The sequence below is a fragment of the Achromobacter sp. genome, from assembly GCF_049647645.1.
GTDB lineage: Bacteria > Pseudomonadota > Gammaproteobacteria > Burkholderiales > Burkholderiaceae_B > Achromobacter.
On sequence record NZ_JBARYB010000297.1, the window covers coordinates 1 to 50,843 of the forward strand.

41 protein-coding genes are annotated in these 50,843 nt (G+C 65.1%); 32 read left to right on the plus strand and 9 right to left on the minus strand.

The window, feature by feature from the left end; genetic code table 11:
* Positions 1 to 267 precede the first annotated feature (267 nt).
* Positions 268 to 891, plus strand: a complete 624-nt coding sequence (locus WBB14_RS33365) for a TetR/AcrR family transcriptional regulator (protein WP_424243543.1) — start codon at positions 268 to 270, stop codon at positions 889 to 891.
* An 18-nt stretch (positions 892 to 909) separates the two neighbouring features.
* On the opposite strand, the gene WBB14_RS33370 is transcribed toward WBB14_RS33365, so the two are convergent.
* Positions 910 to 1,290, minus strand: coding sequence for a VOC family protein (locus tag WBB14_RS33370; protein ID WP_424243544.1), 381 nt, complete (start codon positions 1,288 to 1,290; stop codon positions 910 to 912).
* Positions 1,291 to 1,434: 144 nt separating this feature from the next.
* On the opposite strand from WBB14_RS33370, the gene WBB14_RS33375 reads away from it, so the two are divergent.
* The 6 genes from WBB14_RS33375 to WBB14_RS33400 all read left to right on the plus strand — a co-directional run bounded on the left by WBB14_RS33375 (position 1,435) and on the right by WBB14_RS33400 (position 11,196).
* Positions 1,435 to 3,405 carry a BCCT family transporter gene (locus tag WBB14_RS33375; RefSeq protein WP_424243545.1) on the plus strand — a complete coding sequence of 657 codons (1,971 nt, stop codon included), beginning with the start codon at positions 1,435 to 1,437 and terminating at the stop codon, positions 3,403 to 3,405.
* Positions 3,406 to 3,692: 287 nt separating this feature from the next.
* On the plus strand, positions 3,693 to 4,304 hold the full coding sequence (locus WBB14_RS33380) for a contact-dependent growth inhibition system immunity protein (protein WP_424243546.1): 612 nt from the start codon (positions 3,693 to 3,695) through the stop codon (positions 4,302 to 4,304).
* Positions 4,305 to 4,773: 469 nt separating this feature from the next.
* Positions 4,774 to 5,904, plus strand: coding sequence for an efflux RND transporter periplasmic adaptor subunit (locus WBB14_RS33385; protein ID WP_424243547.1), 1,131 nt, complete (start codon positions 4,774 to 4,776; stop codon positions 5,902 to 5,904).
* Between the two features lie 16 nt (positions 5,905 to 5,920).
* A complete protein-coding gene (locus WBB14_RS33390) occupies positions 5,921 to 9,025 on the plus strand; it encodes a MexW/MexI family multidrug efflux RND transporter permease subunit (RefSeq protein WP_424243548.1) in 3,105 nt (1,034 codons plus the stop codon).
* Positions 9,026 to 9,040: 15 nt separating this feature from the next.
* Entirely contained in the window at positions 9,041 to 10,486 is a 1,446-nt protein-coding gene (locus WBB14_RS33395; RefSeq protein ID WP_424243549.1) for an efflux transporter outer membrane subunit, read from the plus strand.
* A gap of 53 nt (positions 10,487 to 10,539) precedes the next feature.
* Entirely contained in the window at positions 10,540 to 11,196 is a 657-nt protein-coding gene (locus tag WBB14_RS33400) for a helix-turn-helix transcriptional regulator (protein ID WP_424243550.1), read from the plus strand.
* Between the two features lie 4 nt (positions 11,197 to 11,200).
* Here WBB14_RS33400 and oprZ read toward each other — a convergent pair whose 3' ends face one another.
* Genes oprZ through WBB14_RS33415 form a run of 3 tightly spaced genes read right to left on the minus strand, consistent with a single transcriptional unit; the run spans position 11,201 to position 16,941 of the window.
* Positions 11,201 to 12,583, minus strand: a complete 1,383-nt coding sequence (gene oprZ, locus WBB14_RS33405) for a multidrug efflux RND transporter outer membrane subunit OprZ (RefSeq protein WP_424243551.1) — start codon at positions 12,581 to 12,583, stop codon at positions 11,201 to 11,203.
* Positions 12,580 to 15,717 (minus strand): multidrug efflux RND transporter permease subunit, encoded by a 3,138-nt coding sequence (locus WBB14_RS33410; RefSeq protein ID WP_424243552.1) that lies wholly within the window; start codon positions 15,715 to 15,717, stop codon positions 12,580 to 12,582. The genes oprZ and WBB14_RS33410 overlap by 4 nt, the downstream gene beginning before the upstream one ends.
* A 6-nt stretch (positions 15,718 to 15,723) precedes the next feature.
* Positions 15,724 to 16,941 carry a MexX/AxyX family multidrug efflux RND transporter periplasmic adaptor subunit gene (locus WBB14_RS33415; RefSeq protein WP_424243574.1) on the minus strand — a complete coding sequence of 406 codons (1,218 nt, stop codon included), beginning with the start codon at positions 16,939 to 16,941 and terminating at the stop codon, positions 15,724 to 15,726.
* A gap of 216 nt (positions 16,942 to 17,157) precedes the next feature.
* Between WBB14_RS33415 and axyZ the strand changes: the two genes are divergently transcribed.
* The 7 genes from axyZ (at position 17,158) to WBB14_RS33450 (ending at position 25,104) form a co-directional block, all read left to right on the plus strand.
* The gene (axyZ, locus tag WBB14_RS33420) at positions 17,158 to 17,796 is read left to right on the plus strand and encodes a multidrug efflux transcriptional repressor AxyZ (protein WP_424243553.1); all 639 of its coding nucleotides are present in this window, start codon (positions 17,158 to 17,160) and stop codon (positions 17,794 to 17,796) included.
* Between the two features lie 56 nt (positions 17,797 to 17,852).
* The gene (locus WBB14_RS33425) at positions 17,853 to 18,749 is read left to right on the plus strand and encodes a LysR family transcriptional regulator (RefSeq protein WP_424243554.1); all 897 of its coding nucleotides are present in this window, start codon (positions 17,853 to 17,855) and stop codon (positions 18,747 to 18,749) included.
* A 212-nt stretch (positions 18,750 to 18,961) separates the two neighbouring features.
* Positions 18,962 to 20,464 (plus strand): ABC transporter substrate-binding protein, encoded by a 1,503-nt coding sequence (locus WBB14_RS33430; protein ID WP_207473793.1) that lies wholly within the window; start codon positions 18,962 to 18,964, stop codon positions 20,462 to 20,464.
* Positions 20,465 to 20,662: 198 nt separating this feature from the next.
* Complete coding sequence (locus WBB14_RS33435; RefSeq protein WP_424243555.1) at positions 20,663 to 22,462, plus strand: gamma-glutamyltransferase family protein; 1,800 nt, start codon at positions 20,663 to 20,665, stop codon at positions 22,460 to 22,462.
* A gap of 80 nt (positions 22,463 to 22,542) precedes the next feature.
* Positions 22,543 to 23,517 (plus strand): diacylglycerol/lipid kinase family protein, encoded by a 975-nt coding sequence (locus WBB14_RS33440; protein WP_424243556.1) that lies wholly within the window; start codon positions 22,543 to 22,545, stop codon positions 23,515 to 23,517.
* Positions 23,514 to 24,299, plus strand: a complete 786-nt coding sequence (locus tag WBB14_RS33445) for a metallophosphoesterase family protein (protein WP_424243557.1) — start codon at positions 23,514 to 23,516, stop codon at positions 24,297 to 24,299. The genes WBB14_RS33440 and WBB14_RS33445 overlap by 4 nt, the downstream gene beginning before the upstream one ends.
* Before the next feature lie 37 nt (positions 24,300 to 24,336).
* Entirely contained in the window at positions 24,337 to 25,104 is a 768-nt protein-coding gene (locus tag WBB14_RS33450) for a phosphatase PAP2 family protein (RefSeq protein ID WP_424243558.1), read from the plus strand.
* Here the strand turns inward: WBB14_RS33450 and WBB14_RS33455 are convergent.
* From WBB14_RS33455 to WBB14_RS33465, 3 genes are read right to left on the minus strand one after another with little or no spacing between them, the layout of a single operon-like run.
* Positions 25,075 to 25,512, minus strand: coding sequence for an NAD(P)-binding domain-containing protein (locus tag WBB14_RS33455; RefSeq protein WP_424243559.1), 438 nt, complete (start codon positions 25,510 to 25,512; stop codon positions 25,075 to 25,077). The two genes, WBB14_RS33450 and WBB14_RS33455, sit on opposite strands and share 30 nt — an antisense overlap.
* Complete coding sequence (locus WBB14_RS33460; protein WP_424243560.1) at positions 25,509 to 25,952, minus strand: PaaI family thioesterase; 444 nt, start codon at positions 25,950 to 25,952, stop codon at positions 25,509 to 25,511. The genes WBB14_RS33455 and WBB14_RS33460 overlap by 4 nt, the downstream gene beginning before the upstream one ends.
* A complete protein-coding gene (locus WBB14_RS33465; protein WP_424243561.1) occupies positions 25,949 to 26,563 on the minus strand; it encodes a TetR/AcrR family transcriptional regulator in 615 nt (204 codons plus the stop codon). Before WBB14_RS33465 ends, WBB14_RS33460 begins: the two co-directional genes overlap by 4 nt.
* Positions 26,564 to 27,041: 478 nt before the next feature.
* Between WBB14_RS33465 and WBB14_RS33470 the strand changes: the two genes are divergently transcribed.
* The 17 genes from WBB14_RS33470 to WBB14_RS33550 all read left to right on the plus strand — a co-directional run bounded on the left by WBB14_RS33470 (position 27,042) and on the right by WBB14_RS33550 (position 46,094).
* Positions 27,042 to 28,163 (plus strand): porin, encoded by a 1,122-nt coding sequence (locus WBB14_RS33470; RefSeq protein ID WP_424243562.1) that lies wholly within the window; start codon positions 27,042 to 27,044, stop codon positions 28,161 to 28,163.
* 291 nt (positions 28,164 to 28,454) lie between these two features.
* On the plus strand, positions 28,455 to 28,814 hold the full coding sequence (locus WBB14_RS33475) for an NADH-quinone oxidoreductase subunit A (RefSeq protein ID WP_006217959.1): 360 nt from the start codon (positions 28,455 to 28,457) through the stop codon (positions 28,812 to 28,814).
* Positions 28,815 to 28,853: 39 nt separating this feature from the next.
* Positions 28,854 to 29,330: a NuoB/complex I 20 kDa subunit family protein gene (locus WBB14_RS33480; RefSeq protein WP_006217960.1), complete on the plus strand. Its 477-nt coding sequence runs from the start codon at positions 28,854 to 28,856 to the stop codon at positions 29,328 to 29,330.
* Positions 29,331 to 29,405: 75 nt separating this feature from the next.
* On the plus strand, positions 29,406 to 30,032 hold the full coding sequence (locus WBB14_RS33485) for an NADH-quinone oxidoreductase subunit C (protein ID WP_424243563.1): 627 nt from the start codon (positions 29,406 to 29,408) through the stop codon (positions 30,030 to 30,032).
* A gap of 3 nt (positions 30,033 to 30,035) precedes the next feature.
* Complete coding sequence (locus WBB14_RS33490) at positions 30,036 to 31,292, plus strand: NADH-quinone oxidoreductase subunit D (protein WP_424243564.1); 1,257 nt, start codon at positions 30,036 to 30,038, stop codon at positions 31,290 to 31,292.
* Between the two features lie 47 nt (positions 31,293 to 31,339).
* Positions 31,340 to 31,834: an NADH-quinone oxidoreductase subunit NuoE gene (nuoE, locus tag WBB14_RS33495; RefSeq protein WP_013392145.1), complete on the plus strand. Its 495-nt coding sequence runs from the start codon at positions 31,340 to 31,342 to the stop codon at positions 31,832 to 31,834.
* Positions 31,831 to 33,198: an NADH-quinone oxidoreductase subunit NuoF gene (nuoF, locus tag WBB14_RS33500; protein ID WP_088138982.1), complete on the plus strand. Its 1,368-nt coding sequence runs from the start codon at positions 31,831 to 31,833 to the stop codon at positions 33,196 to 33,198. The genes nuoE and nuoF overlap by 4 nt, the downstream gene beginning before the upstream one ends.
* A gap of 15 nt (positions 33,199 to 33,213) precedes the next feature.
* The gene (nuoG, locus tag WBB14_RS33505) at positions 33,214 to 35,541 is read left to right on the plus strand and encodes an NADH-quinone oxidoreductase subunit NuoG (RefSeq protein ID WP_424243565.1); all 2,328 of its coding nucleotides are present in this window, start codon (positions 33,214 to 33,216) and stop codon (positions 35,539 to 35,541) included.
* Positions 35,541 to 36,614, plus strand: a complete 1,074-nt coding sequence (gene nuoH / locus WBB14_RS33510) for an NADH-quinone oxidoreductase subunit NuoH (protein ID WP_424243566.1) — start codon at positions 35,541 to 35,543, stop codon at positions 36,612 to 36,614. The genes nuoG and nuoH overlap by 1 nt, the downstream gene beginning before the upstream one ends.
* A gap of 21 nt (positions 36,615 to 36,635) precedes the next feature.
* Positions 36,636 to 37,124, plus strand: a complete 489-nt coding sequence (gene nuoI, locus WBB14_RS33515) for an NADH-quinone oxidoreductase subunit NuoI (protein ID WP_008161196.1) — start codon at positions 36,636 to 36,638, stop codon at positions 37,122 to 37,124.
* A 17-nt stretch (positions 37,125 to 37,141) separates the two neighbouring features.
* A complete protein-coding gene (locus WBB14_RS33520) occupies positions 37,142 to 37,792 on the plus strand; it encodes an NADH-quinone oxidoreductase subunit J (protein ID WP_424243567.1) in 651 nt (216 codons plus the stop codon).
* On the plus strand, positions 37,789 to 38,097 hold the full coding sequence (nuoK, locus tag WBB14_RS33525; protein WP_006217969.1) for an NADH-quinone oxidoreductase subunit NuoK: 309 nt from the start codon (positions 37,789 to 37,791) through the stop codon (positions 38,095 to 38,097). The genes WBB14_RS33520 and nuoK overlap by 4 nt, the downstream gene beginning before the upstream one ends.
* Positions 38,098 to 38,115: 18 nt before the next feature.
* A complete protein-coding gene (gene nuoL, locus WBB14_RS33530) occupies positions 38,116 to 40,149 on the plus strand; it encodes an NADH-quinone oxidoreductase subunit L (RefSeq protein ID WP_424243568.1) in 2,034 nt (677 codons plus the stop codon).
* Complete coding sequence (locus WBB14_RS33535) at positions 40,146 to 41,648, plus strand: NADH-quinone oxidoreductase subunit M (protein ID WP_175207969.1); 1,503 nt, start codon at positions 40,146 to 40,148, stop codon at positions 41,646 to 41,648. Before nuoL ends, WBB14_RS33535 begins: the two co-directional genes overlap by 4 nt.
* A 9-nt stretch (positions 41,649 to 41,657) precedes the next feature.
* The gene (gene nuoN, locus WBB14_RS33540; protein ID WP_424243569.1) at positions 41,658 to 43,142 is read left to right on the plus strand and encodes an NADH-quinone oxidoreductase subunit NuoN; all 1,485 of its coding nucleotides are present in this window, start codon (positions 41,658 to 41,660) and stop codon (positions 43,140 to 43,142) included.
* A gap of 15 nt (positions 43,143 to 43,157) precedes the next feature.
* The gene (locus tag WBB14_RS33545; RefSeq protein WP_054450498.1) at positions 43,158 to 43,487 is read left to right on the plus strand and encodes a DUF2818 family protein; all 330 of its coding nucleotides are present in this window, start codon (positions 43,158 to 43,160) and stop codon (positions 43,485 to 43,487) included.
* Positions 43,488 to 43,817: 330 nt separating this feature from the next.
* The gene (locus WBB14_RS33550; protein WP_424243570.1) at positions 43,818 to 46,094 is read left to right on the plus strand and encodes a TonB-dependent receptor; all 2,277 of its coding nucleotides are present in this window, start codon (positions 43,818 to 43,820) and stop codon (positions 46,092 to 46,094) included.
* Positions 46,095 to 46,178: 84 nt separating this feature from the next.
* On the opposite strand, the gene serB is transcribed toward WBB14_RS33550, so the two are convergent.
* Together serB and mfd are read right to left on the minus strand one after the other, a co-directional pair.
* On the minus strand, positions 46,179 to 47,036 hold the full coding sequence (gene serB / locus WBB14_RS33555; RefSeq protein WP_424243571.1) for a phosphoserine phosphatase SerB: 858 nt from the start codon (positions 47,034 to 47,036) through the stop codon (positions 46,179 to 46,181).
* A gap of 22 nt (positions 47,037 to 47,058) precedes the next feature.
* Positions 47,059 to 50,541: a transcription-repair coupling factor gene (gene mfd, locus WBB14_RS33560; RefSeq protein WP_424243572.1), complete on the minus strand. Its 3,483-nt coding sequence runs from the start codon at positions 50,539 to 50,541 to the stop codon at positions 47,059 to 47,061.
* A gap of 29 nt (positions 50,542 to 50,570) precedes the next feature.
* Here mfd and WBB14_RS33565 point away from each other — a divergent pair.
* A partial coding sequence (locus WBB14_RS33565) for a 2-C-methyl-D-erythritol 4-phosphate cytidylyltransferase (protein WP_424243573.1) occupies positions 50,571 to 50,843 on the plus strand: 273 nt, incomplete at its 3' end.

Consider the following 50,843-nt stretch of genomic DNA (forward strand, 5'->3'; position numbering starts at 1 on the left):
GCGAGCAGCAAGCCGATGGCCACGGCGGCCGGCAGCGACAGCAGGCGCGGCAAGCGGCGGGAGCGGGAGGGAGGCGACGCCGCATCGGCGGCAAGGTTGCAAGCGGCAGGGCGCGCGCAAGGGCCAGGGCAATTCACGTAACACCTCGCGGCGCTGAAAGTGGCGGAAACAGGCCGGATCCGGCCCGATATGGGCTGGATTCTAATACAGGTATGAATTCAGATTCAAGATTGAATCTGAAATGCCGGCCAGTGCTAAACTCGCGCCATGTCAAAAGTCCGCCTTACGCGAGAGCAAAGCCGTGATCAGACGCGTCAGCGTCTGCTCGATGCCGCGCAATCGATCTTTGTAGCGAAAGGGTTTGTGGCAACCAGCGTGGAGGACATCGCCGAGCAGGCGGGCTACACGCGCGGAGCCTTCTATTCCAACTTCAGCAGCAAGTCCGAACTGTTCCTGCAACTGCTCAGACGCGACCACGAAAGCGTGATGAACGACATGCGCGCCATCTTCGAGGAAGGCGCGTCGCGCCCGCAGATGGAAGCGCGCGTGCTCCAGCACTATTCCACGCACTTCCATCAGAACGACTGTTTTCTGCTGTGGATGGAAGGCAAGCTGCAAGCGGTCCGCGATCCCGATTTCCGTGTGGGCTTCCTGGCGTGCATGCGGGAATTGCGCGCCGCCGTGACGGACTACGTGCAGCAGTTTTCGGCCCGGGTCGGCACACCGTTGCGCATGCCGGCGGAACAGATGGCGCTGGGCTTGCTGGCCTTGTCGGACGGCATGCAGTTCAGCTATGCCTTCGATCCGCAGGCCGTTACGGCGGAAATGACCGAGGCCGTGCTGGCTGGTTTCTTCCGCGGCGTGGTCTTTGGCGAACCGAAGCCCGAATAACTCTCTCCGCGCCTGGCTTCAGGCCAGCAGTTCCGAGATCTCGATGAGGTTCAAGTCCGGGTCGCGCAAGTAGACCGAGCGGATCTTGCCGGTGGCGCCAGTGCGCGGCACCGGCCCTTCAATGATCCGGGCGCCTTCGCGGTTCAGCTGGGTGATCACCTCCTCCAGCGGGCGGTCGGCGATGAAGCACAGGTCCAGCGCGCCCGGCACGGGCAGGTGGGCCTTGGGTTCGAACTCGCGGCCGCGCACGTGCAGATTGATCTTCTGGTTGCCGAAGCGCAGCGCCTGGCGGCCTTCGCCAAAGGTCTCCAGGCGCATGCCCAGGATCCGGGTGTAGAAGTCCACCGTGGCGTCGGGGTCGGTGCAGGTCAGGACCAGATGGTCCAGGTGATCGATCATGGGATATCTCTCCTGAGGCCGGCCCGGCTTGAGGTTTCAGATTGTCAGACGGCCTGTGGCCGTGATAGTAATACTTGCGGCGTGCGGCCAGACTGAGGGGACCGCCGCCGGAGTTTCCAACCCTTGGGCGACAGGAGAGGCAGCATGACTTCAGAAACCCGACCATCCACCATCAATCGCCCAGTGTTTTTCCCAGCGGCCGTGTTCACGCTCCTGCTGGTCGGATTCGCGATCCTGGCGCCCAAGGCGGCGCAAAGCCTGTTCGAATCCGTGCAGCGCTGGATATTGGGCAACGTCAGCTGGTTCTACATCCTGGTCGTCGCCATCATCCTGATCGCGGTAGTGTTCCTGGCGGTCAGCCGTTACGGCGACATCAAGCTGGGGCCAGACCACAGCGAGCCCGACTATCGCAATTTCACCTGGTTTGCGATGCTGTTCTCCGCCGGCATGGGCATCGGCCTGATGTTCTTCGGCGTGGCCGAACCCGTGATGCACTTCATCTCCCCGCCGGTGGGCGAAGGAGGCACCGCCGTCGCGGCGCGCGAAGCCATGAAGATCACCTTCTTCCACTGGGGCCTGCATGCCTGGGCCATCTACGCCGTGGTGGCGCTGATCCTGGCGTTCTTCAGCTACCGGCACGGGCTGCCGTTGACCTTGCGTTCAGCGTTGTATCCGCTGATCGGCAACCGGATCCACGGGCCCATCGGGCACGCCGTCGACATCTTCGCCATCATCGGCACGGTGCTGGGCGTGGCGACCTCGCTGGGCCTGGGCGTGGCGCAGATCAACAGTGGCCTGAATCACCTGTTCGGCATTCCGGTGGGCGTGACCACGCAGATCATCCTGATCGTCATCACCTGCGGCCTGGCGACCCTGTCGGTGGCCAGCGGCCTGGACAAGGGCATCCGCATCCTGTCCGAGACCAACCTGGTGCTGGCGGCGGTGCTGCTGCTGTTCGTGCTGGTGGTCGGCCCCACGGTGTTCCTGTTCCAGACCTTTGTGCAGAACACCGGCGCTTACCTTTCGGACATCGTCAATAAAACCTTCAATCTCTACGCCTACGAACCCACGGATTGGATCGGCGGCTGGACGCTGTTCTATTGGGGGTGGTGGATCGCCTGGTCGCCCTTCGTCGGCCTGTTCATTGCGCGCATCTCGCGCGGCCGCACCATCCGCGAATTCGTCACCGGCGTGCTGCTGGTGCCGGCCGGCTTCACGCTGTTCTGGATGACGGTGTTCGGCGATACCGCCATCCACATGATCCTGGTCGACAAGGTGCGGGGCCTGGCGGAAGTGGTGCAGGCCGATTCTTCCCTGGCGCTGTTCGCCTTTCTAGAGCAATTGCCCTGGAGCGGGGTGCTGTCCATCATCGCGATCGCCATGGTGGCCGTGTTCTTCGTCACTTCGGCCGACTCGGGCGCGCTGGTGGTGGACTTGCTGGCGTCCGGCGGTTCGGACCGCACGCCTGTGTGGCAACGCATCTTCTGGTCGCTGCTGATGGGCGCGGTGGCGATCGCGCTGCTGCTGGCGGACGGGTTGACCGCCTTGCAGACCGCCACCATCGCCAGCGCCTTGCCTTTCTCCGTCATTCTGCTGCTGTCCTTGTGGGGTCTGTTCAAGGCGCTGAAGCTGGACGCGACCAAGCGCGGCATCCGCTACCAGTCGCTGACGCTGTCGCGCCCCGCGCGCGGCGGACAGTCGTGGGAACGGCGTCTGCGCAACATGGTCATGATGCCGCGCCGCGCGCATGTGCAGCGCTTCATTGGCGACGTGGTGCGGCCCGCGCTGGAGGACGTGGCGGACGAGCTGCGCAAGCAGGGCTATGAAGTGGCAGTGCGCGAACACGGCGACGACGGCGGCGCGATCATGGAAGTCTCGCACGGCGAGCACCTGGACTTTTCCTACGCCGTGCTGCCGGAGGCTTTCGTGCGTCCCAGCCTGACGCCGGAAGAGGCCGCCGACGAGGAGGAGCGTAAGTACTTCCGCGCCGAAGTGCATCTGCGCGAAGGCGGACAGGACTACGACATCATGGGCTGGAGCCGCGACGCGGTCATCGGCGACATCCTGGACCAGTACGAGCGCCACCGCCACTACCTGCATATGGTGCGGACCTAGCCGCGCCGCACGTTGCGAAACCGCCCTGCCTGAACTGTCCCCTTCCCCGGGGGCGGTCAGCAAAAAAACTCGAAGGTTGGATCTACATCGAACTTTCGGGGGCAGTTCAAAAAACTGGTGTGACCAAGTTCGGGTGCGTGGCTTTGGGCGGTCATGGCGTAGATGCCGCGTCAACAGGTCTGCAAGAGGTCTGGTCCGGGCAACAGATTCGGTCTTTGACGGAGAGGGGGCTTACGGAGCTCGCTACTAGGCTCGGTGCGTGACCTGAATCGGGCAAGGCGCTGGGAATGTCGGTCGAGCTTGCTGTACCGATTGGATTTGCTGGCGCGATCAAGGCTGTGCGGGCATCAAGTGTGATTGCGGGGAGGATATCTCTCTCTAGACACGAAGCCAGCGTTCTTGGAGGTATCGGGGGACATACCATCGGGAAGCATGTCGGGAAAACAAAAGGATTCCTTGATGCGAGACTGCGAACTCAGCCTCGTCTGCTCGCCGCTTCAACATTTTATTCAATTCAAGATGCAGAGCGCGCGATAAATGGCCTGATGCGCAATAGGGCAGCAGATATACGCCTTTGGGCGGTATCAGCTCCTGCCAATGATGTGTTGCGTCTTAGCGCTTCAATCTCGGATGACGTGGGAGTGGTCTTGGTTCGTGGAGCAACCGAAGTTGCTCAGGGAAGAAAATTGACTATTGCATTGAAGAATGAATCTTTTAACGGTATGCCCTATTACCTTCTGATAGCGTTCCTTGGACCATTGGAAAACCGTCGAGAACCTTATCCTGAACTCGAGCAGTTTATTGGTGCCTATTTCAACGAGGACTTTGAGATTTTTGGCGACACGATTGAGGAAATTGCTCTCTGTTATAAGCGTGTCGTGGGCGAGACGCGGATTTAGCGAGCCTGCTCCGAAATGGACAGGTTTATAGCCGACTATGGCCCTGAGGCCGAGGCAGCCTTCGCACAGGAATGGGGATCATTTGATCCTGCCCTCTGGGGCCATACGGTCGCATCGTTCTTTGAAGAGTTGAAGCAGATTCTCAAGAGCTAGACCAGTCCCCTTGCTTGCGCTAGCCTCGCGAATTGGTCACACGAAAGCCCCGATACGGATACTCCGGTCGGGGCTTTTGCATTGTGGTTATAGAAGACGGCGACAACGGGAGAATCGAGAGTTCCCCGGTTGACAGCCGAAACACGGAGTGACCCGTGGTCGGATTGCTTGCCGGCGGTTTCTTATGCCCACACGCTTCGCAGGGGCTTGCACGCCATAGTCCGTCGCTATGCCGGCGATTGGATTAGCCCTTTTGACGAAATGCCCGATATCGTGGATTATCCAAGAACATTCTTTGATAAATAGCGAGTCGATCATGAAGGCGAATTCAGGAGCGTGGGCCGCGGGCGCCGTGGCGTTGGCGGTGGCGCTGGCGGGCGGCGGGCTGTACTGGAAGTATGGCGGCGCCCAGCAGAAGGGCGGCTGGGCCATGGCCCCGGCCAAGGTGGCGGTGGCCACCGCCCGGCAGGCGGATTTCCCCGTGACCCTGAGCGGCATCGGTTCGCTGGAGGCGGCGCGCCAGGTGCAGGTGGCGGCTGAAGTGGACGGCCGGGTCGATCGGATCCTGTTCACCTCAGGCGCGCAGGTCCAGGCCGGCCAGTTGCTGGTGCAGTTGAACGATGCCCCCGAGCAGGGCGAGCTGGCCAGGCTGCAGGCCCAGGCGCGCAATGCGCGCGCCTTGCTGGAGCGCACCCGCCGCCTGCTGCCGCAGCAGGCCGCCACGCGTGAACAGCTGGATCAGGCACAGGCCGATTACGACCAGGCCGCGGCCGACATCAAGCGGGTGCAGGCGTTGATCGAGCAAAAGCGCGTCAAGGCGCCGTTTGACGGCGTGCTGGGCGTGCGCCGGGTGAACCTGGGGCAGTTCGCCCGCGCTGGCGATGCGCTGGTGTCGCTGACAGATGGTTCCGCCATGTACGCCAACATTACCCTGCCCGAGCAGGCCATGGGCGCGCTGCGAGCGGGCCAGCCGGTGGCGGTAACGGTGGATGCCCATGCCGGGCGCGTCTTCGAAGGCAAGATCACCACCGTGGAGCCGCAGGTCGACGCGGGTTCGCGCACCGTGCGGGTGCAGGCGAGCCTGCCCAACGCCGACGGCGCCCTGGCGGCCGGCATGTACGCCCAGGGCCAGATCGGCCTGCCCGCGCGTCCGGGCGTGATCACCGTGCCGGAAACCGCGGTCAGCTACAGCGCCTACGGCGATTCGGTCTACGTGGTGACGCCGCCCAAGGCGGGCGAGCAAGCCGGCACGACGGTGCGGCAGGCCTATGTGAAGACGGCGGAGCGCGTGCGCGGCCGCGTCGTCGTGACCGAAGGACTGCAGGCAGGCGATCAGATCGTCACCTCCGGCCAGCTGCGTCTGCATAACGGCGCCGCGGTCGAGGTCGGCGCCGAGGACACCGTGGCGCTGGACGCCACGCAGCAGACCCTGGCGCAAGCCCGGTGATGGCGGGGAGAAAACCATGAAATTCACCGATCTCTTCGTACGCAGGCCGGTGCTGGCCCTGGTGGTCAGCACGCTGATCCTGCTGCTGGGCATCAAGGCCCTGAGCGGCCTGCCGGTGCGCCAGTATCCGCTGACCGAAAGCACCACCATCACCATCACCACCCAGTATCCGGGCGCTTCGCCTGATCTGATGCAGGGTTTCGTCACCCAGCCCATCGCGCAGTCGGTGGCCACGGTGGAAGGCATCGACTACCTGTCGTCCTCGTCCACTCAGGGCCGCAGTGTGATCACGGTGCGGATGAAGCTGAACGCCGATTCCAACAAGGCCATGACCGAGGTGATGGCCAAGGTCAACGAGGTCAAGTACCGCTTGCCGCAGGACGTCTACGACCCGGTGCTGGTCAAGTCCGCCGGCGAGGCGACCGCCGTGGCCTATGTGGGCTTCTCCAGCAGCACCTTGTCGCTGGCCGCCCTGACCGACTATCTGTCGCGCGTGGTGCAGCCGCAGCTGTCGTCCATCGACGGCGTGGCCAGCGTGGAACTCTACGGCGGGCAGAAGCTGGCCATGCGGGTGTGGCTGGATCCGAACCGGATGGCCGCGCGCGGCATTTCCGCGGGCGAGCTGGCAGATGCCTTGCGCGACAACAACGTGCAGGCCGCGCCGGGACAGGCCAAGGGCCTGTACGTGGTGTCCAACATCCAGGTCAACACGGATCTGGTCAATGTGGCGGAATTCCGCGACATGGTGGTCAAGCGCGAAGGCGACGCGATCGTGCGCCTGGGCGACGTGGCCACGGTGGAACTGGGCGCCGCGTCCACCGATTCCAGCGGCTTGATGGATGGCGAGCCGGCCGTGTATTTCGGGCTGAACGCCACGCCTGTGGGTAATCCGCTGGTGATCGTGAAGCGTCTGAACGAGCTGCTGCCCAACATCAAGCAGAACCTGCCGCCGGGCACCAGCGTGCAGGTGCCGTTCGAACTGGCCCGCTTCATCAGCGCGTCCATCGACGGCGTGGTGCATACGTTGATCGAGGCCGTCGCCATCGTGGTGGTGGTGATCTTCCTGTGCCTGGGCTCCCTGCGCGCCGTGCTGATCCCGGTGCTGACCATCCCCCTGTCCATGTTGGGCGGCGCGGCCATCATGGCGCTGTTCGGCTTCAGCGTGAACCTGCTGACCTTGCTGGCCATGGTGCTGGCCATCGGCCTGGTGGTGGACGATGCCATCGTCGTTGTGGAAAACGTGCATCGTCACATCGAAGAGGGCAAGTCGCCGGTGCGCGCCGCCCTCATCGGGGCGCGCGAAGTGGCGGGGCCGGTGATCGCAATGACCATCACGTTGGCGGCCGTCTACGCGCCCATCGGCCTGATGGGCGGACTTACCGGCTCGCTCTTCAAGGAATTCGCCTTCACCCTGGCGGGCTCCGTGGTGGTATCGGGCGTCATCGCGTTGACCTTGTCGCCGGTGATGAGCTCGTTCCTGCTGAACAGCCGCGTCTCCGAAGGCTGGATGGCGCGCCGCGCCGAGCATTTCTTTGAAGGCCTGGGGAACGCCTATGGCCGCGTGCTCGATGTATCGCTGCACCATCGCTGGGTGACCGGTTTGATCGCCGTGGCGGTGCTGGCCAGCCTGCCGTTCCTGTACAACGCCGCGCAAAGCGAGCTGGCGCCGGTGGAGGATCAGTCCACGGTGCTGACTGCGATCAAGTCGCCGCAACATGCCAACATCGACTATGTGGAGAAGTTCGGCCGCAAGTGGGACGACGTGATGAAGACCCTGCCCGAACAGCAGGGGCGCTGGCTGATCAACGGATCCGATGGCGTGTCCAACAGCATAGGCGGCGTGGACTTCGTGTCCTGGGAAAAGCGTCACCGCTCGGCCGACCAGATCCAGGCCGACATGCAGGCCAAGGTGAATCAGGTCGAGGGCAGCAATATCTTCGCCTTCCAGCTGCCGTCCCTGCCCGGATCCACCGGCGGGCTGCCGGTGCAGATGGTCATCATGAGCGCCTCTGACTACCCGGTGGTCTACGAGGCCATGGAAGGCCTGAAGAAGGCGGCACGGGAAAGCGGGCTGTTCATGGTGGTCGACAGCGACCTGGACTACAACAACCCGGTGGTGCAGCTGAAGGTGGACCGGGCCAAGGCCAACAGCCTGGGCGTCACCATGAAGGCCATCGGTGACACGCTGGCCGTGCTGGTGGGCGAGAACTACGTGAACCGCTTCGGCATGGACGGCCGTTCCTACGACGTGATTCCGCAGAGCCTGCGCGAACAGCGTATCTCGCCGGAGTCATTGGCGCGCTACTACGTCAAGAGCGCCAGCGGCGCGCAGGTGCCGTTGGCCAACCTCGTGACCGTGTCGATGGGCGTGGAACCCAACAAGCTGACCCAGTTCAACCAGCTCAACGCGGCCACCTTCCAGGCCATACCGATGCCGGGCGTCACCATGGGCGACGCGGTGCAGTTCCTGACCCAGCAGGCTCAGTTCCTGCCCGCCGGCTTCAGCTATGACTGGCAGTCGGATGCGCGCCAGTACAGCCAGGAAGGTTCGGCGCTGATGATCACCTTCATCTTTGCCATCATCGTGATCTACCTGGTGCTGGCGGCGCAATACGAGAGCCTGCGCGATCCCTTCATCATCCTGGTGAGCGTGCCCATGTCGATCTGCGGCGCGCTGATACCGCTGGCGCTGGGCATGGCTACGGTCAACATCTACACCCAGATCGGGCTGGTGACGCTGATCGGCCTGATCAGCAAGCACGGCATCCTGATGGTGGAGTTCGCCAACGAAATGCAGCTCAGCCACGGGCTGGACCGGCGCGCCGCCATGGAGCAGGCCGCCCGCATCCGGCTGCGCCCCATCCTGATGACGACCGCCGCCATGGTCATGGGCCTGATCCCGCTGCTATTCGCCAGCGGCGCGGGCGCGCACAGCCGCTACAGCCTGGGCCTGGTCATCGTGGTGGGCCTGCTGGTGGGCACGCTGTTCACGCTGTTTGTGCTGCCCACCGTCTACACCGTGCTCGCCCGCGACCACCGCGCGGCGCACGATACGCCGCGCGCCCGGGAACTGGTGCTGGCCCAGGCCGAGGACGCCGCAGTGCCGGGCGCTTCCGCCTAGCCGAAGGAACCGATCATGAACAATCCACAACTTTCCATACGCTTGCGCCGGGGCGCGGCCGTGCTGCTGGCCGTGCTGGCCACCGCCGGCTGCGCCGTCGGACCCGACTACCAGAAACCCCAGGCCGCGCCGGTGGCGCTGGCCAGCCCCGAGCAGGCCCTGTTCTCCACCGACCAGTTGCAGCGCGACTGGTGGAAGCAATTGCAGGATCCCCAGCTGGACCGGCTGATCGACCTGGCGTTGTCCCGCAACCTGGACATCCGCATCGCGCAGTCGCGCCTGGCCGAATCGCGTGCGGTGCTGGACGAGAAGGAACTGGACCAGCTGCCGGCGGTCACGCTGGGCGGCGGCTATGAACGCAGCCTGTCGCAGGCCAATGCCGGCGCTACCGGCCAGCGCAACTTGGCGCAGAGCTACCGGGCGGGCTTCGACGCCACCTGGGAGCTGGACCTGTTCGGTCGGTTGCGCCGCGCGGCCGAGGGCGCCGCCGCGCGCAGCGAGGCACAGGCCGCGGACCTGGCCCAGACCCGCATCGTGGTGGCGGCGGAAGTGGCGCGCAACTACTTCGAGCTGCGCGGCGCCGAACAGCGTCTGGCCGTGGCGCGCGCCAACCTGGAGAGCCAGCGCGACAGCCTACGCGTGATCCAGGCCATGGTGTCGGCCGGCCGCGGCGACGAGGGCGACCTGGCCAGCGCGCGCGCCGAACTGGAGACCGTGCAGGCCAGCGTGCCGGTGCAGATCGCGACGAGGCGGCTGGCGCAGTACCGGATCGCGGTGCTGGCGGGCCTGCGCCCGGTGGAGCTGGGCGAACTGGATGCTGGCAAGGCGTTGGCCCCCCTCGATACCCGCCTGCCTATCGGCGACGTGAGCGCCTTGCTGTCGCGCCGTCCCGACGTGCTGGCGGCGGAACGCGGCATGGCCGCCGCCAACGCCGACGTGGGCGTGGCGACCGCGGAACTGTATCCGCGCATCGATCTGGGCGGATTCCTGGGTTTCGTCGCTTTGCGCGGCGCGGATTTCGGCTCATCGGCCAGCCGCGCTTTCAGCGTCGCGGCCAATGCCAACTGGCCTGCCTTCCACCTGCCCACGGCGCTGGCGCGCAAGCGCGGCGCGGTGGCGCGCGCGGACGGCGCGGTCGCGGGCTATGAGCTGACCGTGCTGCGGGCGGTGGAGGAACTGGAATCGGCGCTGACGGAATACGGCCAGACGCAGCAGCGCCTGGGCAGCCTGGCGCAGGCGGCCGCGCACAGCGGCAGGGCGGCGGAACTGGCGCAGCTGCGTTACCGCGAAGGCAGCGCCCCGTATTTGACGGTGCTGGATGCCCAGCGTACGCTTTTGCGCGCCCAGGACGCCGTGGCCGTGGCCGAAACCGAGTCCTATACCCGGCTGATCGCGCTGTACAAGGCGCTGGGAGGCGGATGGGAAGCCCCGCCCATGGAGCAGCAGGCCGCTTCCGGCTGACCGGCAGGCGCGGTTCGTGGCACCATAGGCATACATCCGGAGAATCCACATCCATGTCTGATAGTCCGTCCCACCCCGTCGCCTGGGAGCATCAGCCCGCGGATCGCGTGCTCATGACCTTGAAGACGCGCGGCCCGCAGTCCGTCGCCGTCATCGCCAAGGCTATGGACGTGACCGCCGAGGCCGTGCGCCAGCAGATGACCCGCTTGCATGCGGAAGGACTGGTGGATTCCGAAAGCCAAAGCGCGGGCCGGGGCCGGCCCACGCAGATCTGGTTCCTGACCGATGCCGGGCACGGGCGTTTCCCGGATACGCACGCCGAAATGACGGTGCAGATGCTGGGCGCCGTGCGCCAGGTGTTCGGCGAAGAGGGCATCGAAAAGCTGATCCAGGCGCGCGAAGTCGCCATGCTCAACGGTTATCGACAGGCCATGCAGGGCGCTCGCAGCCTGAAGGAACGGCTGGAGCGGCTGGTGGAAGTCCGCTCCGCCGAAGGCTACATGGCCGAGTTGCGCAAGGACGGCGCGGACTACCTCTTCATCGAGAACCATTGCCCGATCTGTTCCGCGGCCAAAGCCTGTATGGGCTTTTGCCGCAGCGAGCTGGAACTCTTCCACAAGGTGCTGGGAGAAGAGGTCCAGGTGCGGCGCGAAGAACACATCCTCACGGGGGCGCGCCGCTGCGCCTACCGCATCGACAAGGCCGGCTGACCGGTCAGGAACCGGGCTGCTCCCAGCCCCCCAGCGCCTTGTACAGCTCCACCGCGTTGACCAGCCGGCGCTGTTGCAGGCGGATGAATTCCTGCTCGGATTCGAACAGGCTGCGCTGCGCTTCCAGCATCTCCAGGTAGCTGGCCACGCCGCGCTCGTAGCGTCTTTCAGTCAGGCGCTGGCGGTCGCGGTCGGCGTCGCGCACCTTGCGCTGGGCGTCGATCTGGGCGCGCAGCGCGTCGCGTGCCGACAGCGCGTCGGCCACCTCACGGAAGGCCTGCTGGATGCTGCCCTCGTATTGGGCCACCGCGATGTCCTTGCGGGCCTCTGCCAGTGACAGGTTGGCGCTGTTGCGCCCCGCATTGAAGATGGGCAGCGTCAGCTTGGGCGCGAAGGTCCAGGCGCCCGTGCCGGAACTGAACAGATCCGAAAAGCTGCCGGCCGTGGTGCCGATGTCGGTGGTCAGCTGTACCGACGGGAAGAACGCCGCGCGCGCCGCACCGATGTCGGCATTGGCAGCCCGCAGCGTGTCCTCGGCCTGTCGCAGGTCCGGACGCCGCGTCAGCAGGCTCGAGGGCAGGCCTGCGGCTAGCGGCGTCAGGCTCTGGCTTTCCAGCGTGACGGCATCGGTGTTGGGCGGCAGCGAAAAGTCGCCCGCGAGCAAGCCCAGCGTATGCACGGACTGGCGGTATTCCCGGCTCAGTTCGGCTAGCGTGGCGCGCGAGGATTCCACCAGCATCTGCGCCGTGCGCAGCCCCACCGCCGTTTCCAGCCCCGCGTCGTAGCGGCGCTGGGTGAGCTTGAGCGAGGCCTCGCGCAGCGCCAGCGTGCTCTCGGTCAGGCGTAGCTGCTCTGCCAGCGAGCGCTGGTTGAAGTAGGCCGTGGCCGTCTCCGATACCAGCGACAGCGTGGCGGCGCGGTGCGCTTCCTCGCTGGCCAGATAGCGCGACAGCGCGGCGTCGCTCAGGCTTTTCACGCGGCCGAAGAAATCCAGCTCGAAGGCGGAGATGCCGACGGCCGCGCGGTAGCGGTCCGCCACCGGCATGCGCGGTTGGCCGGGCTCGGTGGCGCGTCCGCGGCTGAACTCGCCCGTGCCGTCGATGGACGGCAGGCGGTCGGCCTGCTGCACGCCGTACAGCGCGCGGGCTTCCTGGATGCGCAGCGCCGCCACCCGCAGGTTGCGGTTGTTCTCGAGCGCGGCGGCGATCCAGGCCTGCAGCGCCGGGTCGTAGAAGTAATCGCGCCAATCCTGCGGCATGGCGGCTTGTCCGTCCGTAGCTGGCGTGTCGTAGGCGCCCGGCACGGGTGCGGCCGGGCGTTCATAGGTAGGGGCCAGCGAGCAGCCGGCCAAAGCCAGCGCAAGCAGGGTCATGGCCATAGCCTTCATGGCGAGGTCTCCAGCGTTTCGCGGCCTTCCGGACGCGAGGGGCGCACGCGCATGCCCAGCGCGCGGCCCACGATAAGAAAGAAGAGCGGCACCAGGAAGATGGCCAGCACCGTCGCGGTGATGATGCCGCCCAGCACGCCCGTGCCGATCGCGGCCTGCGCGCCCGAGGCCGCGCCGGTGGCCAGCGCCAGGGGCAGCACCCCCACGCCGAAGGCCAGCGAGGTCATCACGATGGGCCGCAACCGCAGCCTGGCGGCCTCGAGCGTGGCGGACACGATGCCCTGGCCGTCGCGCACCAGGTCCTTGGCTACCTCCACGATCAGGATCGCGTTCTTGGCCGATAGTCCGATGGTGGCGATGAGGCCGACCTTGAAGTAGATATCGTTGGGCATGCCGCGCAGCGTCACGCCCAGCACTGCGCCGATCACGCCCAGCGGCACCACCAGGATCACCGCCAGCGGGATGGACCAGCTTTCGTACAGCGCGGCCAGCGCCAGGAACACGACCAGCACCGACAGCGCGAACAATACCGGCGCCTGGTTGCCGGACAGCCGTTCCTCATAGGACTGTCCCGACCAGTCGAAGCCGATGCCGCGCGGAAGCTCGGCCGCCAGCGTCTCCATGACGCGCATGGCTTCGCCGCTGCTGTGCCCGGGCGCCGCCGCGCCGTTGATGGTGAACGAGGGGAAGCCGTTGTAGCGGTTGAGCTGCGGCGGTCCCATCGACCATGTCAGCGTGGTGAAGGCCGACAACGGCACCATCTGGCCCTGCAGGTTGCGCACGTGCAGGCGCGACACGTCCTCCATATTGACGCGGCTCTTGCCGTCGGCCTGCACGGTCACGCGCCGCACCTGGCCATTGAGCATGAAGTCGCCGATGTAGTCCGATCCGTACATTACCGCCAGCGCGGTGTTGATCTCATCCAACGGCACGCCCATGGCCTGGGCCTTGTCGCGGTCGACGCGCAGCTCCAGCTGCGGCGCCTCTTCCTGGCCCGCGAAGACCACTTCCGCAAGCGCGGGGTGGCTCGATGCCGCGGCCAGCAGCTGCTGGCGCGCCTGGGCCAGGGCCTCGTAGCCCAGGCCGCCGCGGTCCTGCAGGCGGAAGTCGAAGCCCGAAGTGGACCCCAGGTCCGGCAGCGGCGGGGAATTCAGCGCGTGCACCATGACGTTCTTGCGGTCGGCGAAGGCGGCATTGATGCGCTCCACCACGGCATTCACGTGCAGGTCGGTGGCGCCGCGCTGCTTCCAGTCCTTCAGCGTGACGAAGAACATGGCCGAGTTCGGCCCGCTGCCGTAGTTGCTGAAGCCATTGACCGAATACACGTATTCGACGGGTTCGTGCTCCAGCATGTAGCGCTCGACGTCCTTTACCATGGCCATGGTCTCGGCCTGCGGCGAGCCTTGGGGCAGGATGACCATGGCCATGAAGCTGCCCTGGTCTTCGTCCGGCAGGAAAGAAGAGGGCAGCCGCGCGAACAGCAGCGCCACCGCGGCGATCACTGCCAGATAGGCCAGGCCGAAGCGCACGGGGCGGGCCAGCACGCCCGAGACGCGCGTCGTGTAGCGCGCGGTCAGGCGGGTGAAGGCGCGGTTGAACCAGCCGAAGAAGCCGCGCTTCTCGTGGTGGCCCGCGGCGATGGGCTTGAGCATGCTGGCGCACAGCGCGGGCGTCAACGACAGCGCCAGGAAGGCGGAGAAGGCGATCGAAACGGCCAGCGTCACGGCGAACTGGCGGTAGATGTTGCCCACCGCGCCGTCGAAGAACGCCATGGGGATGAACACCGATACCAGCACCACCGTGATGCCGACGATGGCGCCGCTGATCTGGCCCATGGCCTTCACCGTGGCCTCGCGCGGCGGCAGGCCTTCCTCGGCCATGATGCGCTCGACGTTTTCCACCACCACGATGGCGTCGTCCACCAGGATGCCGATGGCCAGCACCATGCCGAACATCGTCAGCACGTTGATGGAATAGCCCAGCCCCAGCATCACGCCCAGCGTGCCCAGCAGCGCCACCGGCACCACCAGCGTCGGAATCAGCGTGGCGCGGAAGTTCTGCATGAACAGGTACATGACGCAGAACACCAGGGCCACGGCTTCCAGCAGGGTCATCAGGACCTTCTTGATCGAGATTTCCACGAAGGTGGAGGTCTCGTACGGAATGTCCCAGGTCACGCCTGGCGGGAAATACTGGGCCAGCTCCTGCATGGTCGCGCGGATGCGCTTGGTGGTGTCCACCGCGTTCGAGCCCGGCGCCAGCTTGATGCCCAGGCCCGTGCCGGTCATGCCGTTCACGCGCGACAGGTACATGTAGTCGGTGCCGCCCAGCTCGACCCGGGCCACATCCTTCAGGCGCAGGGTGGCGCCGTCCGGCTGCGCGCGCAGCGGAATGTTGCCGAACTGCTCGGGCGTGTGCAGGGATTCGCCGGCGACGATGCTGGCGTTCAGCGGGGCGTCCTTGGGCACGGCCTGGTTGCCCAGTTCGCCGATGGTGACCCGCGCGTTATGGCTGCGCAGGGCCGAGACGATGTCGCCCGGGGTCAGGGACATGGCCGTCAGCTTGGCCGGATCCGGCCAGATGCGCATGGCGGCCTCGGCGCCGAAGGATTGCACCTTGCCCACGCCTTCCACGCGGCGCAACGCCTGCAGCACATTGGAGGCGGCCAGCTCGCCCAGCTGCATGTCGTCCAGGCCGCCGTCCGACTTCAGCGATACCACCAGCTGGATGTTGTCGGCCGCCTTTTCCACGCGCACGCCGTCGCGGCGCACCGATTCCGGCAGGCGCGGCTCGACCGCCTTCAGGCGGTTCTGCACTTCCACGGCCGCCAGGTCGGGATTGGTGCCTTGCTTGAAGGTCAGGTTGATGCTGGCCCAGCCGGTCGAGTCGCTGCTGGACGAGGTGTACATCAGCCCGGGGGCGCCGTTCATCTCGCGTTCGATGATGGCGGTGACGGCCTCTTCGACCACCTTGGCCGAGGCGCCGGGATAGCTGGCGCCGACGTTGACCACCGGCGGAGCGATGTCGGGATACTGCGCCACCGGCAGCGCGCGGATCGACAGTATGCCGACCAGCACGATCAGCAGCGAGATCACCCACGCGAAGACGGGGCGATCGATAAAAAAACGCGCCATTGCGGTTTATCCTTTTTGGCCCGCAGCGGGCGTCCTTGCCTGGACGCCCGCTTCCGGGTTGCCGGCGGCCGGGGCCTCTGCGCCAGGCGCGGCCCGCTCCACCGGTTTGATTTTCTGGCCCGCCGCCAATTGGGCGGCGTTCTCGACGACGATGCGCTCGCCGCCTGCAAGTCCCTGCGTGACGATCCAGTTGGGGCCTTGCATCCGCTGCGCGGTGACGGCGATCTTCTTCAGCTCTCCGTCCGGGCCGGCGGCCAGCACGTGCGCCCCCTCGGCGTTGCGCAGCAGGGCGTTGCGCGGCACCAGGTAGGTGTCGCGGTTGATCGCCTGCTCCAGCTGCACGCGCACATACATGCCCGGCAGCAGGTCGCGGCCTGGGTTCTCGAACAGCGCCCGCATGGTGACGTTGTCCGTGCCCGGATCCACCGCCAGGTCGGCGAACGACAGCGTGCCGCTGCGTCCATACTCGGAACCATCGGGCAGCAGCAGCCGCACCCGCACCTGATCCGGCGTTACGCCTTCCAGGGCCCCGGCGCGGATCTGTTTCTGCAGCTGCATCACCTCGGCGGCGGGTTGCGCGAAGTTCACGTAGATGGGATCGATCTGTTGCACCACCGTCAACGGCGTGGCCTGGCCTTCGCCCACCAGCGCGCCCTCGGTCACCAGGGCGCGCCGCGCCCGGCCATCGATGGGCGAGGTCACGCGCGCGTAATCCAGCTTCAGCTTGGCGCTTTGCAGGTTGGCGCGGGCCAGGGCGACTTCGGCCCGGGCCTGGCGTTCCTGCGCCACGCTTTCGGCGTGGTCGCGTTCGCTGATGGCGCGGTCCGAGACCAGGTCGGCGTAGCGGCGCAGCTTGTCGGCGGCGGCCGACAGGTTGGCCTGCGCGCGCGCCAGGTTCGCGGCTTCGGAATCGTAGGCGGCCTGCAAGGGAGCCGGATCGATTTGGAACAGCGCGGCGCCGCGCGCCACGTCCTGGCCTTCCTCGTACAGGCGCGCGGTGACGATGCCTGCCACGCGCGCGCGCACCTCGGCCTCGCGGTAGGGCTCCAGCCGGCCCGGCAATTCAGTGGCGACGCTGGTGGACGTGGCCGCCGCGACGATCACGCCGACTTCGGCGGGAGCCTTGTCGGCTTGATGGGCTTCCGGTTTCGAGCAACCAGTAATAAGAATTAGTACGGAAAAAAGGGCGGACGTGCGTAGAGAGACTCTTTGCTTCATTTTTATAGTGTCTGATGAGCCCGTGTGGGGCTGAGGTGGGGAAAGGCGCCGACTTTCCCGCATGGGGAAGCGAGTCTATCATTTAATCCGTCACGCTTGATTAATTATTTTGTTCGGAAGTATGCTCCCGGCTTCACACATATTCACAGTGTGGAAAGGGCGGCTTTCCGGCAAGGGAGCCGCCGTTTTTTTGACGCCGGTTTTTTAGAAGGAGGTCCCCGCATGGCCCGCAAGACGAAAGAAGAGTCCCAACGCACCCGCGACCGCATCCTGGATGCCGCGGAGCACGTGTTCCTGTCCAAAGGGGTGGCTGCCACCACCATGAGCGACATTGCCGACTACGCGGGCGTGTCCCGGGGCGCCGTCTACGGCCACTACAAGAACAAGATCGACGTTTGCATCGCCATGTGCGACCGCGCGCTGGGCGAGGCTGCGCAGCTGACCCAAGTGTCGGCCGAGGGCGACGCGCTGGAATCGCTCTACTCGTCCATGCGGCAGTACATCCAGATCTACGCGCAGGAAGGCTCGGTGCAGCGCGTGCTGGAGATCCTGTACCTGAAATGCGAACGCAGCGACGAGAACGCGCCCCTGCTGCGCCGCCGCGACCTGTGGGAGCGCCACGCGCTGCGCACCTCGGAGAAGTTGCTGCGCGCCGCGGTCAAGCGCGAAGACCTGCCGCGCGCGCTGGACGTGCGCCTGTCCAACCTCTATCTGCACGCCTTGGTCGACGGGGTGTTTGACAGCATCTGCTGGTCCGATCGTCTCAAGGGCGATATCTGGCCGCGCGTCGAGCGCATGCTCCGCGCCGCCATCGATACCCTCCGGTTTTCCGCGCACTTGCTGATACCGAAAGCCGCCTGAATCCGCGGAGACCGTATGCCGGGCGCCCTTCAGCCGGGCGCCCCTACAATCCCGGCATGACCCTCAAGCAACTCGAAGCCTTTTACTGGGCCGCCACCTGCGCAAGTTTCGCCGTGGCGGCCGAGCGCCTGCACCTGTCGGTGTCGTCGCTGTCCAAGCGCATCACCGAGCTCGAGGAAGGCCTGGGCCTATCCCTTTTCGACCGCAGCGGCCACAAGGCAGCGCTGACCGACGCCGGCCAGCGCCTGCTGCCGCAGGCGCGCGACCTGCTGGCCTCGGCCGAACAGATCCGGGCGTCGCTGGCGCAAAGCGCTGGGCTCAGCGGCCGCTGCCGCTTCGGCGTGGGCGAACTGACCGCGCTGACCTGGCTGCCGCGGCTGATCCGGGGCGTGCGCGCCGCCTATCCGGACCTGGTGCTGGAGCCCTATGTGGACATCGGCCAGGTGCTGGAGCAGCGCGTGGCCGACGGCGAGCTGGACTTCGCCGTGATCGCCGGCCGTTCTTCCCGGCCCAATATCGCTTCCGCCTCCATAGGCCAGGCCGACTTCTCCTGGGTCGCCGCGCCCGCTGTGCTGGATGGCGCCACGCGCATGACCCCCGCGCTGCTGGAACGCCTGCCGCTGGTCACGCTGCCGGCGGGGGCCGGCACCACGCGCATCATCGATGACTGGCTGGCGGGTCGCGAGGCAGCAGGCGAACGCCTCTGCTGCAACAACTGGGGGGCGGTGGTCGGCCTGCTCATAGAAGGCACGGGCGTCGGCCTGTTGCCCAGCCATTGGGCTGGCGCGCTGCAGGCCGAGGGCAGCCTGCGCGTGCTGGAAGGGGATCCGCCCCTGGCGGCCTTGCCCTACGCGTTCCAGCATCGCCGCGACGACGCCCGGCCGCTGGTCGCCAAGCTGCGCGCCGAGGTCCAGGCCGCCGTGGACTTCGCGGCGCCTTGCCGCATTCCCTGAAGCTGCGTCCGCAAGGCGGCCGCCTGGCAGGCATTTAGGCTTACGACAGCCGCCGCTCTATACAATCGCCGCGCGCCTGGCGCAGAATCCAACAAGAACGTGCGCAGCGGGGGATGGACCCGGCGATGCAGCACGGCTCGGGTCTGTTCCCTCATGCCAGGCGGCGCGTCCGCGCGGGGAACCAGGCCGACCTGAACCGACGGAGATCTTTCATGCGTAAACTTTGCCTCGCCATGGCCATGGCGGGAATGCTGGCCAGCGGATTGGCGCAAGCTCAATCCACCCTGCGTATCGGCCTGCAGGACGACCCCGATGTGCTGGACCCGGTGCGCGCGCGCACCTTCGTGGGCCGCATCGTCTTCGCTTCCCTGTGCGACAAGCTGGTCGAGATCACCCCGGACCTGAAGATCGTGCCGCAGCTGGCGCAATCCTGGACCATCAGTCCGGACCACAAGGTGCTGACCTTCAAGCTGCGCACGGATGCCGTGTTCCATGACGGCACGCCGGTGGACGCCGCTGCCGTCAAGGCCAACCTGGACCGCGCCCGCACCTTGCCCGACAGCAACCGCAAGAGCGAACTGGCCACGGTCGCCAGCGTCGAGGCGCCCGATGCCAGCACCGTGGTGCTGAACCTGTCCGAACCCGACGCCTCGCTGCTGTCGCAGTTGTCGGACCGCGCCGGCATGATGATGTCGCCCGCCAGCTTCGACAAGGATCCCGGCGGCAAGCCGGTGTGCTCGGGCCCCTACCAGTTCAAGGAGCGCGTGCAGAACGACCGCATCGTGCTTGAGAAATTTCCCAAATACTGGGATGCGGCCAACTATCACTTCGACCGCCTGGTCTACACCCCGATTCCCGACAACACCGTGCGCCTGAACAACCTGCGCGCGGGCGACCTGGACATCATCGAGCGCGTCGCGCCCAGCGATGCCAAGGCCGTGAAGGACGACAAGAACCTGACCCTGGCGCCGGTCACCGGCCTGGGCTTCCAGGCCATTTCGGTGAACCTGGCCAATGGCGCGCGCGCCAACAACCCCCTGGCCAAGGACAAGCGCGTGCGCCAGGCGCTGGACCTCGCGATCGACCGCGACGTACTCAACCAGGTGATCGGCGAGGGCATGTTCCAGCCCGCCTATCAGCCGTTCCCGCCGGCCAGCTTCGCCTACAACACCGCCTTCGAGCACAAGGGCCGCGATCCCAAGAAGGCGCAGGCCCTGCTGAAGGAAGCCGGCTTTGACCGCGTCAAGTTCGAGATCACCTTCGGCAACAACACCACCATGCAGCAGGTGTTCGAGCTGGTGCAGGCCATGGGCGCCGAAGCGGGCTTCGACATCACCCTGCGTCCGGTGGAGTTCGCGTCCCTGCAATCGTCGCTTGCGCGCGGCGACTTCGAAGTGGGGCAGAGCGGCTGGTCTGGCCGCGTCGATCCCAGCGGCAACATCCATCAATACCTGAGCTGCAAGGGCAACCTCAACGACGGCAAGTTCTGCGATGCCGGCGTCGACAAGCTGCTCAACGACGCCCGCGCCGAGTCCGACAACGCCAAGCGCCGCGCCATGTATGACCAGGTGCTGGCGACCATGCAGGACCAGCGTCCCATCGTCTACCTGTTCTACCTGCCGTGGACCTTTGGCGTGCAGAAGAAGTTGGAAGGCTTTGTACCGTACCCGGATGGCTTGATTCGCCTGAAGGGTGTCACTGTCGCTAAAAAGTAGGCTCCCCCTACCCGCTGGCGCGGGCTCCAGGGAGCGGCGCAGGCGGACCGGCGGAGCCGGATCCGCGGCGCCCCTGATGTATTGCGCCCGTAGGTCTTTCTGGCGTGCTTGGCTTTTTCGTCGCCTGGTATTCGCTGTATTGGAAGTGTCTGCGTCTCAGCGGCTTAATGCCTGACCGCAGCCCTCATAGGAACCATCATGTTTACCACTCGCCCGGAAATCCTCGGCACCTTCGGGGTCGTGACCTCCACCCATTGGCTGGCCAGCGCGGCTGGCATGTCGCTGCTGGAGCGCGGCGGCAACGCCTTCGATGCCTGCGTCGCCTCGGCCTTCGTGCTGCAGGTGGTTGAACCCCATCTGGTCGGCCCTGCTGGCGAAGTGCCCGCCGTGTTCTACTCCGCGCGCACCGGCCGCGTCGAGGTGCTGTGCGGCCAGGGCACCACGCCCGCGGCCGCCACGCTCGAACGCTACCGCGCCGAGGGCCTCAAGCTCATCCCTGGCAACGGCCTGCTGGCTACCGTCATCCCGGGCGCCTTCGACGCCTGGATGCTGCTGCTGCGCGACCACGGCAGCATGCGCGTGCGCGACGTGCTGGAGCATGCCATCTATTACGCGGAGCACGGCCACGCGCTGATGCCGCGCATCTCCAACACCATCGCCGGCCTCAAGGACTTCTTCCAGACTCATTGGCCGACCACCGCCCAGGTCTACGTGCCGGGCGGCAAGGTGCCCGAGGCCCGCAAGCTGTTCCGCAATCCGGCGCTGGCCCGCACCTGGACCCGCGTGCTGCAGCAGGCCGAAAGCGCCGGCGCCGACCGCGAGCGCCAGATCGAGGCGGCGCGCGACGCCTTCTACCGCGGCTTCGTGGCCGAGGAGATCGACAAGTTCGCGCGCAACACCGACGTCATGGACGAGAGCGGTTCCACCCACCGGGGCGTCATCACCGCCGACGACCTGGCGGGCTGGTCGGCCAGCTATGACAAGCCAGTCACCTACGACTACCACGGCTACACCGTGGCCAAGGCCGGTTCCTGGAGCCAGGGTCCCGTCTTCCTGCAGACCCTTGCCCTGCTCAAGGACATGGACCTGGCCGGCGTGAGCCCGACCAGCGCCGAATTCGTGCACCGCGTGACCGAGGCCATGAAGCTGGCCTTCGCCGACCGCGAGGCCTATTACGGCGATCCGGCTTTCGTCGACGTGCCGCTGGATCACCTGCTGTCCGACGCCTACAACGCCGAACGCCGCGCGCTGATCGGCGAGTCGGCCTCGCAGGATCTGCTGCCCGGCCAGGTGCCTGGCTTCGAGGCGCAGGTGAAGCGCGTCATGGACACGCTGGAGCGTTTGTCCAAGGTCTCCGCGCCCGGCAGCGCCACCAATGAACCCACGCTGGCCGACATGCGCGCTTCCGCCAAGCGCGGCGATACCACCCACGTGGACGTCATTGACCGCTGGGGCAACATGATCTCGGCCACGCCTTCGGGCGGATGGTTCCAGTCCTCGCCGGTGATTCCGGAGCTGGGCTTCGGCCTGAACACGCGCGCGCAGATGTTCTGGCTGGAAGAAGGACTGCCCGGCACGCTGGCGCCCGGCAAGCGTCCCCGCACCACGCTGACGCCCTCGCTGGCGCTGCGCGATGGCAAGCCCTACCTGGCGTTCGGCACGCCGGGCGGCGACCAGCAGGAGCAATGGCAATTGCTGTTCTTCCTGCGCCACGTGCATCACGGCCTGAACCTGCAGGAAGCGATCGACCTGCCCATGTCCCACACCATGCACTTCCCCACGTCCTTCTATCCACGGGACCGCAAGCCGGGGCATCTGGCGGTGGAGGCGAGCTTCGGGGCCGAGGTCATCGCAGCGCTGCGCCAGCGCGGGCACCAGATCGAGGAAGTGCCCGAATGGTCGGTGGGCCGGTTGACCGCGGCGTCGCGCGATGCCGACGGCCTGCTGCACGCGGCGGCCACGCCGCGTCTGATGCAGGCCTACGCCATCGGCCGTTGAACGGCAGCGGCGGGCGCGCCTGGCGCCGCCCGCCGCAAGCCTTGTTGCGGCGTTTTGCCGGCATGGGGTATGTTTGTCGCATGACGCCTCCCCAGCAGAACCCGGCAACCGCTGCCCATTCCCTGACGGGACAAGAACCCCTTTTCATCGTCCTCAACACCGGATCGGGACGCGGCGACGCGCAGATCCTGCAGGACACGATCCGCCGCATACTCGACGAGGCCGGGCGCCGCTACGAACTGATGCCGGTGCAGGATCCATCGCGCCTGACCGATACGGCCGAGGCCGCGGTCAAGCGCGCACAAGAGCAGCAGGGCGTGGTCATCGCGGCGGGCGGCGACGGCACGCTCAACGCGGTCGCTGGCGTCGTGCTCGGCAAAGGGGTGCCGTTCGGCATCCTGCCCCAGGGCACGTTCAACTACTTTGGGCGCAGCTACGGCATTTCGCAAGAGACGGAGGTGGCATTGCGCGGCTTCCTGCAAGGCCAGCCCAGGCCGGTGCAGGTCGGCATGCTCAACGGCCGGTTGTTCCTGGTCAACGCCAGCCTGGGCCTGTATCCGCAACTGCTCGAAGATCGCGAAGCCTATAAGCAGAAGTACGGTCGCAGCCGCTGGGTGGCGTTGTGGTCGGGCCTGGTCACGCTGCTGCGCGCGCCGCGTCAGCTGAGCCTGCTGCTGGATCACGGCGGGCAAGCCCGCAATCTGCGCTCGCCTACCTTGGTGGTGGGCAACAACAAGCTTCAACTTGAGCACATCGGCATCGAGTCCGCGGAACTGGGCCAGAACCGGTTGATCGCCATGGCGGCGCGGCCCGTCGGCACCCTGGCGCTTTATGGCCTGCTGCTGCGCGGCCTGTTCAGCCGGCTGGGCGAAGCCGAGCATGTGGTCAGCTTCGCCTTCGACCGCCTGACCGTGGCCGTTCGCGGACGCCGGCGCGTCAAGGTGGCGATGGACGGCGAAATCTCCTGGATGGACACGCCGCTGGAATTCAAAGTGGCCAACGAACGGCTGTCGCTGGTGGTGCCGGCGGACTCGCAATACCTGGACCGTTCATGACCCGTATCCTGCATTTTTCCGATACCCACTTCGGCACGGAACGCAAACCCGTGGTCGAGGCCGCGCTGGACCTGGCTTGCACCCTCGCGCCCGACCTGGTGGTGCTCAGCGGCGACATTACGCAACGCGCGCGGCGCGGTCAGTTCGCCGCTGCCCGTAAATTCATCGAGCGCCTGTCGCTGCCGGTGCTGACCGTGCCGGGCAATCACGACATTCCGCTGTTCAACGTGTTCGCGCGCGCGCTGAATCCATACGGCAACTACAAGCGGGCCTTGGGTCCGGTGCTGGAACCCGTGTTCGAAAACGCCGGCCTGCTTGCCATCGGCGTCAACACGACGCGCCCGCGCCGGCGCAAGGACGGCGAGATCTCCGGCGGGCAGATCGCCCGGGTCGCCGAGCGGCTGCGCCAGGCCAAGCCGGGGCAGCTGCGCATCGTGGTTGCCCACCACCCCGTGCGCGCCAAGGTGGAGTCGGACCTCTCCAATCTCTTGATCGGGCGCGAGCGTGCGCTTGAGGCCTGGGCGCAGGCGGGCGTCGACCTGGTCCTGGGCGGGCATATCCACCTGCCTTATGTGCTGCCCCTGAATCCCGCAGCTTCTTCCGGCGGCTGGGTCGTGCAGGCCGGAACCACCTGCTCGCGCCGGGTCCGCGGCAACGTGCCCAACTCGGTCAATGTCATTACCAGCGAAGGGCAGGGCGCTTGCCAGATCGAGCGTTGGGATTACGCCGCCGGGGCGCATGCGTTTGCACCGGTAGACAAGACCCTGGTCGCGTTGTATTGAAAGGGGGCGGGAATTTCATCGTGACGGGCGCTTATTCATGACGGATGCGTATGCGGCTTGGGCCGCGGCCCATGCCTTGCAGCTATTCATCGCGCTGCCATTGCTGGCCGGGGGGGCGGCGCTCCTGCTTGCGCGCTGCGGCCTGAGCCTGCCCCGCCGCAGCCGCGCCGCCTTCTTCATGGCCGGCACTTGCGCCGCGCTTGCACTCTTCCTGGTCCTGGCGTTCGCGATAGAAAGCGAGGGGGCGGTGGTGGCCTTCGACCGCGCCCTGGCCGGTTCCCTGAGCATGTCCATGTCGACGCCGCTGCTATGGCTGCTGTCCTGGTTCACCTATCTGGGCGACCGGAAATTCCTGACCGGAATCAGCGTACTGATGACGCTGTTCCTGCTGTGGCGGGGGGATTGGCGCCTGGCGCTGGTCTGCGCCGTCGCCACCGGCGTGGGCGGCGCGCTCAACTGGCTGCTCAAGCATGCTTTCCAACGGGTGCGGCCGGAGCACGATCATGGCTACGCCAGCGTAGCCGGGTGGAGCTTTCCCAGCGGCCATTCCTCGGCTGCGATGGCGGTCTACGGCATGGCCTGCTATCTATTGTGGCGTCTGGCGCCGCCTGCCTGGCGCCTGCCCAGTATCGCGCTGCTGGCGGCGCTGATCATGGCGATCGGACTCAGCCGCATCCTGCTGCAGGTCCATTTCGCCAGCGACGTGCTGGCGGGCTTCGCGGTCAGCCTGGCCTGGCTGGCGCTGTGCGTGGCGGTGGCGCAGCGCCTGCGGCAGTCATGCGCCAGGGGCCAGGGCGTTCAGTAGGCGTGCCTCCGAGCCAGGGGCGTCCGCAGCCGCGTGCAGGGGCGCGCAGGTGTAGCGGCCGCCGGCGGCGACGATGGCCTGGTCCAGGCTGCGCGCTCGTTCGGCGCAAGGCGGCTCCAGGTCCACGATCAGCTTGCCCGCTACCGGCGCCGTCACGTTGCCGTCGCTGAAGCGCTCCAGCGTGCGGTCGATCTCGCGCTCGCGCGGCAGGGCCAGCACGATGGTGTCTGACTCCTCCAGGGCTTCGCGGGCCGACGTCGCCAGCGTGGCGCTGCCGCGGAAGTCCTCGCAACGCCCGGGTTCGATGTCGTAGAGGGTCAGCGCGATGTCCGGCTCCGCCGCCAGGAGGCGCTGCGCGGCCAGCGTGCCGGTCTTGCCCATGCCGACGATGCTGACGCGCATGCTCATGGCTTGGGCACGGACCACGTGCTCACGATATGGGCGAGGGGCTCGTCCGAGCCTTCGCCGGTCAGGATGACTTCGCCGGCCGACAGCCGGCCGACTTTCAGCAGCCGGGCGTCGGCATAGATGGCGCCCGCGGGACTCTTGCGCAGGAAATTGATCGTCAGGCTGGCTGTCACCGCGTGCGCCTGGCCGGTGGCGCCGACCACCGCGGCGTACATGGTCAGGTCGGCCAGGCCCATCAGCATCGGGCCGGCGACGATGCCGCCCAGGCGCTGGTGGGCGTCGCGCGCGGGCAGCACGGCGCGCGCCGTGCCGCGGCCGATGCGCAGCACGTCTATGCCTAGCAGCAGGGAAAAGGGGTGCTGGTCGGCCAGCAGGATGTGGAAATCGGCCAGGCTGATCAGCGGGGCGTCGGCCGGGGCGTCCAGGTCGGTTGCGGTCATCGTTGCTCCAGGGCGAGGCAGTAGTTGTCCAGCAGCGCTTGCGCGTTCTGGCCCAGGGATTTCAGGCGGCGGGTGTGTAGCAGCAGCAGCAGCCCCATCAGATAGGTGAAGAGATTCATCTGCTCGACCGCGACTACCGCGGCCTCCCAGGATTTGGTCCGGGCCAGCGCCACGCCCAGCAGGTCTATGCTCTGGCGCAGGCGAGCGTTGAGCCGCTCGTCCATTTCCCGGCCCAGTCCGCGGGGGGCGAGCCCCTGGAATAGGTACATGCCCAGGGAAAAATCGGTCCGCCGTTCGGCGTAGTACCCGAAGAACGCGTGGATTGCAGTACGGGCCGCAGTCGGGCCGGGGGCGGAGGTGGCCGCTTCGGCCAGGTGCGCGTACAGGCGCTCCAGCGATTCCTCCAGCAGCGCGCCATAAATGGTTTCCTTGCCGGCGAACCAGGGGTAGATGGCACCGGTGGTGCAGCCGGCCTCCTTGGCGATCGCGCGGATCGTGGTCTTTTCCAGGCCATCGCGCTCGAACACACGCTGTGCGGCGTCCAGAACCAGCTGGCGGCGCAGCGCATTCAGCCGTTCGGAACGGTCGGCGCGGGAGGTAGGCATAGGCATATGGTTCGGCGCAGCAATCGACGATTCGATGATATCGACGATTTTTAAAAATAACAACGTTATTGATAGTGGACGGATGGGGATTGCTGCTGCACGGATACCGATGGCGAAAGGGGGCTCCGGGCGACAGACCCAAGGCCGGCGCCTGCTTCAAGCGGCGCCGGAAATGGACCTGTATTTGGCGGCGGAGATGGTATCCAGTGCGTCCCAATAATTAGGGGCAGGGCTGAAAGTCGCATGAATAGGCGCTCGCCTCTGAGATAAAGGGTAAACCCTTATCGATTGGGCCGAGCATTGCCGGGATGTTGCAATATCCCAACAAGGCTGTCGTAAACCTGCACTTTTCTGGCGTCGACCATAGCCAGCCCCCCTGATTTTTGATGCAATAGCGTCAACTTCCCTTCGCGGAGTTAGGGGGGCGGCAGGCTGGTTTGCTGGATTGCTGCTCTTGTCACTCAAATCAACGGAGATTTCTTAAATGAAAAAGACTCTGCTCGCTGCCGCCCTGCTCGCCGGTTTTGCCGGTGTCGCCCAGGCAGAAACGTCTGTCACCCTGTACGGTATCATCGACACGGGTATCGGCTACAACAAGATCAGCGGTGGTCCCGATGCCGTCAACGGCAGCCGTTTCGGCATGATCAACGGCGTCCAGAACGGTTCGCGCTGGGGTCTGCGTGGTTCGGAAGACCTGGGTGACGGCCTGCGCGCTGTTTTCCAGCTGGAATCGGGCTTTGATTCGGGTAACGGCAAGTCGGCTCAAAACGGCCGCCTGTTCGGTCGTCAAGCCACCATCGGTCTGGCCAGCGACAGCTGGGGTCAACTGGACTTCGGTCGCCAAACCAACATCGCGTCGAAGTACTTCGGCTCGATCGACCCGTTCGGCGCTGGCTTCGGTCAGGCCAACATCGGTGCCGCCTTCAGCGCTGCCAACACGCAACGCTACGACAACATGGTCATGTATCAGACCCCGTCGTTCAGCGGCTTCCAGTTCGGCTTGGGCTACTCGTTCAATGCTGACGACCAGAACACTGCCCAAACCGGCTTCCGCACCGCCGACAACACCCGCGCGATCACGACCGGTCTGCGTTACGTGAACGGCCCGCTGAACATCGCCTTCTCGTACGACCAGCTGAACGCTTCGAACAAGCTGTCGACCACCCAGACCGACGCCACCCCGCGTATGTACGCCCTGGGCGGTTCGTACGACTTTGAAGTTGTGAAGCTGGCTCTGGCCTACGCTCGCACGACCGACGGCTGGTTCGCTGGCCAAGGCGTGAACTCCAACGTCGGCAACATCGGCTTCAACAGCAACATCTTTGCTGACGGCTTCAAGGCCAACTCGTACATGGTCGGCCTGTCCGCCCCGATCGGCGGCGCAAGCAAGCTGTTCGGTTCGTGGCAAATGGTTGACCCCAGCAACGGTCGCCTGAGCGGTGTTGATAGCGCCGACCAGACGATGCAAATCTTCTCGCTGGGCTACACCTACGACCTGTCCAAGCGCACCAACCTGTACGCTTACGGTTCGTACGCCAAGAACTACGCCTTCGTGGAAGACATCAAGTCGACCGCCGTCGGCGTCGGCATCCGTCACCGCTTCTAATCCAAAGCAGGACGCAAGTCCTGCCTGGATTTAAAGTGCGCGAACGGGCTTCGGCCCGTTCGTATGAAACCACCCTCAAGGGTGGTTTTTTTTTGCCTTTGGAGTCTGTGTTTTGCGCCTTTCAGGTGCTTGCTTGTGGGTTGATGTATGCTTGCGCACCGGTGCTGAAAGCAGCCATTGTTCCATTTGAGGAATGCTGTCTTTCACCTGCTGTTCGAGCTACAGAGTTCAGCCAGAAGTAACCGCGCGAATGCTACAATCCTAAGGTTTGCGCATTTGACGGACGCCTGAATGAACCTGCAACAGTATTTTCCCGTCCTGCTGTTTATCGTAGTGGCCACCCTTATCGGGTTCGCGCTTCTAACGGCCGGCTCCCTCCTTGGTCCGCGGCGTCCCTACGCCGAGAAGCTCTCGCCGTACGAATGCGGTTTCGAGGCCTTCGAAGACGCCCGCATGAAGTTTGACGTGCGCTACTACCTCGTGGCGATCCTGTTCATTCTTTTCGACTTGGAAATCGCGTTTCTGTTCCCGTGGGCCATTGCTCAGGGCACGGTCGGCCTGGTCGGTTTCTGGACGGTCATGGTATTCCTGGCCGTGCTGACGGTCGGCTTCATCTACGAATGGAAAAAGGGCGCGCTGGACTGGGAATAACCCGCCGGGTTTTTCCACAGCACGCTATCAGAGACGAATATGGCTATAGACGGCATTCTCAAGCAAGGGTTCATCACAACCAGCGCGGACAAGTTCCTTAATTGGGCGAAGACCGGCTCCATGTGGCCCATGACCTTCGGTCTGGCCTGTTGCGCGGTTGAGATGATGCACGCGGGCGCGGCCCGCTACGACCTGGACCAATTCGGCATCATCTTCCGGCCCAGCCCGCGCCAGTCCGATCTGATGATCGTGGCCGGCACGCTGTGCAACAAGATGGCGCCGGCGCTGCGCAAGGTCTATGACCAGATGCCCGAGCCGCGTTGGGTGGTTTCCATGGGCTCCTGTGCCAACGGCGGCGGTTACTACCACTACTCGTATTCGGTGGTCCGTGGCTGCGATCGCATCGTACCGGTAGACGTCTACGTGCCGGGCTGCCCGCCCACGGCCGAGGCGCTGGTCTACGGCTTGCTGCAAATGCAGAACAAGATCCGCCTGACCAACACGATTGCGCGCTGAGCTTCGCCGCGCCAGGCAGCAGCCCCTGCAGCCGGCCCCGCGAAACCAGCGTATCGGTTCACCTAAGCGTACAAGATGATGACCAGGCTCGAAACCCTGAAAAACAATTTGCAGACCACCCTAGGCGCGGATATCGCGCTGACCGAGGCGTTGGGCGAGCTCACGCTCGAAGTGCCCGCGCAGCAGTGGTTCTCCGTCTGCAACAAGCTGCGGACCGAAGCCGGTCTGCGCTTTGAAACCTGTATCGACCTTTGCGGCGTCGATTACCTGACCTGGGGCAATGGCACGCGCCAGATGCCCGAGGAAACGGCCGCCAAGATCCACCGCGCGCGCTTCGCCGTGGTGGTGCACCTGGTCTCGATCGAGCACAACTGGCGCCTGCGCGTGCGCACCTGGGCCGAGGACGACGAGTTCCCGATCGTCGCGTCGCTGATGGAATGCTGGCCGACCGTGGGCTGGTTCGAGCGCGAAGCCTTCGACCTCTATGGCATCGTCTTCGAAGGCCATCCGGACCTGCGCCGCATCCTCACTGATTACGGCTTCATCGGCCATCCCTTCCGCAAGGACTTTCCGCTGTCCGGTACCGTCGAAATGCGCTACGACCCGGAACAACGGCGTGTCATTTACCAGCCGGTCACGATCGATCCGCGCGAAATCACGCCGCGCGTGGTCCGCGAAGACTCCTACGGCTTGGGGCGTTAAATCATGGCAGAAATCAAGAACTACACGCTCAACTTCGGCCCCCAGCACCCGGCCGCGCACGGCGTGCTGCGCCTGGTGCTCGAGCTCGACGGCGAAGTGATCCAACGCGCCGATCCGCACATCGGCCTGCTGCACCGCGCCACCGAAAAGCTGGCCGAGCACAAGACCTACATCCAGGCGCTGCCCTACATGGACCGCCTGGACTACGTGTCCATGATGTGCAACGAGCACGCCTACGTCATGGCCATCGAAAAGCTGCTGGGCGTGGAAGCCCCGTTGCGTGCGCAGTACATCCGCGTGATGTTCGACGAGATCACCCGTCTGCTGAACCACCTGATGTCGCTGGGCTCGCACGCGCTGGACGTGGGCGCCATGGCGGTGTTCCTGTACGCCTTCCGTGAACGCGAAGACCTGATGGACTGCTACGAAGCGGTTTCCGGCGCGCGCATGCACGCGGCCTACTACCGTCCGGGCGGCGTCTACCGCGACCTGCCGGACTCGATGCCGCAATACGGCGACACCAGCAAGTACCGCGGCGACAAGGAAATGCGCGTCATGAACGATGCGCGTTCGGGCTCGCTGCTGGATTTCATCGAAGACTTCACCAACCGCTTCCCGGGTTGCGTCGACGAGTACGAAACGCTCCTGACCGACAACCGCATCTGGAAGCAGCGCCTGGTGGGCATCGGCGTGGTCGACCCTGAACGCGCCAAGGCGCTGGGCTTCACTGGCCCGATGCTGCGCGGTTCGGGCGTGGCCTGGGACCTGCGCAAGATGCAGCCCTACGAAGTCTACGACCTGGTCGATTTCGACATCCCCGTCGGTGTCAACGGCGACTGCTATGACCGCTATCTGGTCCGTATCGCCGAAATGCGTGAAAGCAACCGCATCATCCGCCAGTGCGTGGAGTGGCTGCGCAACAACCCGGGCCCGGTCATGATCGAGAACCACAAGATCGCCCCGCCCAAGCGCACCGCCATGAAGACCAACATGGAAGAGCTGATCCATCACTTCAAGCTCTTCACTGAAGGTTTCCACGTGCCCCCCGGTGAAGCGTACGCCTCGGTGGAGCATCCCAAGGGCGAATTCGGCATCTACGCGGTGTCGGATGGCGCCAACAAGCCTTACCGCCTGAAGATTCGGGCCCCCGGCTTCGTCCACCTGCAAGCGCTGGATGAAATGTCGCGCGGTCACATGATCGCCGACGCCGTCACCATCATTGGCACGCAGGACATCGTTTTCGGCGAAATCGATCGCTGATCCGCCCAGACAGTCACGAGCACGCCCGCATAACCCGGATTCAAACTATGCTGCTTTCCGAACAGGCCTACCAGAAAATCGACCGAGAACTCGCGAAGTTCCCGGCCGACCAGCGGCAGTCCGCCATCATGGCCTCGCTTGCCATCGCGCAAGAAGAGAAGGGCTGGTTGGCTACCGAAATCATTGAAGATGTGGCCAACTACATTGGCGTTCCGCCCATCGCGGTCCAGGAAGTCGCCACCTTCTACAACATGTTCGACGTCAAGCCCGTCGGCAAGAACAAGATCGCCGTCTGCACCAACCTGCCCTGTGCCTTGCGCGACGGCGAACGTGCCGGCGACTACCTCAAGCGCAAACTGGGCGTCGACTATCGCGGCACCACTCCCGATGGCCAGTTCACCCTGGTGGAAGGCGAGTGCATGGGCGCCTGCGGCGACTCGCCCGTGCTGATCGTGAACAACAAGCATATGTGCGTGCGCATGACCGAAGAGAAGCTGGACGCGCTGGTCGCGGCCCTCAAGGTGCAAGGAGAGTCGGCATGAACGCGCCCGACCTGTACAAACAGTTCGCGCAGGGGCTGGACCCCAATCCGCTGAACGACGTTTCCAATTCGATGTGCCTGCACGGCCGGCACATCCAGCCGCAGATCATGGCGGACGTCGACGGCGCCAACTGGCGCCTGGCCGACTACGTCAAGCGCGGCGGCTACGAAGCCCTGAAGAAGATCCTGACCACCGGCATGAAGCCGGAAGACGTGATCGCCGAAGTGAAGGCCTCCGGCCTGCGTGGCCGTGGCGGCGCGGGTTTCCCGACCGGCCTGAAGTGGAGCTTCATGCCGCGTGCCTTCCCGGGCCAGAAGTACCTGGTCTGCAACTCCGACGAAGGCGAGCCCGGCACGTTCAAGGACCGCGACATCCTGCGCTTCAATCCGCACATCGTGATTGAAGGTATGGCGATCGCGGCCTACGCCATGGGCATCAGCGTCGGCTACAACTATATCCACGGCGAAATCTTCGAAGTCTACGAGCGCTTCGAGGAAGCGCTGGAAGAGGCGCGCGCCGCCGGTTTCCTGGGCGACAAGATCCTCGGTTCGGACTACAGCTTCCAGCTGCACGCGTTCCACGGCTATGGCGCCTACATCTGTGGCGAGGAAACCGCGCTGCTCGAGTCGCTGGAAGGCAAGAAGGGCCAGCCGCGCTTCAAGCCGCCGTTCCCCGCCAGCTTCGGCCTGTACGGCAAGCCCACCACCATCAACAACACCGAAACGTTCGCGGCGGTGCCCTGGATCATCCGCAACAGCGGCCAGGCCTACCTCGAAGTCGGCAAGCCGAACAACGGCGGCACCAAGCTGTTCTCGATCACCGGCGACGTCGAGCGTCCCGGCAACTACGAGATCCCGCTGGGCACCCCGTTCTCGACTCTGCTGGAACTGGCGGGCGGCATGCGCGGCGGCAAGAAGCTGAAGGCCGTGATCCCCGGCGGATCGAGCGCCCCGGTGCTGCCGGCCGACATCATCATGGAATGCACGATGGACTATGACTCCATCGCCAAGGCCGGCTCGATGCTGGGCTCGGGCGCCGTGATCGTCATGGACGAAACCCGCTGCATGGTGAAGTCGCTGTTGCGCCTGTCGTACTTCTATTTCGAGGAAAGCTGCGGCCAGTGCACGCCGTGCCGCGAAGGCACCGGCTGGCTCTACCGCATGGTGCATCGCATCGAAAACGGTCACGGCCGTCCGGAGGATCTGGACTTGCTGGACAACGTGGCGGGCAACATCATGGGTCGCACCATCTGCGCCCTGGGTGACGCCGCCGCCATGCCCGTCCGTGGCTTTCTCAAGCATTTTCGCGACGAATTCGCGCACCACATCGAGCATAAGTCTTGTGTGGTCCCGCAATATCTGTAGGTCTCAGGAACAGCAATGGTTGAACTAACCGTCGACGGCAACAAGGTCGAAGTGCCCGAAGGCAGCATGGTCATGCATGCCGCCCAGAAAGTCGGGCTTTACGTGCCGCATTTCTGCTACCACAAGAAACTGTCCATCGCGGCCAACTGCCGCATGTGCCTGGTTGAAGTGGAAAAGGCGCCCAAGGCGCTGCCCGCCTGCGCCACGCCCGTGACCAACGGCATGGTCGTCCACACCTGCTCCGAGAAGGCTCGCGCCGCTCAGAAGTCGGTGATGGAATTCTTGCTCATCAATCACCCGCTCGACTGCCCGATCTGCGATCAGGGCGGCGAATGCCAGCTGCAGGACCTGGCCGTGGGCTACGGCGGTTCTTCCTCGCGTTACCAGGAAGAAAAGCGCGTGGTCTTCCACAAGGACCTGGGCCCGCTGGTTTCCGCCGAGGAAATGAGCCGCTGCATCCACTGCACCCGCTGCGTGCGCTTCGGCCAGGAAATCGCCGGCGTCATGGAACTAGGCATGCTGGGCCGTGGCGAGCACTCCGAGATCACGACCTTCGTCGGCCGTTCGATCGAGTCCGAACTGTCGGGCAACATGATCGACATCTGTCCGGTGGGCGCGCTGACCTCCAAGCCCTTCCGCTACAGCGCGCGCACCTGGGAACTGGCTCGCCGCCGTTCGGTCAGCCCGCACGACAGCCTGGGCGCCAACCTGGTGGTCCAGGTCAAGGGCGACCGCGTCATGCGCGTGGTTCCCTTCGAAGACGAAGCCGTCAACGAATGCTGGATCAGCGACCGTGACCGCTTTTCGTACGAAGGCTTGAACAGCGAAGACCGCCTGTCGGCCCCGATGATCAAGGGCACCGACGGCAAGTGGCAGGAAGCTTCCTGGAGCGACGCGCTTGCCGCCGTGGCCCAGGGTCTGTCCCGCGTGCGCGACAGCTTCGGCGCTGGCCAGATCGGCGCCCTGGCGTCCGAATACGCCACCACCGAGGAATACGCGCTGCTGGGCCGCCTGGTCCGCTCGCTGGGTTCCGAGAACATCGACTTCCGCCTGCGCCAGACCGATCCGGCCTTTGACGCCGCCCTGACGGGTGCGCCGTGGCTGGGCATGCCGATCGCCGAGCTCGACAACCTCGACCGCGTCCTGGTGGTGGGTTCGTTCCTGCGCAAGGATCATCCGCTGATGGCGCAACGCCTGCGCCAGGCCGCCAAGCGCGGCACCCAGATCCTGATGGTCGACAGCGCCGCCGACGATCCCCTGATGCCCATCGCCGCCCGCATCACCGTGGCGCCGTCCGAGCTGGCGCGCGCGCTGGCCGAAGTGGCCGTCGCGCTGGCCCAGGCCAAGGAACAGGCCGTGCCGGCCGAATTCGCCTCGGTCGTCCCGGGCGAAAATGCCAAGCTCATCGCCGCCAGCCTGGCTTCCGGCGCCAATACTGCCGTGCTGATGGGCAACCTGGCCGTGGCCAGCGCCCAAGCCTCGACGCTGGCCGCCAACGGTCGCGCCGTGGCGGAACTGGCCGGCGGCAAGTTCGGCTTCCTGACCTCTGGCGGCAACACCGTCGGCGGTTATTTGGCAGGCGCCACGCCGGGCAAGGGCGGCAAGAACGCCGCCGCCATGCTGGCTGAGCCGCTGAAGGCCTACGTGGTCCTGCACGCCGAGCCGCTGCTGGATGCCGACAACGGCCAACAAGCCATCGCCGCGCTGCGCGGCGCGCAGTTCGCGGTGGCCCTGACGCCTTACCGCTCGGCCGCGGCCGAGTGGGCCGACGTCATGCTGCCGGTCTCGCCGTTCACCGAAACCTCGGGAACCTACGTCAACGCGCAAGGCCTGGCCCAGAGCTTCAAGGGCACGGTCACGCCGTTCGGCCAGACCCGTCCGGGCTGGAAGGTCCTGCGCGTGCTGGGCAACGTCCTGCATCTGGCCGGCTTCGACGACGAGACCTCCGAGTCCGTGCGCGACGCCGCGCTGGCTGGCGGCATCGAAGGCCGCCTGTCCAACGAGATCAAGGCCCCGCTGGGCCTGGGCCAGGCCGCCACCGGCCTGGAGCGCGTCGCCGACGTGCCGATCTACCGCACCGACGCCATGGTCCGCCGTTCGGAGCCGCTGCAAGCGGCCCCGGCCTCGAAGAAACCGGCTGCCGCCATGAACGGCCGCACGCTCACCAGCCTGGGCCTGACGGCTGGCGTCAAGGTGCGCGTATCGAGCGGGCAGGGCGCCATCGAACTCGAAACCGTGCAGGATGATGCCGTGGCCGACCGTGCCGTGCGCATCTCCGCAGCCTTTGAAAACACCGCAGCCCTGGGTGGCGCATTCGGTCAAATCAGCGTGGAGCGTGCCTGATGGAATGGCTTAATGTTCTTGAGAGCCAGGGTACGGCACTGCTGGGCCCGACGGTCTGGTTGGTCCTCTGGACCCTCATCAAGATTGTGGTCATCGCCGTGCCCATCATTTTGTGCGTGGCTTACCTGACCTACTGGGAACGCAAGATGATCGGCGCCATGCACGTCCGCATGGGTCCGAACCGCGTTGGCTTCAAGGGGCTGCTGCAGCCCTTCGCTGACGTGTTCAAGCTGCTGACCAAGGAAGTGGTGGTTCCGTCGCAGGCCAACAAGGTGCTGTTCATCGTGGCCCCCGTGGTCACGCTGATGCCCGCCCTGGCCGCCTGGGCGGTGGTGCCGTTCGGCCCCGACGTGGTCCTGGCCAACGTCAATGCCGGCCTGCTGTACATCATGGCCATCACGTCCATCGGCGTGTACGGCGTGATCGTGGCGGGTTGGGCGTCCAACTCCAAGTACGCCTTCCTGGGCGCGCTGCGTGCTTCCGCGCAGATGCTGTCTTACGAACTGGCCATCGGCTTCGTGCTGGTGACGGTGCTGCTGGTGTCGGGCAGCCTGAACATGTCCGAGATCGTGCATGTGCAGAACCGCGGCTGGTTTGCCGACAAGGGCCTGACGTTCATGTCGTGGAACTGGTTGCCGCTGTTGCCGCTGTTCGTCATCTACGTGATCTCGGCCGTGGCCGAAACCAACCGCCACCCGTTCGACGTGGTCGAAGGCGAATCGGAAATCGTGGCCGGCCACATGGTCGAATACTCGGGCATGGCGTTCGCGCTGTTCTTCCTGGGCGAATACGCCAACATGATCCTGCTGTCCTGCATGGCCTCGATCATGTTCCTGGGCGGCTGGGCTTCGCCGATCGACATCGCGCCGCTGACCTGGATTCCGGGTTGGCTCTGGCTGGGTCTCAAGACGTTTTTCGTGGTCTCGTTGTTCGTGTGGTTCCGCGCGTCTTTCCCGCGTTACCGCTATGACCAGATCATGCGTTTGGGTTGGAAAATCTTCATCCCGCTGACCGGCGTTTGGCTGGTCGTGGTGGCGATCTGGATGCAGACGCCCTGGAACATTTGGCGCTAAGCCGCCAGGCAGAGGCAGGATATGGAAGCGATCAAAGATTTCTTCGGCAGCCTGATGCTGACCGAATTGCTCAAGGGCATGCGCCTGACGGGCAAGTATTTCTTCAAGCGCAAGGTCACCTTGCGCTACCCCCAGGAAAAGACGCCTGCGTCGCCGCGTTTCCGCGGCCTGCACGCGCTGCGCCGCTACCCCAACGGGGAAGAGCGCTGCATCGCGTGCAAGCTGTGCGAAGCCGTGTGCCCCGCGCTGGCGATCACGATCGAGTCGGACCAGCGTGATGACGGCACTCGCCGCACCACGCGCTACGACATCGACCTGACCAAGTGCATTTTCTGCGGCTTCTGTGAGGAAAGCTGCCCCGTGGACTCCATCGTGGAAACGCATATCCACGAATACCACGGCGAAAAGCGCGGCGACCTGTATTTCACCAAAGACATGCTGCTCGCCGTGGGCGACCGCTATGAAGCCGACATCGCCCGCCGCCGGGCCGAAGACGCTCCCTATCGTTGAAGCCCAGGACCTGATCCATGACTTTTACTACTGTCCTGTTCTACATACTGGCCGCCGTGCTGGTGATCGCGGCGTTCCGCGTGATCACCGCGCGCAGCCCGGTCACCGCCGTCCTGCACCTGATCCTGGCGTTCTCCAACGCGGCCATGCTCTGGATGCTGCTGGGCGCCGAGTTCCTCGCGCTGCTGCTGGTGCTGGTGTACGTGGGCGCCGTGATGGTGCTCTTCCTCTTCGTCGTGATGATGCTGGACATCCGCATGGATACCCTGCGCCAAGGCATGAAGACGTATCTGCCGCTGGGCCTGATCATCGGCCTGGTGATGGTGCTGGAAATGGCCTTCGTGCTGGGTTCGACCTGGTACGGCGCGGGTCCGCAAGCCCCGGTCGCTGGCGACTACAACAATGCCCGCGCGCTGGGTGAAGCGATGTACACGCAGTACGTCTACGCCGTTGAAGTGGGCGCCGCGCTGCTGCTGGTCGGCATGGTCGCCGCCATCGCGCTGACCCTGCGCCGCCGCCGCGACGTCAAGTACAACGATCCGGTGGCCGCCGTCCGCGTGCGTGCGAAGGACCGTTTCCGTCTGGTGAGCATGCCCGCCCAGAGCGAGCGCGCCCAGGCGCACAACGGCACCCCGACCGCCGCCGCGCCCCAAGGAGAACAAAAATGACGCTGACGCTGGCCCACTATCTGATCCTCGGGGCGATCCTGTTCGCCATCGGGATCTTTGGCATCTTCCTGAACCGCCGCAACCTGATCATTCTCCTGATGTCCATCGAGCTGGTGCTCCTGGCCGTCAACATGAACTTCGTGGCGTTCTCCAGCTGGTTCGGCGACACCGCCGGCCAGGTGTTCGTGTTCTTCATCCTGACCGTGGCCGCTGCTGAAGCGGCGATCGGCCTGGCCATCCTGGTGCTGCTGTTCCGCAACCTGAACACGATCAACGTTGACGAACTCGATCGCCTGAAGGGCTGAACGGGGTATTGGAAGAAAATGTCTAGCTCACCCAATCTCTACTTGCTCATCGCGCTGGCTCCGCTGGCCGGAGCAATTCTCGCGGGCCTCTTCGGCACCGGGTTCCTGGGCCGTCCCATCGGCCGCCGCGCTTCGCACATGATCACCATCCTGGGCGTGCTCATCTCCACCATCGGTTCGGTGGTGGTGCTGAACGACGTGCTCAACGGCCTGCGCTTCGACGGCGCGGTCTACACCTGGAGCCTGATCGGCCAGACCAAGCTGGAAATCGGCTTCCTGATCGATCCGCTGTCGGCCATGATGATGGTCGTGGTGACCTCGGTGTCGCTGATGGTGCACATCTACACCATCGGCTACATGGCTGATGATCCCGGCTACCAGCGCTTCTTCTCCTACATCTCGCTGTTCACGTTCTCCATGCTGATGCTGGTGATGTCGAACAACATGGTGCAGCTGTTCTTCGGCTGGGAAGCGGTGGGCCTGGTGTCGTACCTGCTGATCGGCTTCTGGTACACCCGCCCCACGGCGATCTTCGCCAACATGAAGGCGTTCCTGATCAACCGCGTCGGCGACTTCGGCTTCGTGCTGGGCATCGGCCTGCTGTTCGCTTACGCCGGCACCATGCACTACGGCGAAGTCTTCGCCCAGGCCGACAAGCTGGCCACCCTGACGCTGCCCGGTTCCGACTGGATGCTGCTGACGGTCGCCTGCATTTGCCTGTTCATCGGCGCCATGGGCAAATCGGCTCAGGTTCCGCTGCACGCCTGGCTGCCCGACTCGATGGAAGGCCCGACCCCGATCTCCGCGCTGATCCACGCCGCCACCATGGTGACGGCCGGCATCTTCATGGTCGCCCGTTTTTCGCCGCTGTTCGAACTGTCCGACGTGGCGCTGTCCTTCATCATCGTGATCGGCGCCATCGGCGCGCTGTTCCTGGGCATCCTGGGCATCATCCAGAACGACATCAAGCGCGTGGTCGCGTACTCCACGCTGTCGCAGCTGGGCTACATGACGGTCGCGCTCGGCGCCTCGGCCTACTCGGTCGCGATCTTCCACCTGATGACGCACGCGTTCTTCAAGGCGCTGCTGTTCCTGGGCGCGGGTTCCGTCATTATCGGCATGCACCATGACCAGGACATCCGCAACATGGGCGGCCTGCGCAAGTACATGCCCATCACCTGGATCACCTTCCTGCTGGGCACGCTGGCCCTGGTCGGCACGCCGTTCTTCTCGGGCTTCTACTCGAAGGAACACATCATCGAGGCCGCTGGCGCCGCGAACGTCTGGGGCGCGAACTTCGCCTACTACTCGACGCTGATCGGCGTGTTCGTGACCTCGCTGTACTCGTTCCGCGTGTACTTCCTGGTCTTCCACGGCAAGGAACGCTTCGACACCTCCGGTCATGGCCACGGTCATGATGATCACCACGCGGCCGACGTCGACCACGAGCCGGATGGCCACGGCCATCATGGCACGCCGCACGAGTCGCCCTGGGTGGTCACGCTGCCGCTGGTGCTGCTGGCGATTCCGTCGGTCATCATCGGCGCCCTGGTGGTCGATCCGATGCTGTTCGGCAAGTTCTTCGACGGCGTCATCAAGGTCTTGCCGCAGCATCCCGCGATGCACGAGCTGCACGAGGAATGGCACGGCTGGGTGGCCTTCGGTCTGCACGCCTTCCAGACGGTTCCGTTCTGGCTGGTCGTGGCGGGCGCCGTCACTGCCTGGTACTGCTACCTGATCAATCCCAAGGTTCCGGCCAAGATCAAGTCCAGCCTGTCCGGCGTCAACAAGGTGCTTGAGAACAAGTACTACGTGGATTGGGTCAACGAGCAGATCATCGCGCGCGGCCTGCGCTGCCTGGGCCGCGGCCTGTGGCAGACCGGTGACCGCGGCATCATCGACGGCCTGCTGATCAACGGCAGCGCCCGTGTGGTGGGCTGGGTGGCAGCGGTTAGCCGTCACCTGCAGTCCGGCTTCATCTATCACTACGCGTTCGCGATGATCATCGGCATCATGGCGCTGGTGACTTTCTTTGTGCTGATTCCCCAATGATGGCAAGCGAGATGGCATCCAACACTTTCCCCTGGCTCACGCTTGCGATCTTTGTCCCGATCGTATTCGGCCTGCTGGTGCTGGCGGTGGGCCGTGACGACCGTCCCGGCCTGACGCGCGGCCTGTCGCTCGTCGGCGCAATCGCCGGTTTCCTCGTCACGATCCCGCTCTACACCGGTTTCGACTCCACCACGGCCAAGATGCAGTTCGTGGAGAAGACCTCCTGGATCGAGGCCTTCAACGTCAACTACCATCTGGGCATCGACGGCATCTCGATGTGGTTCGTACTGCTGACGGCCTTCATCACCATCATCGTGGTGCTGGCCGGCTGGGAAGTCATCACCAGCCGCGTCGCCCAGTACATGGCCGCCTTCCTGATCCTGTCGGGTCTGATGGTGGGCGTGTTCTGCGCGCTGGACGGCATGCTGTTCTACGTGTTCTTCGAAGCCACGCTGATCCCGATGTACATCATCATCGGCGTCTGGGGCGGCCCGAACCGCGTTTATGCTGCGTTCAAATTCTTCCTGTACACGTTGATGGGCTCGCTGCTGACGCTGGTCGCCTTCGTGTACCTGTGGAACGCTTCGGGCGGCTCGTTCGACATCCTGACCTGGCAGCAGACCAAGCTGGGCTACACCCCGCAGATCCTGATCTTCGTGGCCTTGCTGGCGGCCTTCGCCGTCAAGGTACCGATGTGGCCGGTGCACACGTGGTTGCCCGACGCCCACGTTGAAGCGCCCACGGGCGGCTCCATCGTGCTGGCCGCGATCATGCTGAAGCTGGGCGCCTACGGCTTCCTGCGCTTCTCGCTGCCGATCGCTCCTGACGCCTCGCACAGCCTGGCGGGCATGATGATCACGCTGTCGCTGATCGCCGTGATCTACATCGGCCTGGTCGCGATCGTCCAGGACGACATGAAGAAGCTGGTGGCCTATTCGTCGGTTGCCCACATGGGCTTCGTGACGCTGGGCTTCTTCATCTTCAACACGGCCGGCGTCGAAGGCGCCATCGTGCAGATGATTTCGCACGGCTTCGTGTCGGGCGCCATGTTCATGTGTATTGGCGTGCTCTATGACCGCATGCATTCGCGCCGCATCGCCGATTACGGCGGCGTGGTCAACGTCATGCCGCGTTTCGCGACCTTCTTCATCCTGTTCTCGATGGCCAACAGCGGCCTGCCGGCCACCAGCGGTTTCGTCGGCGAGTTCATGGTGATCATGGGCGCGGTCGAGCACAACTTCTGGATCGGCTTGCTGGCGGCTACCGCCCTGATCCTGGGCGCTTCGTATTCGCTGTGGATGGTCAAGCGCGTGGTCCTGGGCGACGTCGCCAATGACCACGTGCGCGAACTGACCGATATCAACCGCCGCGAATTCGTGATTCTTGGCGTGATGGCGATCGCCGTGCTGTACATGGGGATCTATCCCAAGCCCTTTACCGACGTGATGCACGTTTCGGTGGAGGCCCTGCTGCAACACGTTGCCGTCTCGAAACTGTAAGACAAGACAATGATGCAATCCCAAATCGATTTCGCCCTGGCGACACCGGAAATCCTCCTGCTGGTTTTCGGCCTGGCTATCCTGCTCGTCGACGCGGTCAGCAATCACCCCGAGCGCAAGCCGACGTTTCTGCTGACCATGCTTGCCTTGGGCGTGCTGACCGTCGTGTCGGCCTTGCAATGGAAGAACGGCGTCGTTGGTTCGACCTTCAATGGCCTGTACGTCACCGACGAACTGTCGCATCTGCTCAAGATCGCGTCCTACATCGCCGTGGCCGCGACCCTGGTCTATGGCCGCGTCTACGCGCAACTGCGCGACATGATGCGCGGCGGTGAGCTGTACGTCCTGACCTTGTTCGCCCTGCTGGGCCAGATGGTCATGATCTCCTCCGGGAACCTGATCTCCATCTACCTGGGCCTGGAGCTGATGTCGCTGGCGCTGTATGCGCTGATCGCGCTGCGCCGCGACGACGTCGTCGCCACGGAAGCCGCCATGAAGTACTTCGTGCTGGGCGCGCTGGCTTCGGGCTTCCTGCTGTACGGCATGTCCATGATCTACGGCGCCACGGGCCACCTGGATCTGGCCGAAGTGTCCAAGGTCATCGCGGCGGGCAAGGCCGAGAAGCTGGCCCTGGTGTTCGGCATCGTGTTCCTGGTGTCGGGCCTGGCGTTCAAGCTTGGCGCCGTGCCGTTCCACATGTGGGTGCCCGACGTCTACCAGGGTTCGCCCACTGCCGTGACGCTGATCCTGGGCGCTGCGCCCAAGCTGGCTGCCTTCGCCATCACGCTGCGCCTGTTGGTCGATGGCCTGCACGGCCTGGCCGCCGATTGGCAGCCGATGCTGATGATCCTGGCAGTGCTGTCGCTGGCTATCGGTAACCTGACCGCCATCGCGCAGACCAACTTCAAGCGCATGCTGGCCTACTCGACCATTTCGCACATGGGCTTCGTGCTGCTGGGCCTGATGTCGGGTTCGGTCGCGGGCAAGCCGGAACTGTCGTCGGCCGCCTACGGCGCTTCGCTGTTCTACATGCTGACCTACGTGCTGACCACGCTGGCGAGCTTCGGCATCGTCCTGCTGCTGTCGCGCCAAGGTTTCGAGTGCGAGCACATCGACGACCTGAAGGGTCTGAACCGCCGCAGCCCGTGGCATGCCGCGATCGTGCTGCTGCTGATGTTCTCGCTGGCCGGCATTCCGCCGCTGGTGGGCTTCTACGCCAAGCTGGCCGTGCTGCAGGCGCTGATCAGCGCGGGCCACGTGACCCTGGCCGTGATCGCGGTGATGTTCTCGCTGATCGGCGCGTTCTACTACCTGCGCGTGGTCAAGGTCGTGTACTTCGACGAACCGGCCGCCGATGCCGCCCCGATGGTCGCCACCTGCGGCCAGCGCGGCGTGCTGTCGGTCAACGGCGCGCTGATTCTGATCCTGGGCATCTTGCCCGGCGGCTTGATGGCCCTGTGCGTGCAGGCCATCCGCAGCTCGCTCAGCCTGTAAGCGGAAAACGGGGCCATGAACCAGACTCTGGCGGTATGGCTGCTGATCGCGCTGGCCCTGGTTAGCGCGAATCTCCCGTTCCTGACGGAGCGGGTCTTCGCCGTCATGCCTTGGAAGCAGGGTGGGGTGGCGGCGGTCAAGCCGTTCTGGATGCGCCTGATCGAAGTGCTGGTGTTCTACGCGATCGTCGGCGCATTGGGTTTCGCCTTCGAATCCACGCTGGGTAACCGCTTCTCCCAGACCTGGGAGTTCTACGCGATTACCCTGAGCTTGTACCTGGTGCTGGCCTATCCGGGGTTCGTGTATCGATATCTGTTCAAGCGCCATCCCCGGCTGCGCACCTGAAGGCCGCCTGATTCATTCCAAAAAACGCCCTATGGGGCGTTTTTTTTTGGATATAGGGGAATGTCCTAGCCCATGCCGCCCAGCTCCTCTGACGGTCTCCCTGTCATCGCCAGTGGCATTCCCAGGCTTAGAGGTACCGCTTGCGGTAGGCGAGGATGAAGTCCGTCGCGCCGTTGAGTTGCAAGTTCAAACCTAGCTGTATTTAGTGTTGTTTTTTTTCATTTCATGTGAGTGAAAAGTCATTTTTCAGGTTCCATTCAGCGCCCGAGTTCACAATCGCAACCGGTAGAAAAACAAGAATCGTTGCTATTTACATTCGGAGAAGCTGGTTTGAAGCCCCAAGATACGTATTCGCTGAATACGCTCACGACCTCCCTGGCCGCCGCCATCGCGGCACCCGCGCTGTTCATCAGCCCTTACGCCGCCGCCCAATCCGCCGATTCCGGCGTGACGCAACTTGCGCCGGTGCGCGTGGAGGGTGAGGGGTCGTCGTACCAGACCTCCACGGCGCAGTCGCCCAAGTTCACGGCGCCTTTGCTGGACACCCCGCGCACTGTTCAGGTCGTGCCCAAGCAGGTGATCCAGGATCAGGCTGCATCCACGCTGCAGGATGTCCTGCGCAATTCCCCCGGCATCACGTTTGGGGCGGGCGAGGGCGGCCGCCCGGGCGGCGACCTGCCGATCATTCGCGGCCAGAATTCGGCCGGCAGCATTTTCCTGGACGGCATCCGAGATTCCAGCACACAGGTGCGCGATACCTTCAACCTGGAACAGGTCGAAGTCATCAAGGGTCCGGACTCGGTCTATTCGGGCCGCGGCGGCGCGGGTGGCAGCATCAACATGGTCAGCAAGACGCCCAAGGCCACCGACTTCACCGAAGCCACGGCGCAGATCGGCACGGACAGCAACTACCGCGCGACGATCGACAGCAACTGGCGCCTGGCCGACAAGGCCGCGTTCCGCCTGAACGTCATGGGCAACAAGGGCGACGCGCCCGGCCGCGACGACGCGGTGGACTTCGAGCGCTGGGGCGTGGCGCCCTCGCTGACGCTGGGCGTGGGCACGCCGACGCGCATCACGTTGAGCTACTACCACTACCAAGACGACAGCATGCCGGATTACTCCATTCCGTATGACCCGAAGACGGGCCAGCCGGTGACGGAGACCATGGGCGTGAGCCGCAAGAGCTTCTACGGGCTGAAGGGCCGCGATTTCATGAAGACGCGCGATGACGTGGCAACCGTGGATTTCCAGCACGACTTTTCGGACAAGTTGCAGCTGCGTAACGTGACCCGCTACGGCCGCGGCACGACTGACTTCGCTGCCACGAACCCTGACGACAGCAAGGGCAACATCCCGAATGGCCTGGTGTATCGCGCGCTCAAGTCGGGCTACTACGTCACCAAGAGCTTCGCCAACCAGACCAATCTGACTGGCGAATTCGATACCGGCAGCCTGAAGCACTCGTTCGACCTCGGTTTCGAGTACAGCAACATCAAGCAGGACAAGGACAGCTACACGGAGTCGGGCGTTCCCGCCGGGACGAATGGCTGCGTGACCGGCACGGCGAACGGCAAGAATACCTACGCCAACCCGGCGCTCTGCGCCTCGTTGTGGGATCCGGATCCGGGTACCTACTACCCCGGCCATCTGCAGCGTAACAACAATCCGGCGCGCTACAACACGGATACGGTCGCGCTCTACGGCTTCGACACGATCAAGTTCAACGAGCAATGGCAAGCCAGCCTGGGCCTGCGCTGGGATAACTACCGGACCAGCGGCAGCAACATCGCCAAGGGCCGCAACGATCCGGCCAGCACTCCGGCGTTCTACAGCACCAGCCGCGAAGACAACCTCTTCAACTACCAGATTGGCGTGGCGTACAAGCCAGCGCCCAACGGCACCATCTACGCCACCTACGGCACCTCGTCCACGCCGTCCGCCATCGCGGCTAGCGCGATCAGCGACGCGGCGACGGTCACGAGCCAGTCGCTCGAGCCGGAAAAGAGCCGCACGGTGGAACTGGGCACGAAGTGGCAGGTGTTCGATGACCGCCTGACGCTGTCGGCGGCGGCGTTCCAGGACATCCGCAAGAACACCAGCGTCGCAGTTTCGGCCACCGAAACCGCGCAGGTCGGCGAAGCCAAGGTGCGTGGCATCGAACTGGGCTTCTCGGGCAGCATCACGCCCAAGTGGAACGTGTTCGGCGGCTACACCTTCATGAACAGCGAGATGACCAAGGGCGCGTTCAACAGCGGAGCCGTGGGCCAGGACCTGCCCAATACTCCGCGCAATGCCTTCAGCCTGTGGACCACCTACAAGGTGCTGCCCAAGCTGACGGTGGGCGGCGGCGCGTACTACGTGGACAAGGTGTACGGCAATTCGGATTCGACCAAGAACGCCGACGGCACGCCCAAGGCGCGCTGGGTGCCTTCCTACTGGCGCTTCGACGCCATGGCGGCGTACGAATTCAACGATCACATGTCGGCGCAGTTGAACGTGCTGAACATTTTCGACGAAACGTACTACACCAAGGCCTATGCGGCGCACTATGCGGCGTTGGGTACTGGCCGGGCTGCACTGCTCTCGCTGCGCGTGCGGTACTGATCAGTCGCAGCAATGAAAAAAGCCACCGTGAGGTGGCTTTTTTTTCATTCCCGGACGCTGGCGCTAGCGTCCAATGTGGCGAGATCAGCTCTCGAACCAGTTCAACACCCCATCCAGCCCCGACACGTTGAGCGCGTAGCGCGTCTGCTGACGCACCAGCGGCTTGGCGTGGTAGGCGACCGGGAAGCCGGCGATGCCCAGCATCTTCAGGTCGTTGGCGCCGTCGCCCATGGCGATGATCTGTTCCTGGGAAGCGCCGTGCTGGCGCGCGAATTCGCGCAGATGGGCTTCCTTGGCAGCGGCGTCCAGGATGTCCCCCAACACCTTGCCGGTCAGCACGCCGTTGGCGATTTCCAGGGTGTTGGCGTGCGCGCTGTCCAGGTTCAGCCGCTGGCGCAGGCGCTCCGTGAAGAAGGTGAAGCCGCCGGAGACCAGCAGGACCTTGATGCCGGCGGCTTGGGCCGTGGTGATCAGGCGTTCGGCGCCGGGATTCAGGCGCAGCTTGTCCTCATAGACCTGTTCCAGCGCGTCGGCAGGCACACCTTCGAGCAGGGCGACCCGACGGCGCAGGCTTTCGGAGAAGTCCTTGATCTCGCCGCGCATGGCGGCCTCGGTGATTTCGGAGACCTTGTCCTTCAGGCCCGCCACGCCGGCGATCTCATCGATGCACTCGATGTTGATCAGCGTGGAATCCATGTCCATCGCCAGCACCTTGCACGTCGACAGCTTCAGGCCCGCAGGCAGGAAAGCGCTGTCGACGCCGTGGCGCTCGGCCCAGCCCACCACTTCGGCGCGGGTGGCATCGTCGTGCTGCACGTCGAGCAGGCGGGCGGCGGTGGCGCTGATGCGCGCCACGCCCTGTGCCTGGGCCAGGGCCGCCAGCTGTTCCGCGTGTTCCACGGTGAGGCCGGGAGATTGGACGACAAGGTGATGGGTAGTCATAAAAATCAGTGTGGTTTGACGGTTACTTCAGGGCGCGCAGCACGGCGCGGACGGCGTCGGCGCGGGCCGGGATCTGCGCAGCCTTGATCTCAACCCGCAATTTATCCTGTCCAGCCAGTTTGATGTGGCGCTGGCGCTGCACCAGTTCGATGATCTTGGCCGGATCGACCGAGGTCTTGGGGCCGAATTGCAGCAGCGCCTGGGTTTCGCTGGCATCGATCTTGACGATGCCCAGGGGCTGCGCGGCCAGGCGCAGGCGATGCGTGGCCAGCAAGGTCTGCGCGGCTTCGGGCAGCTTGCCGAAGCGGTCGATCAGTTCTTCCTGGATGTGGATCAGGTCGTCTTCGTCCGCGGCGTGCGCCAGGCGCTTGTAGATGCCCAGGCGGGCGTGGACGTCGGCGCAATAGTCGGACGGCAGCAGCGCCGGAGCATGCAGGTTGACTTCGCAAGCCAGGTTGAAGGGGGCATCCAGGTCGGGCTCTTCGCCGGCGCGCAGCGCGCGGACCGCTTCGTTGAGCATCTCGTTGTACATCGAGAAGCCCACTTCCTGGATGTTGCCCGACTGCGAATCGCCCAGCACCTCGCCCGTGCCGCGGATTTCCAGGTCGTGCATGGCCAGGTAGAAACCGGAGCCCAGCTCTTCCATGGCCTGGATGGCTTCCAGGCGCTTTTTGGCGTTGTTGGTGATGGCGTCTTCGCCCGGCGTCAACAGGTAGGCATAGGCCTGGTGGTGGGACCGGCCGACGCGGCCGCGCAACTGGTGCAGCTGGGCCAGCCCGAAGCGGTCCGCCCGGTGGATCACGATGGTGTTGGCGCTGGGCACGTCGATGCCGGTTTCGATGATGGTGGTGCACAGCAGCACGTTGTAGCGCTGCTGGTAGAAGCCCTTCATCACCTGCTCCAGCTCGCGCTCGGGCATCTGGCCGTGGGCCACGGCGATGCGGGCCTCGGGCACCAGCTCTTCCAGGCGGGCGCGGCGGTTGTGGATGGTCTCGACTTCGTTGTGCAGGAAGTAGCACTGGCCGCCGCGCTTGAGCTCGCGCAAAAGCGCTTCGCGCAGGGTGCTGCCGTCCTCGCGCCGCACGAAGGTCTTGATGGCCAGGCGCTTCTGCGGTGCGGTGGCGATGACGGAGAAGTCGCGTATGCCCTCCAGCGACATGCCCAGCGTGCGCGGAATGGGCGTGGCGGTCAGCGTCAGCACGTCGACCTCGGCGCGCAGCGCCTTCAGCGCTTCCTTCTGGCGCACGCCGAAGCGGTGTTCCTCGTCGATGATGACCAGGCCCAGGCGCTTGAATTTCACGTCCTTGGACAGGATCTTGTGGGTGCCGATGACGATGTCCACGCGGCCGTCGTTGATGCCTTCGACGGCGGCGGACACTTCCTTGGCCGAGCGGAAGCGGGACAGCTCCACCACCTTCACGGGCCAGTCGGCGAAGCGGTCGGAGAAGGTCTGGGCGTGCTGCTCGGCCAGCAGCGTGGTGGGGCAGAGCAGGGCGACCTGCTTGCCGTTGGCCACGGCCAGGAAGGCGGCGCGCAGGGCGACTTCGGTCTTGCCGAAACCCACGTCGCCGCAGACCAGGCGGTCCATGGGGCGGCCGGAAGTCATGTCGGCGATGACGGCCTCGATGGCGGCGGCCTGGTCGACCGTTTCTTCAAAGCCAAAGCCTTCGGCGAAGGCCTGGTAGTCGTTGAGCGGCAGGTTGAAGGCATAGCCCTCGCGCGCGGCGCGCTGGGCGTACAGGGCCAGTAGTTCGGCGGCGGTGTCGCGGACCTGGCGCGCGGCCTTGCGGCGCGCCTTGTCCCATTGGCCGGAGCCCAGCTGGTGCAGGGGCGCGGCCTCGGGATCGGCGCCGCTGTAGCGGGCGATCACGTGCAACTGCGACACCGGCACGTACAGGGTGCTGCCGTTGGCGTATTCGAGATGGAGGAATTCCATCCCGCCTTCGCCCATGTCCATGTTGACCAGGCCGTGGTAGCGGCCAATGCCGTGCTGCGCGTGCACGACCGGGTCGCCGGCGCGCAGCTCGGACAGGTCGCGCACCATGGCTTCGACGTTGCTGGCGCGCTCCTGGTCGCGCTTGCCGCGGCGGCCGGTGGTGGCCAGGCCCGGGTACAGGTCGTTTTCGGTGAGGAAGGCCAGATTGGCCTGGGGCAGCCCGAAGCCGGTGGAGAGCGGCGCCGCGACGATGCCGAAATGGGCGTCCGACGCCAGGAAGGCTTCGATGGTGTCGGGTTGCGCGTCCGGGGTGACGCCGAACTCGTTCAGCATCTGCACCAGGGTCTCGCGCCGGCCGGCGGAGTCGGCGCACAGCAGCACGCGCGTCTGGCCGCCCTGCACCAGCGCGCGCAGCTTGGCGATGGGATCCTCGGAGCGCCGCGCCACGCTTACATCGGGAGCCGCGCGGAAGTCGGGATGGGGCTGGCCGGCAGTGAGCGACAGCCGGCGGAATTCCTTCAGCCTGGAATAGAGGGCCTCGTTGTCCAGGAACAGCTCGGACGGCGGCAGCACCGGCCGTTCGCGGTCGCTCTTGAGGAAGCCGTAGCGGCTGGACGTGTCCTGGTTGAAGCGCTGGATGGCGTCGTCGATGTCGCCCACGGTGACGGTGACCGTGCCTTCCGTCAGGTAGTCGAACAGGGTTGCCGTTTCTTCGAAGAAAAGCGGCAGGTAGTACTCGACGCCTGCGAACGGAATGCCGTTGCCGATGTCCTTGTAGGGCAGCGCGCGCGAGGGGTCGCCCTCGAAGACTTCACGGAAGCGCGCCCGGAAGCGGTTGCGCGCGTCCTCGTCCATCGGGAATTCGCGGCCGGGCAGGAGCTGCACTTCGCGCACCGGATACAGGCTGCGCTGCGTGTCCACATCGAAGCTGCGGATGGTTTCGATTTCGTCGTCGAACAGGTCCAGGCGGTAGGGTACCACCGAACCCATGGGGAACAGGTCGATCAGGCCGCCGCGCAGGCAGAACTCGCCCGGCGCGGTCACCTGGGTTACGTGGTTGTAGTTGGCCAGCGTCAGTTGGGCGCGCAGGGCGGCTTCGTTGAGCTTGTCCTTCTGCTTGAAGGAAAAGGTGTATGCCGCCAGGAAGGCGGGCGGCGCCAGCCGGTACAGCGCGGTCGTGACTGGCACCGTCAGCACGTCCACCGACTTCGTCATCAGCGAATGTAGCGTGTGCAGGCGTTCCGAGATCAGGTCCTGGTGCGGCGAGAAGGCGTCGTAGGGCAGCGTTTCCCAGTCGGGCAGCTGGCGCACGCGCAGGTCCGGGGCGAACAGCTGGATTTCCTCGGCCAGGCGCTGGGCCTCGACGGGCTCGGCCGTCAGGATGACCAGCGGCGCCGACGCTTGCCGCGCCAGGTCCGCCAGCAGCCAGGCGTCGCCGGAACCCGGCGGACGCGGCTGGGCATAGCGCGAGCCGGCTTTCAGCGCGGACAGGGTGGGGGCCGTCGCGGGGACGGGAGGCGCGGCTGGGGTGGAGGTAGAGGGGGCGGGCATCAGGCTGGAAGCAGGCATCAAGCGGAAGATTATAAAATCACCGCACCATGTCTGCCTCTCTCATTGCAATCGTGCCCGCTGCGGGCGTAGGGGCCCGCGCCAGCCGGCCCGGGCATGAAACCGTGCCCAAGCAATATCGTCCGCTGGCTGGACAGCCCATGCTGCGCCACGCGGTTCGCGCGCTGCTGGCCGACGAACGCATATCGCAGGTGCGCGTGGCCGTGACGCCCGGCGACGGCTGGGTGGACGCGGCCCTGGCCGGTCTGCCGCGCACCGTGTGGCGCGCCTGCGGCGGCGCGACGCGTGCCGACACCGTGGCC

Excerpts from the sequence above, each read along its gene's own strand:
- WBB14_RS33375 (WP_424243545.1), top strand. The coding sequence starts at position 1,435 with ATGACTTCAGAAACCCGACCATCCACCATCAATCGCCCAGTGTTTTTC.
- nuoL (WP_424243568.1), top strand. The coding sequence starts at position 38,116 with ATGTCTAGCTCACCCAATCTCTACTTGCTCATCGCGCTGGCTCCGCTG.
- WBB14_RS33425 (WP_424243554.1), top strand. The coding sequence starts at position 17,853 with ATGACCCTCAAGCAACTCGAAGCCTTTTACTGGGCCGCCACCTGCGCA.
- WBB14_RS33370 (WP_424243544.1), bottom strand. The coding sequence starts at position 1,290 with ATGATCGATCACCTGGACCATCTGGTCCTGACCTGCACCGACCCCGAC.
- WBB14_RS33460 (WP_424243560.1), bottom strand. The coding sequence starts at position 25,952 with ATGACCGCAACCGACCTGGACGCCCCGGCCGACGCCCCGCTGATCAGC.
- nuoF (WP_088138982.1), top strand. The coding sequence starts at position 31,831 with ATGAACGCGCCCGACCTGTACAAACAGTTCGCGCAGGGGCTGGACCCC.
- WBB14_RS33440 (WP_424243556.1), top strand. The coding sequence starts at position 22,543 with ATGACGCCTCCCCAGCAGAACCCGGCAACCGCTGCCCATTCCCTGACG.
- oprZ (WP_424243551.1), bottom strand. The coding sequence starts at position 12,583 with ATGAAGGCTATGGCCATGACCCTGCTTGCGCTGGCTTTGGCCGGCTGC.
- WBB14_RS33450 (WP_424243558.1), top strand. The coding sequence starts at position 24,337 with ATGACGGATGCGTATGCGGCTTGGGCCGCGGCCCATGCCTTGCAGCTA.
- WBB14_RS33365 (WP_424243543.1), top strand. The coding sequence starts at position 268 with ATGTCAAAAGTCCGCCTTACGCGAGAGCAAAGCCGTGATCAGACGCGT.
- mfd (WP_424243572.1), bottom strand. The coding sequence starts at position 50,541 with ATGCCTGCTTCCAGCCTGATGCCCGCCCCCTCTACCTCCACCCCAGCC.
- WBB14_RS33400 (WP_424243550.1), top strand. The coding sequence starts at position 10,540 with ATGTCTGATAGTCCGTCCCACCCCGTCGCCTGGGAGCATCAGCCCGCG.
- WBB14_RS33430 (WP_207473793.1), top strand. The coding sequence starts at position 18,962 with ATGCGTAAACTTTGCCTCGCCATGGCCATGGCGGGAATGCTGGCCAGC.
- WBB14_RS33380 (WP_424243546.1), top strand. The coding sequence starts at position 3,693 with ATGTCGGTCGAGCTTGCTGTACCGATTGGATTTGCTGGCGCGATCAAG.
- WBB14_RS33520 (WP_424243567.1), top strand. The coding sequence starts at position 37,142 with ATGACTTTTACTACTGTCCTGTTCTACATACTGGCCGCCGTGCTGGTG.
- WBB14_RS33465 (WP_424243561.1), bottom strand. The coding sequence starts at position 26,563 with ATGCCTATGCCTACCTCCCGCGCCGACCGTTCCGAACGGCTGAATGCG.
- WBB14_RS33445 (WP_424243557.1), top strand. The coding sequence starts at position 23,514 with ATGACCCGTATCCTGCATTTTTCCGATACCCACTTCGGCACGGAACGC.
- axyZ (WP_424243553.1), top strand. The coding sequence starts at position 17,158 with ATGGCCCGCAAGACGAAAGAAGAGTCCCAACGCACCCGCGACCGCATC.
- nuoE (WP_013392145.1), top strand. The coding sequence starts at position 31,340 with ATGCTGCTTTCCGAACAGGCCTACCAGAAAATCGACCGAGAACTCGCG.
- WBB14_RS33485 (WP_424243563.1), top strand. The coding sequence starts at position 29,406 with ATGATGACCAGGCTCGAAACCCTGAAAAACAATTTGCAGACCACCCTA.
- WBB14_RS33435 (WP_424243555.1), top strand. The coding sequence starts at position 20,663 with ATGTTTACCACTCGCCCGGAAATCCTCGGCACCTTCGGGGTCGTGACC.
- WBB14_RS33490 (WP_424243564.1), top strand. The coding sequence starts at position 30,036 with ATGGCAGAAATCAAGAACTACACGCTCAACTTCGGCCCCCAGCACCCG.
- WBB14_RS33480 (WP_006217960.1), top strand. The coding sequence starts at position 28,854 with ATGGCTATAGACGGCATTCTCAAGCAAGGGTTCATCACAACCAGCGCG.
- nuoG (WP_424243565.1), top strand. The coding sequence starts at position 33,214 with ATGGTTGAACTAACCGTCGACGGCAACAAGGTCGAAGTGCCCGAAGGC.
- nuoI (WP_008161196.1), top strand. The coding sequence starts at position 36,636 with ATGGAAGCGATCAAAGATTTCTTCGGCAGCCTGATGCTGACCGAATTG.
- nuoK (WP_006217969.1), top strand. The coding sequence starts at position 37,789 with ATGACGCTGACGCTGGCCCACTATCTGATCCTCGGGGCGATCCTGTTC.
- WBB14_RS33395 (WP_424243549.1), top strand. The coding sequence starts at position 9,041 with ATGAACAATCCACAACTTTCCATACGCTTGCGCCGGGGCGCGGCCGTG.
- WBB14_RS33545 (WP_054450498.1), top strand. The coding sequence starts at position 43,158 with ATGAACCAGACTCTGGCGGTATGGCTGCTGATCGCGCTGGCCCTGGTT.
- WBB14_RS33475 (WP_006217959.1), top strand. The coding sequence starts at position 28,455 with ATGAACCTGCAACAGTATTTTCCCGTCCTGCTGTTTATCGTAGTGGCC.
- WBB14_RS33385 (WP_424243547.1), top strand. The coding sequence starts at position 4,774 with ATGAAGGCGAATTCAGGAGCGTGGGCCGCGGGCGCCGTGGCGTTGGCG.
- WBB14_RS33535 (WP_175207969.1), top strand. The coding sequence starts at position 40,146 with ATGATGGCAAGCGAGATGGCATCCAACACTTTCCCCTGGCTCACGCTT.
- WBB14_RS33470 (WP_424243562.1), top strand. The coding sequence starts at position 27,042 with ATGAAAAAGACTCTGCTCGCTGCCGCCCTGCTCGCCGGTTTTGCCGGT.
- WBB14_RS33410 (WP_424243552.1), bottom strand. The coding sequence starts at position 15,717 with ATGGCGCGTTTTTTTATCGATCGCCCCGTCTTCGCGTGGGTGATCTCG.
- WBB14_RS33455 (WP_424243559.1), bottom strand. The coding sequence starts at position 25,512 with ATGAGCATGCGCGTCAGCATCGTCGGCATGGGCAAGACCGGCACGCTG.
- nuoN (WP_424243569.1), top strand. The coding sequence starts at position 41,658 with ATGATGCAATCCCAAATCGATTTCGCCCTGGCGACACCGGAAATCCTC.
- serB (WP_424243571.1), bottom strand. The coding sequence starts at position 47,036 with ATGACTACCCATCACCTTGTCGTCCAATCTCCCGGCCTCACCGTGGAA.
- nuoH (WP_424243566.1), top strand. The coding sequence starts at position 35,541 with ATGGAATGGCTTAATGTTCTTGAGAGCCAGGGTACGGCACTGCTGGGC.
- WBB14_RS33390 (WP_424243548.1), top strand. The coding sequence starts at position 5,921 with ATGAAATTCACCGATCTCTTCGTACGCAGGCCGGTGCTGGCCCTGGTG.